Consider the following 57671-nt stretch of genomic DNA (forward strand, 5'->3'; position numbering starts at 1 on the left):
CTTCGGCATTTTGATCGTCGGTCTTCAGGCGGCCCCGGTCAGCGGATTGAAAATCATGAACAATTACGTGTCCGAAACGCAGGAGGGCATCCGGCTTCAATACGTGACGCACAGTGCCATTACCGGCAACTATGTCCGCGATATCGGCACGTACGGCATCAAGCTGTTAAATTGTAACAATAATATCATTTCGAACAATATCGGACAGGAGCAGGTCACCTCCGGACTTCTTCGTTGCCTGTCGACCGAAGGCAGCTCCCACAACACGATTATCGGCAACCGGACCAACGCGATGACGGTCAGCCAGGGAGCGAACGTGCTGCTTGGCAATTTGCCGGGCACCGTCAATTTCACCGACGACATTACGGGCGCGCCGCTTCACGTCGGGCAGCAGGCGATCGTCTCCGGCGATTTGTACATGGCGGCCGGCACGGCCTCGTCCGCGGATTGGAAAAAAATCAATTAGAACGTTCAAGCGCTAGATTGCATCCAGTCCCGTATCCTCGCCGACAATAAACGTTATACAAAAAAAGTCCAGCCTCTCCTTCATTGCGGAGCAGGCTGGAACCATATTTCTGTGCTATTTTGCGCTTATACGGGCTATACCCGCGCACGCCCCTTCACGTTATCGAGGAGCGAAACGTTCGGATCAAAGTGCGTCAGCACCACCGCTCCATCGGCGCACGGCTTCAGCCACATCGTATCCGCTTCAATGCCGTGACGCGCGAGCGTACCCTGCAGGAACGCCTCCAGTTCTGCGCCGCGGCCTTCCTTGCCGTCGACGAGGGCGAGCAGCGTCGGGCCGGCGCCGCTGAGCGCCGCACCGAGCGCGCCGTGCTGCTGCGCCTGCTCCAGGATGTCGGTCATACCCGGAATGAGCGGGGCGCGATACGGCTGATGCAGCGCATCCTTCATCGCATGCCGGATCATGTCGTAACGGCCGGTGCAGAACGCGGCAACGAGTAGGGAGGAGTGTCCGATGTTAAATACCGCATCCTTCATCGTTACGCTTACCGGCAGCACGTTCCGCGCCTTCTCCGTCGCGAGCTCGAAGCGCGGAATTGCAACCAGCACATCAAGGCGGTCCTCCGGCACGATGCGGATATGCTCCGCCCGTTCGCCGTCCCAGAACGCCGCGATCAGTCCGCCGAACAGGGAGGCGCCAACGTTGTCGGGATGCTTCTCCAGCGCCGAAGCGATCTGAAACAACTCGTGGGAGCTCAGCTTGTTGCCGATCAAGGCGTTGGCCGCCACCAGCGCGCCGACGATGGCGGTAGCGCTGCTGCCGAGCCCGCGCGTCAGCGGAATGTCGCTGTACATGGCGATATCGAGCTCGGGATGGCTTACTCCCGCCTTGTCGAACAGAAGCTGGGCCACCTTATAGATCAGGTTGGACTTGTCGGTCGGCACCCCTACCATCTGCTCGCCGTATACCCGGATTTCCGTCCTGTCGGCAATCCCCATCTCGATCCACTCGTACAAGTTCAGCGCCATACCGAGCGCGTCGAAGCCGGGACCCAGATTGGCGGTGCTTGCCGGCACCTTCACATACACTTTCGGATAACCGGATTTGGCGGCGTTTCCGCCTCCGTCTCCCTGAACACTCATGCGCCTGCGCCCTCCAGCTTGCGGATCGCCTCCATGACCGCCTGTTCGGAATCCTGCACGACGAGCGGTTCGCCGCCGACTGTTTTGATCGCAATATTCGGATCCTTCAGACCGTGTCCGGTCAGCACGCAGACGACCTTCTCGCCGCCCTTGAAATAACCTTCCTTATGCAGCTTCATGACGCCTGCAATCGATGCGGCCGATGCCGGCTCCGCAAAGACGCCTTCCTTCGCCGCGATCGTCCGGTAAGCGTGCAAAATCTCGTCGTCCGTGACATAGTTGATTTGGCCGCCGGACTCGTTCGCCGCATTAACAGCCAAATCCCAACTGGCCGGATTGCCGATGCGGATCGCCGTAGCGACCGTTTCCGGATTCAGGATCGGCTCGCCCTTCACGATCGCCATTGCACCTTCCGCCTCGAAGCCGATCATTTTCGGCAGCGACGACACTTTGCCGTGCGCCTTATATTCTTTGAACCCTTTCCAATAGGCGGAAATATTGCCCGCATTGCCGACCGGGATCGCCAGATAGTCCGGTGCGCCGCCGAGCTGGTCGACCACCTCGAAAGCGGCCGTCTTTTGTCCTTCGAGCCGGTACGGGTTAACGGAATTAACGAGCGTAATCGGATGCTTGGCCGTAATCTCGCGGACGATCTCCAGCGCGCGGTCGAAGTTGCCTTCGATGGCGATGACTTTCGCCCCGTAGATGATCGCTTGCGCCAGCTTGCCGAGGGCGATGTTGTTGTTCGGGATAAGCACGATACAGTTCAGATTGCCCCGCGCGGCATAAGCGGCGGCAGCGGCCGAGGTGTTGCCCGTCGAGGCGCACATGATCGTGCGGCTGCCTTCCTCCATCGCCTTCGCTACGGCCATTACCATACCGCGGTCTTTGAACGAGCCGGTCGGGTTGAGTCCTTCGTATTTGAAATAAACGTCCAAGTTCAGCATGTCCGACAGCTTCTCGGCGCGGACGAGCGGCGTGTTGCCCTCGTGCAGCGTCAGCATCGGCGTTTTGTCCGTTACCGGCAAGTATGATTTGTACGTATGCAATAGTCCCATGTATCTCATGATCTACAGCGGCTCCTTTTCGTTCGTTAGACTCGTTTGCAGGATTACGGCTTTATATAACGGGCTATCGGCTTAGCCTTCTACCCGATAGACGCTCTTGATCGATTTGATGACGCTAAGCGATTCGAACTCCGCAAGCACCCGATTCATGCTGGCCATGCTGGCGTCGTGCGTCACGATGACGATCTCCGCTTCGGTAATCGCCTTATTCGGCTGCTGGACGACCGATTCGAGGCTGACGTCGCATTCCGCGAACACCTGCGTAATTTTGGCAAGCACGCCCGCCTTGTCTTCGACGTGCAGACGGACGAAATATTTCGAAGCGATCTGCTCCGCCGTTTTCAGCTTTTTCTCCTTATAAGGCACGAACATCGTCCGGCCGTTTACGCCCAGCTTCAAGTTTTTGACGACGGCCACCAGGTCGGCCACCACCGAAGTCGCCGTAGGCATTTCGCCCGCGCCCGGTCCGTAGAACATCGTCTCTCCCACCGCTTCGCCGTACACGTACACCGCGTTGAACACGCCGTTCACGGAAGCGAGCGGATGGCTCTTCTTCACAAGAGTAGGCTGAACGCCGACGCTGATCATATCGTCCTGGCGCTCCGCAATGCCGAGCAGCTTGATTTCGTAGCCGAGGCTTTTGCCGTACAAAATGTCTTCCTTCGAAACTTGCGAGATGCCTTTCACCTGAACGTCGTCGAGACTGAGGCTGGCGTGGAAACCGAGCGTACCGAGTATCGCCATTTTGCGTGCGGCGTCGAGACCTTCCACGTCGGAGGTCGGATCGGATTCGGCGTAGCCGAGCTCCTGCGCTTCCTTCAGCACATCAACATAAGAAGCGCCTTCCTGGCTCATTTTCGTCAAAATGTAGTTGGTCGTTCCGTTCACGATGCCCATAATCTTCGTAATCCGGTCCGACGAGAAGCCTTCGATCAGCGTGCGGATGATCGGAATGCCGCCGGCTACGCTCGCTTCATAGAAAACGTCGCAATGCTTCTCGGCCGCTTTGGCCAGTATTTCCGCACCGTGAAGCGCCATCAGATCTTTGTTCGCCGTTACGATGTGCTTGCCCTTCTCGAGCGCCGCGAGCATATACGTCTTCGCCGGCTCGATGCCGCCCATCACCTCGACGATGACGTCGATCGCGGGATCGTCCACGATATCCCAGGCATTGTCCGTAATGCGTCCTTCCTCGACCGGGTAGCGGCGCGACTTGCTTTTATCCTGGACGAGCACCTTTTCGATGCGGATCAAGGACCCTACCTGCTTCTGCAGATCGTCCTGATGTCCCTCGACGATGCGCAGTACGCCAGTTCCGACTGTACCCATGCCCAGCAGGCCCACTTTGATTGGTTTCATTCGTCTCTCTCCTCCTGATCCGTCTTAGCAAACTCGTTTTCACGGATATGTCTCATAGTTGATGTTGCCTTACGAACCTTGTCCGATCATGGATGCTTTGCGCACGCCGTCTTGATGGCGTATCACATCCATGAGCCGTCCGGCATTATAGCTGCCCATCTGCGAAGTGTCGATCGACAGAACGACGCTCGCCATGCCCTGCAGCGGAATCGTCTGGTGAATCGTCAGCACATTGCCCTCCAGTCCCGCAATAACCGCAAGAACTTTGGACAAAATGCCGGAGCGATGCTCGAGGTCCATCGAAACGGTCACGAGCCGTTCCCGCTCCAGCCGGCTGAGCGTGTGGATGCCATCCTTGTATTTGTAAAAGGCGCTGCGGCTGATGCCTACCGTTTCCACCGCTTCATGAACCGTCTTCACCTGACCTCTGGCGAGCAGTTCCTTCGCCTGCATCGTTTTGACGACCGCCTCCGGCAGTATGTCTTCGCGGACCAGATAGTAACGTTCCGTGCCGTCTTCCTTGGAATCGTTCACGTTCTTCGTGTCGTGTTCCACAGGCGATTCGTCCTCTCTGTAAAGACTATTGTTTCTACATAGTGGACATTATACCGAAAAGAGAGCGCGGCGGCAATAGGCCGGGCTGAAAATGTTTCATTTCGCCGCGTTGCGGCTGCGAGGACGGACGTGCTAAGATGGTTACTGTTGTTTCTACGAACGCGAATGACCTGCCGCAAGGAAAGGAGGAAACCGATGAAATGCCGGATTATGACGGCCATCATGCTGTTTCACGGCGATGAGCTGCTGATGATGGAACGATCGATGACCCGTACGCTGAATCCCGGCATGTGGGCCGCCGTCGGCGGACATGTGGAGCCGGAGGAGATGAGCCGTCCGCGCGATGCGATTTTACGGGAAATGTTCGAGGAGACGGGCTTCGCACCCGAGGATATCGAGCGGCTGACGCTGCGTTATGTGCTGCTTCGCAACAAAGACGGAGAGCTGCGCCAGCAGTACATATACAGCGGCGACGCCTTGCGGAGAGACTTCGTCGATTCGGATGAAGGCACGCTGCACTGGATTCCCCGGGACCAGGTGCTGGACCGTGATATTCCGTACATATTCCGGAAAACGCTAGAGCACTATTTCGCATACGGGCCGGCGGAGCACGCTTGGCTGGGCATCGCCAGCGCCGATCCCGTTACGGCTCGTCCGCGTGTCGACTGGATACCGCTCACCGACCCGAACTATTGAAGCTTTGAAAAGGCAAACACCCCCATGGCTCCCGCTAAGGAGCGTGGGGGTGTTCCGTTAAGCGTGCATTACGCGGACATATCGTTTTTCCGCTGAAACCAGATTACGGCATTTGTGAGCCGGCCTCTTCCCGAATCGCCAGTCTAGCCTCTTCGCGATCGTCGAAATGCACCGTGCTACCTCCCGTTATCTGGTACGTTTCATGCCCCTTGCCTGCGATGACGACCACGTCGCCCGCCCCGGCGAGGCCGATTGCCCTGCGGATGGCTTCCCGCCGGTCTGCGATCAGCTCGTAGCGGGACGAATCCGCCCCGCCTTCGACTAGCCCACGCTCGATCTCCTGCAAAATCGCCTCCGGCGATTCCGAACGCGGATTATCCGACGTCACCATAATCCGGTCGCTGTAAGTCGATGCGATCTTGCCCATAACCGGACGCTTCGTCCGGTCCCGATCGCCGCCGCAGCCGAATACCGTAATGACCTGGCCTTCCGCAAACTGCTTGACGGTAGAGAGCGCGTTATCCAGCGAGTCCGGCGTGTGGGCGTAGTCGACGAGAACAAGAAAGCTTTGCCCTTCGTCCACCACTTCCATTCGTCCCGGCACGCCTTCAAGCTGCTCCAGCCCTTTCCGAACCGTAGGCAGCGGAGTGTGTTCGGCCAAAGCGCACGCCGCCGCGGCAAGCGCATTATACACATTGAACAGCCCGACCATTCTCAGCTTCACGTTAACGGTACCGGCAAACGTAACCAGCTCGAATGCCGTTCCCCCGTTCTTCAGCTTGACGCCTTCCGCCCTGACATCCGCCTGCGCTTTGATCCCGTATGTAATCACCTGCGCCGCCGTTACGCTGCGAAAATAATCCGAAGCCTGATCGTCCGCGTTCAGAATGGCAAACGTCCGCTTTTCCGGGTCTGCGGCAAAGCCGCTTCCAAGCCAGGAGAACAGAAGTCCTTTGGCGTGCCTGTACGCCTCCATCGTCCCGTGGAAGTCCAGATGATCATGCGTCAGATTCGTAAAAACGGCCGTGCGGAATTCGCACCCGAGCACGCGGCCCATCGCGATGCCTTGCGAAGTAACCTCCATGACGGCATACTCCGTCCGCGCTTGCTCCATCAGGCTCAAGTTCGCTTGAAGCCTGTGAGGCTCCTGCGTATTCGTAGTCGATTCGGCCGTTTTCCCGCCGATTTTCGTTCCCAGATTGCCCATAAGCCCCGTCCGGTTACCGGCCAAACTCAGAATGGTCTCGATCATATGGGCGGCGGTCGTTTTCCCCTTCGTCCCCGTAACTCCGATCAGCTTCATCCGTTCGCTCGGATACCCGTAATAGTGGCAAGCCATTACGGCCATCACGTACCGGGCGTCGGGGACGACAACCGTCGGCACGTCCAAACCGACCTCCCGTTCCGCGACAATCGCGGCCGCCCCCAATCGAACCGCTTCGCCGGCGAATGGATGCCGGTCCTCCTGAAAGCCTGGAATACCAGAAACACAAACGAACAGCTCTCCGGGCCGGAGCGTTTGCGTATGCATGGAAAACCCGCTTATTTCTACCTCCATATCCCCGTATGTCCGGGCTGTAGCGAGCAAGCCGGCCAATTCCCGCAGCTTCATAAATCCACCTCTTCCATTCCTATGCGGCTTCCTGAAATTAACACTGGACGATCCATTCGGTAAGCCTCGTAAACTACAACGCATCATCTTATCTTATTCCGCACAGTTCGGCCAAAGCCACTAATATTGCAGGTTGTCACTATTTCGTCAGCCGCGCATCACCCGCCCTTCACCAAAGAACCGCTAAACACAACAAAAAAACCGGCAGTCTCTGGATCAAGACTCCGGAATTGTTGTTCCTCTGGCAGCAGTCCGCAAGCTTAACTGCGGGCCAAACCTTACTCCTGTTCGACGAATTCGAATTCAAAATCGCCGATTTGCACCATATCTCCGTCCTTCGCGCCGTTTTGACGCAAAGCGGCCTCGATCCCCGACTTGCGGATCGCCTGACCGAAACGGAGCAAACCGTCGTACGAATTCATATTCATCCGTTTCAGCATCCGCTCGATCCCGATGCATTCGACAACGAACAGCTCGTTTTCTCTGCGGATTGTAAACTCGTTATCGTCCGCTTCTTTTTCGAACTTGTAAATCTTCCGTTCGGAAACGTCCTTCACTTCTTCGACGAGCGGCGTCTCCGGAATGTCCTCGAGCAGATCGGCCGTCCGGTACAGCAGCTCCTGGATGCCTTGGCGGGCATAGGCCGAGATCGGGAAAATCTCGATCGAGTCGAAGCCATCCCGCTTCAGCTTCTCGCGAAATTCGCGCAAGAACTCCTCCGCCCCAGGCATATCCATCTTGTTGGCGGCGATAATTTGCGGCCGCTCCATCAGCTTGGGGTTGTACAAGCGCAGCTCTTCGTTGATTTTGATCCAATCGTCGTAAGGATCGCGCTCTTCCGTCGCCGCCATATCGACGACATGGATAATGATGCGGGTCCGTTCCACATGGCGCAAAAACTCGTGCCCGAGCCCGACGCCCTCGTGCGCGCCTTCGATCAGTCCGGGAAGGTCGGCCATAACGAAGCTGCGTCCTTCACCAACGTCTACGACCCCCAGGTTCGGAGTAATCGTCGTGAAATGGTAGGCCCCGATCTTCGGCTGAGCCGCCGATACGACGGAGAGCAGCGTCGACTTCCCTACGCTCGGGAATCCGACCAAACCCACGTCGGCCATCACCTTCAGCTCGAGTACGACCCAGCGCTCCTGGCCTTCCTCGCCGTTCTCCGACAAATAGGGAGCCGGATTACGCGACGTTGCAAACCTCATATTGCCCCGTCCGCCGCGTCCGCCCTTGGCGATGACAACCTCTTGACCGTTTCGGGTCAAGTCGGCGATGATTTCATGCGTATCGTCATCGACGACGACCGTGCCGGGCGGCACATGGACGATCATATCCTCGGCTTTCGCCCCGTGCATTCCCTTCGTCTTGCCGCGTTCGCCCCGAGGCGCCTTGAAATGCTTCTGGTAGCGAAAGTCGATCAGCGTCCGGAGTCCTTCATCCACGCGAAAAATCAGATCGCCGCCCTTGCCGCCGTCGCCGCCGGCCGGGCCGCCTTCGGGCACGTACAGCTCTCTGCGGAACGATATGATGCCGTCGCCGCCATCGCCGCCTTTAACGTAAATCTTCGCTTTATCTAAAAACATCTTACACCTCGTTTTATGTGCCGAGCGGCATATAAATCTCAACAACCGCTCCATCCTCTTCGTATGTAGCTTCGCCCTCGATCAGCCGTCCTATGCCGCAAGAGAGCGACAAATTCACGAGTTCCTGCTTCAGACCCTTACGGTCGTAGCCTCCGGTATAATGAAAGCCGATGACGAGCAGGTGCTCCCTCACGCCCATTTGGAGCAAAATGCGGTTCAGCTCCCCGTCGGCATTCGGGACGGCCTTCCGGACAAACGTTTCGATTACGGCAATCACCGTATCCGCCACCAGCCTGCCGTCAATCGTCAGCATATCGAGCTGAAAGCCGCTCTCCAGCTCGACATCGAGCCGGACCCACCGGCAGCGAACGCGAAACGACTGCAAATATAGGATTAAAGCCGGAACGCCCAGCTTGGAAATGCAGTTTTCCTGAAGCATCTTCTCTTTTACTATTTCCATATAATCGTGCATTTTATCGTATTTCTTCATCTTCAAGTATCCGTATAACACTTGAACATCGTTCATCCAGTCGTGCCGGAGATGATTGATCGTTTGGACAAACAGCTGTTCCTGTTCGCCATACTGGCCGTTCGCTTGATCCGATTCGTATCGTTCGGCGTTTGGTTTCATTCCGATTCTCCGTTCAACGGTCAACTTCTTACACAGTATAGCATGACGTTCGTAAAATAAAAACCCCCGGTCCCGTTGGCCGGAGGTCTTTACCTTATACGATTTCGGATGCTGCGGCAACCGGAGCAGCTTCTACCGGGTAGACGCTCACTTTTTTGCGGTCGCGTCCGAGACGTTCGAACTTCACTACGCCTTCGACTTTTGCGAAGAGCGTGTCGTCCGTGCCACGGCCTACGTTAGTTCCCGGATGGATCTTCGTTCCGCGCTGACGCACGAGAATGCTTCCCGCCGATACCGTTTGACCGTCCGCGCGTTTCACGCCAAGACGCTTCGCGATGCTGTCGCGTCCGTTCTTCGTCGAACCTACCCCTTTTTTCGAGGCGAACAACTGAAGATTCAGTTTCAACATGATGGTTTCCCTCCTTCTTGGCTTGTGCTTGTTGCAAGGGTGATATATTTGCCGTATGCTTCCTCGATCGATTCGATCATGACGACCATCGACTCGAGCAGCAGTTGAATTTGTTCGGATCGGCTCTTGTCCGTTTCCACGGGGATACGGACCTGGAGAAGCCCATCGCCCATTTCGCTCGGAAGCGTTACACCTGTCAATTTCTCGACGGCGTTCACCGTACCGACCGTTACGGCGGATACACCGGCACAAACGATATCATGCCCGTGCTTGCCGTAAAAAGCGTGGCCTGACACTTTAAAAGCCTGAATCGCTCCGCTGTCGCGGCCTCGTTCAATATTCACCCGAATCATGCCTATTCATCACCTGCCCTGTAAATTCGCCGAATTTACAGTTATTCCGCCGATCATCCGGGCGAAAACTTAAGCTTTGATGCTGTCGATGATTACTTTGGTGTACGGTTGACGGTGGCCTTGCTTGCGGCGATAGTTTTTCTTCGGTTTGTACTTGAACACGATCACTTTCTCGCCTTTGCCGTGTTTCTCCACTTTACCGGATACAGAAGCTCCGGCTACGAGCGGGGAACCTGCTACGAGACCATTGTCGTTCGAGACAGCAAGTACGCGGTCGAACGTTACAACGTCGCCTGCGTTAGCTTCCAGCTTCTCGATGAAGATGGCATCTCCCGCTTGCACTTTGTACTGTTTGCCGCCAGTTTCAATAATTGCGTACATTGTCAGTGCACCTCCTCATGTCATAAGACTCGCCTTGTCCAGGTGGCATGTCCAGCTGCGTAGCAGCGAACACACGCTTATTCGTAGACCCGACTCGTGCGGTTGCAGCATGTGCCAGCGCACATACCCAAGTATCATAGCACAACTCGATAGCCGAGTCAACGAGAAAAGCCGTTTTCACTGCGATGAATCCACAGTGAAACGGCTGGCCGCATTCGCTCCTATTTCCCCTTCAACGCGCCGACAGCCTGATTGATTTTTTCGTCGGTTACCCTCAGCGCCGTATTGACGTCGTATTGCTCAAATATATAGTCGCCGTGCACCTCATACAGCACATCCATCCCTTGCGAGCGATAAATGCTGTAGGGCTGATGGCTGACGATTTTATTTTTGAATATAGCCGGAATGTTTTTTCCTTTCAAGTAGGGGATATCCGCTCCGTACTGGTCCTTGTAGACCGGATTGACCTGTGGAGAAATGTAGCCCATACTCCGGACGGCGAACAGCTGCGCCTGCTCGGACAGGAACGTTTCGATGACACGGAACGCGTCGTCCTTATGCTGACTCGTTTTGGTGATGCCCATAATGAAGCTGTCCACGATCCCGCCGACGTTCGGCATATCGGGATAATACGGGGATTGGGCGATATCCCAGTTGACATCCGAGTCCTTCAGATTGGAGAAGCGGTTAACCGCATAATACATCGCCAAATTTTTATCTTTGCGGAACTGGTCCAGCGCATTCTTGTTCACATCTTTCGGGGACGCCGGCATGTTGCCGGGGATCGAGAAGAACAGTTTGGATAACTCGAAGGCGCGCTTATACGATTCGTTGATGACGGAAGCTTTATCCGTCTTCGCATCGACCGGCGTCACGCCGAACGGGTCGGCAAGACGGTGGATCTGGTCGGTTTTGAAGCCTAAATATTGGGCCCCCCCGTGATACCGGCTCACCTTCTTAGCCAGCTCGACCGTCTCGTTCCAGGTCAGGCCGTCCTTCGGATAAGGAACGCCGAACATATCAAAAATGTCCTTATTGTAGTACATGGCGAAAAATTGCAGGTTAAAGGGCAGACCGATGAGCTGGCCGTTGCCCGAGTTGCCCCGGACGGCTTCGAGCACGACGGGCTCGAAACGGGACATATCCATTTTGAACTTTTTCATGAGCGGTTCGATATCGTAGTTTAAATCCATCTGGACGATCCGCCCCGCCACAACATGTGCGACGGTGTACAGATCGACCTGCTCGCCCCTCTGGATCAGCTCGTTCAGATCGCCTTTGACTTCTTTCACCGTAATGTGCGGGTACTTTTTCTTCAGCGGGTTTACGATTAACTCGTCCCAGTTTTCCGATATTTCCGATCTTACGTTCATCGTGATTGTAACCGGTTTCAATTCTTCCGCCGGCTTACCTTCCTCATTGTCTTTGACACCGGACGAACCGGTGCTGCACCCTGAGACGGCAAAACAAACGGACAAGAGTGACGATAACATGACGAGAGACAACTTGTTGCGCAAGCGGATTCCCCCCATTTCTCCGAATTAAAAGCGGAAATTGAATTTCCTTAATCATTATGATAACTAGTTTATGTAAGAAACACAATATCCTAACAAGTGAATCGCCCTATATAATTTCGGCGGCGGCACATGAGAACTACCGACACGAACGGCTTCCCTTCACCAAACACAAAAAAGCGAGCTACGCGCCAGGCGCAACCCGCATCTTGATGATGTACAAGCGCTGCTATCCTCCAAACCTCGCCATCATGCCTGCGCCGCATTAACGCCTTTTGCCTTGCGAAGCGCGCTCGATCGGCACCTTACCCGTACCCCCGCAAACGCCACATACCGCAAACATCGAATCGTCCAAGCTTTCGCGCGCCTTCTTGCGCGTGATCTCCATAAGCCCGAGCTTCGTCCAGCCGACGGCGAACGTTTTCGTCCGGTCTTTCCGGAACTCCTGCTCCAGCAGGGCGGCGATATCGGCGCGATGCTTGTCCGAGGTCATATCGATGAAATCCACAAGCACGATGCCTCCGATATCCCTCAGCCGCAGCAAACGGGCGATTTCCGCCGCCGCCTCGGCATTGGTCGTAAACACCGTCGCTTCGGGATCGTCCGTTCCGGTAAACTTGCCGGTATTGACGTCGATCACCGTGAGCGCCTCCGTCCGGTCAAGGACGAGATAGCCGCCGCTCTTGAGCCATACCTTACGCTTCATCGCCCGCTCCAGTTGTTCCTTGACCGGGTAGGCGACAAAAACGGGCTCGCGTTTTTTGTAAATATGGATGCGCTGGGCCAGTTCCTCGGACATCTCGCGTACGCGGCGTCCAAGCGCCTCCCCCCGCACCGGGTCGTCGATAATCAGCTCGTCTACGTAATCGTTAAACGCGTCGCGGACGACGCGATCAAGCACGCCCGGCTCCCGGTACAGCAGCAGCGGAGCCTCTGACGTTTCCGCCAGCCGCAGCACATCTTCCCAGTCGCCTCTCATGACGCCGAGATCCCGCTCCAGCGCCACCAGCGTCTCATGCTCGGCAACCGTACGGATAATAAGACCTTCGCCCGGCCTGCGCAGCTGCTCGGCAACATCCTTCAGCCGCGAGCGCTCCTGCTCCGAGCTGATTTTGCGCGATACGCCGACGTAATCGGCATTCGGCATATAAACGATCCATCTTCCCGGCAGCGAAAAATGGGTCGTGATTCTTGCCCCTTTCGTGCCGAGCGGTTCCTTGATCACTTGAACGAGCAGCTTCTGCCCCGGCTGAATCAGCTCCGAAATCGACGGCTTGACCAATGGAATTTTGTCCAAATGGGCCGGAAGCAAATCATCGATATACAAAAACGCATTTTTATCCAGCCCGATATCGACGAAAGCGGCCTGCATGCCCGGAAGCACATTAACAACTTTTCCGATATACACACTGCCTACAAGCTGCTTGTCGACCGGGCGCTCGGCATAAAACTCGGTCAGCACCCGCTCTTCCAGAAGCGCCACCTGCGTCAGCGTATCCCGGCAATGCACGACAATCTGTTTCAATGAAACGTCACCACCTCACCATAGAGCCACATAACCCTTCTATTCTAACACGAAAACGTCGGAAACGGCACTTCCGGGCCGGTTTAATTGGAAATAGGCGTACAGCAGCTTATGTTCCGGCAGCACGGCTTCGATACGGCCCCTATCGTTCAAAATGTAGACGAGATGGTATTTGTCTCTCATGAACAGGCGGACGATCTCGGCAATGGTGCGATACCGGTAAATGACGATAGGCTGCGCCAGCGTCCCTCTATCTATTAGACGCTCCATAACCGGTTCCCGGTTCATTAAAAACCGGACAAACCGGAACGAGACATGCCGGTAACCGAACCAGTTCGAATAGGCGAGGAACAGCGCTATGGCGAGCAGGTTGAGCTGGACGCCGCCGGAGCGGACCCCGGATAAGGCGGCCGCCGCCAGCAAAAGCGAGAGCAGCAGACTGACGAGGGCGCACAGCACAAGCGTCCGGTAATAAGGCAGCCAGCGGCCTATGAGCGCCTGCATCACCTTGCCTCCGTCAAGCGGCAATATCGGCAGCAGATTAAACAGACCGATCATCGCGTTCGCTTTAATAAAATAGCCGCACCACTGCGAGTCCCACAGGCCGAGCTTGCCCATGATGACGGCAAATAACGCCATCCAGGCGTTCTGCAGCGGTCCGGCGAGGGCGACGGCCGCCTCCTGAAACGAGCTGGACCTGCCGCGGTCATCCGTTTCGGCCACCCCTCCGAACGGCAGCAGCTCGATGCGGATAACGTTCCAGCCGAAGCTTTTGGCGCAGACGACATGGCCGAGCTCGTGAATAAGAACGATGGCGAACAGCGTAAGCAACTCGGCGAAATAGCCGGTTGCGACCGCTAGCAGCATCAGCAGCGAGAAGAGCGGATGAAGACGGAACGTGATCCCGCGTATTTTAATCAAACGGAATCACTTCTTGCGGTTTCACATATTCGCCTTCTTTCTTGACGGCCACGTACAGCTTGCCCGCTCCGCCTGCGGCATCCGTCGTCACGCTGCCGATCGTTTCCCCTCCCTTGACCCAATCGTTCGTTTTCAGGCTCGTACCTTGCAGCCAGCCGTATATCGATTGCAGGCCCCCGCTGTGCTGAAGGACGACTGTCGTCCCTTTGTCCGCCGAATCGCTGACGGCAACCACTCGGCCCGTATCGATCGCCACGACCTTCGCTTCCGGTACCGTACGGAGCGTTATGCCCAGTTCGCCGTCCGATAACTTCTCGACGATTTTACCGTGTACGGGGGTGTACATGCCTTTCAGCGACGAGGAGCTGACTTTTTGCGCTTCCGGGTCCCTTTTGCCGCCGAGCGCCGGTAAAATGGCGGGCAAGCCGCCGAACTTCCGTTCATACCAGGCCGCCATCCCGGAGAAATTGTATTCCTCCGTCAAGGCTGCCGTCACCCAGCGCTGACCCCGTTCGGCGAGCGGATGATCGACCTGGAACATCCCCCATATCCCGGCGAACAACACTGCGCTGATACCGAGCTTCGTCCACAAACTTCGTATACTCGGGGGCTTCCGCTCCCAGTTCCCGCCGCCGCCCGGTCCGCCCAGCGATCGCCATCGCTGGCTCTCCTGCCGTTTCCACGCCCATTCGGGGTCGTCCTCCTCGCGATAAGCGAGTAGCCGCTGCTCGGACGCTTGCCTCCGGAACGGGGTACCCTCCTCCGCGGATTCGTAGCTCACCGGAGCTCGTTCCATCTCCCGGCTTCCTTGGCCGTCTGCTCTATTGCCGCCGCCAAACCGTTCTTCTTGTCCGGTTGTGACGATTTGCTTCATTCGGTCCATCCGCCGCCTGCGGACGTTCGACTTGACTTCCATGAGCGGTTCCCCCTCATTCGCCGCGCTCACCCGGAGCGGGTGCAGACAGGCTTCTCCCTACATCCTATGAGCCGAGGACAAGGGGTAGAACCGGACGGGGAAGGCGCATACTTGCTGCCCGCCGGACATGCGAAATAGCCTAACCCGGCTCGCAAGGGAGGGGATTAGGCTATTGTGCAGGTACAGATTCGAGTGCAGGGGCGACCGGAATCAATACAGCGACTTCTGCTCCTGATGCACATGAATGCTCAGCACCACGCCGATCGCCATCATATTGATGAGTAGCGAGGAGCCGCCGTAGCTGACGAAGGGCAGCGTAATGCCGGTTAGCGGCATAATGCCGATCATCATGCCGATATTCTCGAACACCTGGAAGACGTACATGGAGACGATACCGATTATGATAAAGGCCCCCGTCCGGTTCATGCTCTGGATCGAAATGTAGATCATCCGGTAAATGAGCAGGAAATACAGCAGCAGCAGCACGGAAGACCCGACGAAACCGAACTCCTCGCCGATGACGACGAAGATCGAATCCGAATACGGAAGCGGGATGAAGCCTTGCTGCACCGAGCTGCCGTTCAGGTACGTCTCCCCGGTCAGCCCGCCGGAGCCGATCGCCCGCATCGAATTGTGCACCTGGTATTTGGCGTCGGCCGACGCCGCATCCGGATCGATAAACGTATGAATCCGGTTTATGCGATGCACCCATTCGCCCATGTCGTTTTCCTTCAGATACTGCACGACCGGATCGTAGTAAATTTGGAACAAGTAAAAAAACAAGGCGATAAAGCCGCCGATCAGCGCTGTTCCGATCAGCACATGCGTGTACTTGATGTTCCCGATCCAATACATCACGATCAGCACAACCAAAAAAATGATCGCATTGCCCAGGTCCGGCTGAATCACGATCAAACCAACCGGCAGCGCCACCATAAGCCCGATCGGGACGACCTCCTGCCAGAATCGCAGCGGCTCGCCGCCGCGCCTGCCGATAAACATCGCAATCGCAATGATGGTCAGCAGTTTGACCAGCTCGGCCGGCTGGAAATTAAAGCCGAACGGGAGCAAAAACCAGCTTTTGGCCGAATTTTTCTCCGCCCCAAACAAATAAACCGCTATGAGCAGCACGATCCCGAACGCATACAAGTACCAGCCTGCCCTTACGAGAAGCCGGTAATCGAACAGCATCGCGGCAAAAAGGACGACAAAGCCGATCGCGTAGTTGATGACGTTCTTGATATCCGTCCCTTGGAAATACGGGTCGTTAGCCGTAGCGCTATGGACGACGAGCGTGCTTATCCCCATAAACAACGCCATCAAAATGACGATCGACCAATCCGTTCGTTTCAGTTTGTCCAGCAACTTCTTCTCATCCTATTCCGAAGAGCTTCTTCACTTTATGCATCACGCCCGTTTTCTCTTCCAGCGGCATAAGCGGCACCGTGTCGCCCAAAATGCGGCGGGCAATGTTCCGGTAAGCGATCGCCGCCCTCGCCTTCGGGTTCATCACGGTAGGCTCCCCGCTGTTCGCCGCCTTGAGGACCGCTTCATCGTCCGGCACGATGCCGAGCAGATCGATCGCCAGCACGGAGCAAACCTCGTCGATATCGAGCATTTCGCCCTTCTTCATCATCGTCGCTTTCACGCGATTAATAATCAACTTCGGGCCGTGCACCTTCTCCTGCTCGAGCAGCCCGATGATCCGGTCCGCATCGCGGACCGCGGCAAGCTCCGGCGTCGTCACGACGATCGCTTTATCCGCGCCGGCTACCGCATTTTTGAACCCTTGCTCGATGCCCGCCGGGCAGTCGATAATGACATAATCGTTTTCTTTCTTCAGCTCCAGCACCATATCGCGCACCGCTTCGGGCGTGACGGAATGCTTATCCTTCGTCTGGGCAGCCGGCAGCATATACAGCTCGTCGAACCGTTTATCCTTGATAAGCGCCTGCTGCAAGCGGCAGCGGCCTTCGGCTACGTCGACAAGATCATAGATGATCCGGTTTTCGAGTCCCATGACAACATCCAGATTGCGGAGGCCTATATCGGTATCGACCATGCATACTTTTTTCCCAAGCAGCGCCAGCGCTGTACCGAGATTGGCCGAGGTCGTCGTTTTACCGACGCCCCCTTTGCCGGAAGTAATGACGATTGCCTCTCCCATGCGAATCATCTCCTTTACGTGCCGCCAAACGGATGGTCCGGCCGCAGCCGGTGAAGCTGGTTGATTTTGTCGATCTCCATGCTGCCATCCCGTATGTAGGCAAACTCCATTGTTGCATCCTCGAACCCCCACTCATCCGGGGGGCGGCTTATAATATCGGCGATCCGCAGCTGCGTCGGGCGTAAGTACGAGGCTGCGATCAGCGCTCGCTCGTTGCCGGCATAACCCGCATGCGCCATTCCCCTGAGCGCGCCGAGCACAAATATATCTCCGGTACACAGCAGCGATCCGCCGGGATTGACATCCCCAAGAAACAGCATATGCCCTTGATGGCTTACCGTCTGGCCGGAGCGGACGATTCCTTTGAAAACCGTAATCCGCTCCTCGCTTGCCGCCTCCGCCTCGCCGGCATGATCCGACTCGATGCTGTGCACGAGCAAATTGCCTTTACGGCTGATCATTTCCTTCAGAGCTTCCTTTTCCTCGTCGCTAGGCGTCCGTTTCCCCAGGCGGATCTGCACGCGTACGACCGGTCCCGTGAGGATGCTCCGATGCGAATGATCGAGCTTGTGTTCCAGCTCCTGCAATATTTCGTCAAACGGACGCGTTTCGTCGATGACGAAAACAAGTCCTTCCTTGACCCCTTTGATCGTAATGAGATGTTTCGTTTCCGACATCGGCATAAATCCTCCTACTAACCAATTCTCCGGAACCGGTCCGATCTCCTGCCGACTAACGCCGGGGTCTTATTTCTCTTCGGACTCCCGATCCACATTCACAAACTCGACCAGCCTGCGCATCGGTATGTACAGCAGAAGCGCAACTAGTCCGTTGATTAGCAAGCTAGGCAATATTTGATGCAGAAACGTCCACTGATAATCGAGATGAACGACGCGCAGAAACACGAGATAAATGCCGTAAACAAGCGAATCGTAAGCGAAAGAACCAAGCATGGCCGCAATCAGGCCGATTACGACGCCGCTGGCGGACGAGCGGAACACCAGGCCGAACACGTACCCGACAAGCCCCATGCTGAACGAATAAACGCCAAGAGCGTGTCCGTAATAAATGAAGTCCTGCAGCAGGCCGAATCCGAGCCCGTAGGCAAGCCCCTGGTGGCGGCCTTGGAACAAGGAAATGAGCAGGACGCCGACGAACAACGGATGCGGGGTTACCATCACGCTGGATTGCCACGAAGCCGGCAGCACCCACTGGACGATCGTCCCCTCTACTAGAAACAGAACGAACAAGGCGACAAAAAGCAAATATCGGCGCATAGGTCACCTCACAACTCGGGTACTTCGACGACGAACACTTCGCGCAGATGGTTAAAGGAGGCAAATGGCTTGATAAGGGCTGTATGCGTAATGCCGAAATCCCCCTCGTCCCGCGAAACGACCTGGCCGATCTCGATGCCGCGCGGAAATAGCTGGCCCATCATCCCGGAGGTGACGACAACGTCGCCCGGCACGAGATGATCTGTTTTTGGAATTTTATTCATGATGAGCATTTCCTTTTTCCTGTCGTAACCTTCCAGAATGCCGAACGAATCGTTTTCCTTTCCTTTGATCGTAACGGCAATTGCCTTCGCGTTGCTCGAATCGAGATCGGTAATCAGCTGGACGTTCGAGTAAAACGGCGATACGGAATCGATGCGGCCGATCAGTCCTTCGACGGACATGACGGCCATATTCGGCTTGATGCCGTCCTTTTCGCCGAGATTGATCACGATCGTGCTGTTGAACGGGTCCGGGCTCGAAGCGTACACCTCGGCGATCCGGTACCTGTACTTGTTAGCCTGCTGCTGCCGCTCGGTAAAGCCCAGCATATCCTTGAGCCGCTTGTTCTGCGCCTCCAGATCGTTCAGCCTTGCCGTATCTTTCGCGTAACGCGTAAGCGTCGTTTTGAGCTGGCGATTCTCCTCATAAAGCACGGAGATGCGACGAATATCTTCAAAAAAGCCCGCTATAGAGCGGGCGGGTTTACTCAGCCAACCTTGCATCCAGGTGACGGTATCCTTCAAGAACCCTTCCGGGGGGGTCATCGGCCCGCGGCCTCCGAACGTAAAGCCCATCAGAGCGACGAAAACGATGACGCCCGCCATCAGTATAATCAATCTTTTATTCCCGAGCCATTTGAACAAAAGCAAACACCTTCCAGCGGCTTGTCGCAAGAAGCGGCCGCGAATTGTCTTCCTTCACGAGCAGCGCAAAGCGTGCTGCCCTAGCAGCGGCAAAGCTCGGCCGCCTATTAACGCTTCGCCTTTCCTGCTCCAGACGATCTGGTCGATTTGAACAAATGAATATTGTCGAGAGCTCGTCCGGTTCCGATCGCCACACAGTCGAGCGGATGGTCGGCAACGAGCACCGGCATGCCGGTTTCACGGGCCAGCAGCTTGTCCAGATTGCGCAGCAGGGCGCCTCCTCCGGTCAGCACGATGCCGCGGTCCATAACATCCGCAGCGAGCTCCGGCGGGCATTTCTCGAGCGTAGCTTTTACGGCGTCGACAATGTTGTTGACCGTGTCCGTAAGCGCCTCGGTAATTTCATCTGACGTTACCGACATCGTCTTCGGCAAGCCGGTAACGAGGTCGCGGCCGCGGATTTCGATCGTTTCCGGCACTTCCAGCGGCAGCGCCGAGCCGATTTCCAGCTTGAGCTGCTCGGAAGTGCGTTCGCCGATCATCAGGTTGTACATCTTTTTGATATACTGCATGATCGCTTCATCCATCTCGTCGCCGGCGACGCGAATCGACTTGAACGTCACGATGCCGCCCAGCGAGATCACGGCGATCTCCGTCGTCCCCCCGCCGATGTCGACGACCATGCTCCCCGTCGGTTCCCATACGGGCAGATCGGCCCCGATCGCGGCTGCGAACGGCTCCTCGATCGTATAAGCCTCGCGGGCGCCGGCCTGCTTCGTGGCATCCTCCACCGCGCGTTTCTCGACGGCGGTTATACCTGAAGGCACGCATACCATCACGTTCGGACGGCGCGGGAACAACACGCGCTGCTTTTGCGCCTGGCGCAAAAAGTAATTGATCATCGTCGCCGTCGTTTCAAAGTCGGCGATAACCCCGTCCTTCATGGGGCGAACCGCGCGAATATTGCCCGGCGTACGGCCGATCATTTTTTTAGCGGCGTCACCGACCGCTTCGATCGTTTTTGTATCGGTACGCAGAGCGACCACGGATGGCTCTCTGACCACAATTCCTTTGCCCTTGACATACACGAGCGTATTCGCCGTGCCCAAATCAATACCCAGATCCTTCGAAAAACTACCTAACATAAATGTTGTGTTCTCCTTTCATGAGGCAGGCTTCGCTCGAAGCCATGTCGGTGAGGCGGCAAACGTGCAGGGGAAGACCGCTGAAGCTTCGCGCGGAAGTCCGGTCTGTAAGTCCGTCAGTTCATTATATTACATTAGCCCTAGTTCCTTCAAACTGACATTCTTCGTATCGCCGACGATGACATGATCCAGCACGTCAATCCCGATCACTTGTCCCGCTTCGACCAGCCTTCGCGTAATTTCGATATCTTCCGGACTCGGCGTCGGATCGCCGCTCGGGTGATTGTGCACACAAATAATGGAGGCGCTGCTCCGCTTGATAGCCGCAAGGAACACCTCGCGCGGATGAACGATCGACGCATTCAGGCTGCCGATCGACAGCGTCTCCTGTCCGATGACATGATTTTTCGTATTCAGAAATAAACAGACAAAATGCTCCTTCTGCAAATACCGGAGCTCTTCCGATACTAGCAGCGAAACGTCGTGAGGGGAGCGAATCGTGACCGTCTCCGGCTGCGTCGTGCGAACCATCCGGCGTCCGAGCTCGATGCCGGCCTGAATTTGCAGCGCTTTGGCATGACCAATGCCCTTGATCGCGGTCAGCTGTTCCGTATTCATCTGCGTAAGCTGGCGCAGTCCTCCCGCCTCGATCAGCAGCCGCTGCGCCAGGGTGACGGCCGATTCCTTGATCGTTCCCGTCCGCAGCAAAATGGCAAGCAGCTCGGCGTTGCTGAGCGAGCCCGCACCCGACCGAAGCATCCGCTCGCGCGGCCTCTCCTCCGGCGGTACATCGCGCAGTGTATAAACGGAAGTTATGGAAGATTCCATCATTTCCCCTCTTTCGACAAAAATGGGTTCGACAACTATTCTTCCATTATACCATCACTGGCGATTGTATATGAAAGGGTTCGAAAAAAAATCGCGGAGTGCGTCCGCCGGGCAAAAAAAACGCCCCCGGCGTGCAGGCGCGCGGGGGGTGCGGTCATCCGGCGAAACCCGGGCTATCCTTAACCGGATAGCGTTTTTCCGCCGGTAATAGCGGTGATCTTAGCGGACGGCATCGAGTTCGACTCCAGACCGAGCACTTCGGGGATCGTCAAAATGTCTTCGAGCGCTTTCAACAATTTGTCGGTACTTGTCGTTCGCAGCGTAAAGCGGAGCTCCATCGTGCCGGCATGCTCCGTATCGGTCACACTGCCGGTGACGGATTCCATGACGAGATTTTTGATCTGGATGCCTTGCTCGCCGAACTTCGTAGCGATGCGTCCGAGCATTCCGGGTCGGTCGTAAATTTTAATGACGACATCCTGATTGCGCCGATTGCGGAGCAGGTGCTTCTCCCATTTGTTGAGCAGAAACAGGCTGATCAGCACGAGAAACGTGGCAAGCGCAGCGGGGTAATAAAACCCCGCGCCGACGGACAAGCCGATCGCCGCTACGACCCACACCGAAGCTGCGGTCGTGAGCCCGGATATGCTCGGCCCGTTGCGGATGATCGCGCCCGCGCCCAGAAAGCCGATGCCGCTTATAACCTGGGCGGCCAGACGAGCCGGGTCGGTACGGACATTCGGCTCCGTCACGAATTGGGAGAACCCGTAGATGGATAATAGCATAATCGACGCGGAGCCGATACATACGAGAATATGAGTGCGGAACCCGGCAGCATGATTGCTCAGTTCCCGCTCCAGTCCGATCAGACCGCCGAGAACGACCGCAAGCACCATGCGAAGCGTCAAATCGAGATTGGAGATATGCCAGACGCTTTCATTCAACATGTGTAAGCACTTCCCTTATGTCTATAATCATACGCGCCGACGGCATGTACCGGTTCCGCCCTCACATTTACTTAATGAATAAGTAAATATAATTTCTTGAAAACGCTGATTCATCCGAACCGCCCTTTTAGCGCGCATGTCCAAAAAAACAAGCAAGCTATCCTAGGCAATCGGGATTTCTCAGCGTCTCCACCCGGTTCCTATTGGATTGTAAATCATCCTCGTCATTTTCGCGATCGTTTACAATTATTTAACATTATCATCCCTCTCCGGTGTATTGTCAATAGGCATACAAGCGTTCATGTAAAGAAATATCTCATGAGTTATCGACAAGTTCCGGAGCGGCCTTGATATCGGGCTTGGCGCTAACGGTGTTACTCGGATCTGGCTTTGACCGACCGGGTATACTCGGTCGGCGTCATGCCGGTCGCCTGTTTAAATTGCCGCGAGAAATGATGCACACTGTAGTACCCGAGTCTTTCCGCAATTTCGGAAAAGCTGGTGCGTTCTTCGCGGATCGTTAGCTTGGCCTGCTCGATTTTGAGCTGATTAAACAACTCCCTGACCCCCATGTTGGTTCGCGCCTTTAAAATCATCTTTAATTTCGAACGGCTGATTGCAAATTGGCTGCACAAATGGTCGATCGAGATCGGAGCCGAGAGATGTTGGCGCATGTATTGAATCACTTGATCTGCCAGCTCCTGCGCATTATGCTCGTTGGCTGCAGTCGATACAGTCGTTGTCCGGTAAGCCGTATCGCCGTAACGAATTAGCTCGATCAACAAAATCTCCAGATAGTTGCGGATGATCTGGTCACTGCCGAAAGGCGCATCCATGCGGCGAAACGGGTACTCCATCGTAGGAGAATGGATAGGCGGATCAAACGACGCTTTTCCCTCCTTCACCAGCTTCGTCAGGATGTGGCGTTCCTCATCGCGCAGCCGGAAGGAATTGTCCGCAAAAAACGACATGCAGGGAGCGAAGCACTCAAAGGTCACGATGATCAGATTGGGGGCAGTGCCGTGCAAAGCTTTGCCGCCGTGGAATTCATTCGGCTTGTAGAACACCATCTCTCCCTGCTTTAACTGGAAAGTGCGCGAATCGGTCACGATCTCGATTTCGCCTGTATCTACATAAACCATTTCCCAAAAATCATGCTTTTCACCCGGAGTATCATAGTGGCGCGGTAGTTCCTTGTAGTAAAACGTAATCAATTTGCGAATTTCCAGCTCTTCCTTTAATTGATACCGTTGATACATGATCGTCTGCCGCCCCCATCCATTCATGCAAATTAATTGACTGCGCATACAAAGCCTTTTCCTTCTGTTTCTCCTATTATAACAAATAAGAATGAACACGTTGCAGGCTCGGATGCACGGACGTGAACGTTCGCCAAAAAGGAGCGACAAGGAGAGAGACAAACAATGGAAAAAATCAGATTGGGGATCATCGGCTGCGGCAACATAGCCGGCTCACACATTGGGGGGATGATGCAGCTTGGCGATCTTATGGAAGTGACCGCCGTATGCGATATCGTATTGGAGCGGGCGCAGCAAGCGGCGGACAAGCTGGGCAGCCGCCTGGCGGTAGCGGATTACAAAGATTTGGTCGATGATGTCGATGCCGTCCTTATTTCGCTTCCGCACGATCTGCACTTTCCGGTCGGGATGTATTTTTTGCAGGCTGGCAAACATGTCCTGATGGAAAAGCCGCTGTGCAATACGGAAGAGGAGTGCCTGCAATTGATCGAGACGGCGGAACGCTACGAGCGGGTGCTGATGACGGCGTATCCGGTGCGCTACTGGCCGGCGATTGTGAAGATCAAGGAATGGCTCGACAACAAGACGTACGGTGAACCGTTCCAGCTGTCGATATGGACCGAGCAATATACCAAATATCCGGAAGGCCATTGGGGAATGTCGGCCGAGCGTCTCGGCGGCGGGCAATTTTTCAGTCACGGCTGCCATTATGTTGATTTGATGCTGTGGCTGCTTGGCGAACCGGTTCGCGGCTGTCACATTGGAACGAACCTGGGGACGCCCTGGATGGAGAAGGAAGGGACAAGCAACGTCGTGCTTGAGTTCGCCAGCGGAGCGATGGGATACCATATGGGAACTTGGGGCGCGCGGGGAACGCGTCTTGGCTGGAGCCTGCACATTCATTGCACGCACGGCATGATCGAATACAAGCGGACCGACGGCAAAGTCTACTTGCACCATAGCATCAAAGAAGAAAAGGCGAATCTCGATTCCGATTCCAAACTTACCATCTTGTACGAAGATTCCGAAAACGGCAAACTGACGCAGCATGAAGCTCGTCATTTCCTGGAGTGCATCGCGAACAAGAAACGTCCGCTGACGGACGGGTATTCCAGCTTGCAAGGCCTGCGTATCATCTGGAAGCTTTACGAGGCGGAACGACAGCATACGATGGCCGATCTGCTAGGGTTGGGGCTGCCGGCATACTAAGCCAGGACGGAAGACTATTTAATATGGGGGATGTTGCAATGAGCAAACAAATCGTTATCCGGAAAACGGTTGTTACCGGCATGTGCACGGCGGCGTTGGCGGGGCTACTCGCAGGCTGCGGCAATCAAAGCGAAAGTCCGAAACCGGATGCGCCAAAGCCGGTACAGGTAGAGCCTGTAGAGCTTGTGTTTTACGCCTTGTCACCGCTCACGGGATCGGACGCGGAGAAGGCCGCGCAGTGGACCTCGTATGTGCAGAAGAAGTATCCGCACATTTCCTTCAAATTCATTAACGCCGAAGGCGACAACAGCGTCGACAAGATTACGATGGCGAATCAGCCGATAGATATTTTGTTCGGTTCATTTGCAGGCTTTATGCTGTACAAGGACAGGGATCTGGTAACTGATATGAGCGCTCTGGTCAAGCAGATGAACTTCGATCTGGCCGCGATCGAGAAGCCGTATATCGACCTTGTTCAGCGCTCCTACGATAACAAGCTGCCGCTGCTGCCTGTATACGATTTACGGCTTGGCCTGTATTACAATAAAGACTTGTTCGATAAATTCGGCATTGCGTATCCGAAGGACGGCGTGACCTGGGAGGAGCTGCTCACGACAGCCAAACAGTTAACGCGGACAGACGGCGGCGTGGCTTACCGCGGGTTGACGACTGCGGCCGCAGGAGGAGGACTGGCTATCAACCAGTACTCGCTTGGGTATATGAATGCGCAAGCCACGGACAAGGCCGCGCTTTATACCGATTCGTGGAAGCGCTTTTTCGAAACGATCGTGCCGCTGTTTACCGTTCCGGGCTACGCTCCGACACCCGAGTTGATGGCCGGCGGCGCCCAGTTAAAAATGTTTGAGCAGGGGACAGCCGCTATGCTGCTCGCGTTTAACTCCTACGGCACCTTTAACCTGCCTTCGGTTCCTATCAACTGGGACGTCGCCACCCTGCCGGAAGTGGGCGGCCTGCGCGGGATCGGGGCACAGCCGTATCCGGTTTATCTCGGTCTTTCGTCCACGAGCAAGCATCGGGAAGCAGCCGTCCAGGCGATCAGCGCCTTGCTCTCCAGCGAAACCCAGATCGACCGTTCTTCGAAGTACGGGGTATTCAGCCCGCTGAAAGATCCGAAAGCGAAAGCCGCCATCGGAGAAGCCGCGATGTGGAAAGGAAAACATGTTCAAGCCTTCACGGCTCAAACGCCGGCCGCGCCTGCCCCGGCCGTTCGGGCAGAATTCAAGACGATCGCCGAAGGCGAGCTGAACAAAGCGTTCCTGTCTGTCGTGAACGGCGAGAAGGATACGAACACGGCTCTGCGGGAAGCGGAAGAAGCAGCGAACAAGGCGATCCAGCAAGTGTTGTCCCGTTAATCGCGCCGGCCGTCGCTTGCTAACTAAAATAAGAGCCCTTAGAGCGCCCTATACTCATAATATCTAGCACTTCCTTAGGGCTAGAAGCCTTTTGGGGCTCTTATTACGGCCGGGTTTGCCCCTAAGAGCTTACCGCAGCAGGTATAAGAGTCCCAAAAACCCTCTATTTTTCCAAACACACGATTTCCATGACAAATAAGAGCCTCAAAAGACCGCTACCTACCTGCATACAGCCACCGGCGACAGTACACATAACAAAAAGAAGGCGTCTACGCATAAGACACCTTCTCCTTCTCTAGTCTTCACTTTGGCCAAACGGACGAAGCCCAAACCGAACCAGCATCTGGTAGAGCAGACTCAGCGGCAACCCCATCACGCTGTAAAAATCGCCCTCGATCTTCTCGATAAAAACGGCGCCAAGTCCCTGTACGCCGTAGCTTCCCGCTTTATCAAGCGGCTCCCCCGTTCGCACGTACGCCCAAATCTCATCGTCGCTCATCGGTCGGAACGTGACATGGCTGACGGTATGTCCAACCATCGCTTGCGGATTCCCGCTCTGCGTCCTGCTCCATATCCGGTATACCCCCGTGTCTCCGAAACGGATTACGGAGCCTTTGTCCCCGCTATCGGTCCCTCCAGCAGCAAGCTCGCCGTCCATAGTGCTCCACGTCGCCATCTCTCCCGCTGCAACACTTAAGAGGGCGAGCCCCGTGTACACCTGATGGGTCCGTCCTGCGATTCGCCGCAGCGTATCAAAGGCATCCTGCTCGTCCTTCGGCTTGCCAAGGATGATTCCGTCCAGCACGACGACCGTATCCGAGCCGATGACGATCGCTTCCCGCTCCTCCCGGCTTCGGGCGCCGACCGTTCCGGCTTTGCGGAGCGACAGCCGCTCGACCAGCTTGTCCGGCGGCGTGCCCTCCGGCATCGATTCGTCGACATCGGCGGCGTCGACCCGGTACGGCAGCCCAAGCGTCCGAATCAGTTCCTGCCTTCTAGGTGATCCCGAGGCGAGGATCAGCACCGGCTGTTTCATCGTATTAGATCCCTCCTGACGCAGCCCACGATTCGTAACCGCAAATCTGTTACATCCGACGATATATCCAGATAGCCGCCACAATTCCTAAAAGGCTGATTACATTCAGTTTAACCTGAATAAACAAATCGTACTTGATTACATTCAAATCTGCTTTCGGCTCCCACGTAATATGCGCCGAATTCGTCAAGAAGCCGAGCCACGGAACGGAGACCAAAAGCTGCGTGACGATCGCCGCGGCCAGCAGGCCGAGCAGTAAAAACAGCGCCAGCGTAAAACCGTTTTTTTTCATCGGACTCGTCCTCTCTCCGCACGTGTCTAACACCCATTATGTACACGGCCCATTATACGACGGAACCGGAGCGATTGACAATGGAGCATAGGCCCGACTAGAAACCACCCGTACAAGGCTCGCTGGATCATTTTTCCTGCATACTTCCGCCCCCCGCGCCATGTACAATAGGATGGGGAGGGACTGTGCGAATGAGAGATTTCTACACCGGACTTATCAAACTACTTCTTGCGGCCGTTTTCCTTGTCGCCGCCCCCGCAAAGGCGCTTGCCGAAAAAATCGTCGTAGACGCCGGCCACGGCGGAAGCGATCCGGGAGCGATCGGGGTTAACGGATTGTACGAAAAAAACGTCAACTACAACATTGCGCAGAAGCTTCGGGACTTGCTTGCCGGGATGGGCTACGATGTCGTCCTTACCCGAAAAGCAGACGAATACATAAGTCTCGCCGACCGCGTCGCCATGACCGACGAAGCGAAGCCGTCCTTGTTCGTGTCCGTACATGCCAATTCGCATCCGAATGCGAATGTAAGCGGAGCGATGGTGCTCTACTACGATAAAGATTATCCGCAAGACAGCTACCCCGCCAGCGATGCGATGACCGCGCTTACACCGGAAAGCAAAAAACTGGCCGAGCTCGTCCAGCAAAGCATCGTGAAGCAAACCGGCTTTGCCGACAAAGGGCTGCTGCCAAGCGCCGCATACGTGATCCGCATGGGACAAGTGCCAAGCATCCTTGTGGAAACCGCATTCCTGAGCAATTCCGGCGACGCGGCCCGGCTCGCTAACGATACAGTTAGACAGCAGCTTGCCCAAGCTGTGGCTAACGGGATTGCCGCCTACTTGCCTTTGACGAAGGCGGCGTTTTCGGACATTTCCCGCCACTGGGCGCAGAGCGCGATCACCCGTCTGAAGGAAAAAGGGCTTGTCGAGGGCAGCGGCGGCCGCTTCGAGCCGGACAAGCCGATGACCCGCGCGGAGTGGCTGACGATCGCCGACCGGCTGTTTCACTTTAGCGACAAGCAGCAAACGAAGAGCGGTCTTTCCGTACAGGTGGCGGCGCAAGCCACCTCGTCTACTGTTACCGCTCAAGTCTACAAAGATTTGCCGCAGACGCACTGGTCGTACAAAACGATGCAAGCCGCTATCGGACTCGGCTACGTGGGCGGCTACGAAGACGGCTCCATCCGTCCCGACCAGCCGGTCACCAGAGCCGAAGTCGCAGTATTGCTGGAAAGAATGACAGGCGCCATCTCCGACGCACCGTGGAAAGCGGCCGCCGATTTCAAAGACGTTCCCGCCTCATACTGGGCGGCCGGCTCCATCTATCGTCTGAAGCAGAAGGGCATTATGGAAGGAATAACCGAGGCTACCTTTTCCCCCGGCAAAAGCATGACACGTGCCGAGATGGCTGCGATGATCGACCGGTATGTGGCGAAAACGGCTCCTTGACCGGAATCTGCCGCGATAGCTCCAAACGGATAAAAAGCCTCAAATCCACTCTCCAAAGTGGGTTTGGGGCTTTTCTTGCTCGCTCACTTGTTGGCAGTTTAAGCCTGAATGGCCGCCAACAGCTCGTTTTCCAGAAACAATACCTGCATCAGCGACGACTGCGCCTGCCAGAGATAAGCGGAGGACGGATTTTTTTTGTACTCGTCCATAGACGTCACAGCCGTGTTCATCGCTGCGACCCATTTTTGCAGCGCCGCCTTCTGGTCGGCTCCAAGCCCGCTTCCGAACGTAGCGCTGGCGCCGGACCATGCCTGATGCGCCGTATGAATCGTTTGCAGCGTCGCGTCGTCAAGCGCCGACGGCGTCTTCTCTTTCAGGTGGGCGACGGCGAAGCCGCCGATCGTTTGTACCAGCTTTTGATTTTGCGTGAAAAAGGTTTCCACAGCGGCGGGCTGTTCGCCGGCCCATTTAATTTTGCTTACGGCGGGGAGCGGCAAAGCTTTCAGGAACAGCTCCATCTTCTGATCCTTCAGCAGTTGGCTGAGGGCCAAGGCATCGTCGCGATTCGGCGCAAAACCGACGTACACATAAAATTTATCCGACTGCTGGACATAGGCCGCTAATCCCTTCTTCTTGAGCTCGGCAACGGCGCTATCTGCCCCCTGCTGGTTGGTGAATACGCCGTTCTGGAGCAGCGTATACGTCGCGGCCGCCATATTCAGCGGCACGGTAGCTCCGCTCGCGGCTGTAGAAGCGGGAGCGGCGTTCTCTTTTCCCCCGCCGGCGGCCGTTTGTCCGGGAAGCGCCCCCGTACCCGTCTGGGACGGAGCGACCGCCACCGACTTGCCGGGCCCCGCCGCTGCATCGCTCCCGTTCTTCTGCGTCTCCTCGCCGCCAAACATCGACAAGACGAAAAAACCGATCAAGACGCCCGTTCCAACCGCCCCCGCAACGGAAGCGATCACCTTGAGCCAGGATGTCGGAGAATTCCGCTCATACCGGCTCGGAGGCAAATGCGGCGGCAAGTCTCCCCGCACATACGAACGCTCCGATCGCTCCCGCTCCGGCTCGTAATAGCCGGTATGACCGTCATACCGTTCCTCCGGCTCGAGCGGGTAACGCTCCGGGTCCAGCCGATCCGGAAAACGGGACTGAGCCGAGGCCGGGGGATGAGCAGGATGTTCGGTCCGCTGCCGCTCCGATTCGCGAATCATCCGCTCCACCCGTTCCGTCTCTTCGTCGAACGGGCTTTTCCATGCTCCGAAATCGGTCGTGAACTGATTAAGCGGCTGCGTATCGAAAAGCGGACCGCGAGCGGGCCGCGGAGCCGGCTCTTCCCTATGGTTGCCGGACGATCGTTCGATAACCGGCTCTTCCCCGGGCCAATGGTCCTCCCGCACGACCGAATATTCTTCTTTAAGTAAAGGGATCACCTGAGGCTGGTCTTTGCGGACCGTCTCCCGTCCCGTTTCGTCAAACCGGTAAGTGATTCTCGCTTTGTTCATGCTAGGCTCACTCCTTGTCCCTGAAACTGCTTGTTCTCATCTGTATGCGGGACAAACGGCATTTATGCCTGCTGCGAATCCGGTATCCGAAAGTTTCGGGACCGGCAGAAGCGAACGGCTCCGAATAACGGAACCGGAACTTCCGCTAATCGCTGTACGCCCCTGCAAGTGCCCCTTATAACGGAACAAAAAGTTCCGTTATCCCCTCGGGCAAAGCTGAAAAAAGCTGGCTTTTCCCCAGATAACGGAACTAGCGCTTCCGCTATCGGGCCATTTTCCTCCCCTCCCAGCCCAATAACGGAACAAATGCTTCCTCTATGCCAGACCGGCAAGCGGGAAAGCTATCCCCCTACGCGGCCGTCAACATGGCGGCATTCCTGTTTACAACAAAAAAAGAAAAGCGAAACGATAAGCATCGTCCCGCTTTCCCGCGCTCTTCCTATGTGCAGCCCCGGCCCCGGTCAGCCTTCCCGCTCCGCCAGCGCCTTCGCAAGCGCATGGGACGCCTTCCAGATGTCGCCCGCTCCCATCGTAAGCACGAGATCTCCCGGCCTCGCAAATCCGAGCAGGAAGTCCGTCGCTTCGCGGACCGTGGCGATATGTCTCACATTAGCATTGCCGTTTCGCCGGATCAGCTCCGCCAGCTTCTCCGAGCTGATGCCCTCGATCGGCTTCTCCCCTGCCGGCGAATAGATGTCGATGATGACGACCTCGTCGGCTTCGCCGAACGCTTCCCCGAACTGATCGAACAAAAAGTACGTGCGCGTATAGCGCTGCGGCTGAAACACCGCGACGACGCGTTTTCCCGTCGCTTTGGCGGCGGCGATCGTGGCCGCTATTTCCGTCGGATGGTGCGCGTAATCGTCGACGACCAGGATGCCGTCCGTATCGCCGAGCACCTGGAAACGCCGCTTCGCGCCGCGAAACAACTTGATCGCTGCGGCAAACTCCGCAAACGGCACGCCCGCCTCACGGCAGACGACGAACGCGGCGAGCGCGTTGTATACGTTGTGCCGTCCGGGAACGGACAGCTCCACCGTCCCGAGCGCCGTTCCCCCATGCTCTACCTCGAACGCAACGCAGCGGTCGCCGGTCGTCACGTGAATGGCCCGGTAATCCGCTTCGCGCTCCAGGCCGTACGTAATCGCCCGTCCGGGTTCACCGGCCTCCAGCAGTTCCCTTACTTCCGGGTCGTCGATGCAAACGACCGCCCTGCCGTCTTCGGCGACTTGGCTGAGAAACTGGGCGTAAGCCGCCTTCAGCTTGGCGAAGCTGCCGTCGTAATTTTCCAGGTGGTCCGCTTCGATGTTCGTGACGACCGCATACGCCGGCTGGTAGCGTAAAAAGGAGCCGTCGCTTTCGTCCGCTTCGGCGACGATATATTCGCCTTTGCCCGCTTTGGCGTTGCTGCCGAGGTTCATCACCTCGCCGCCGATGACGTAGGTCGGATCGAGCCCGCACGTCTCCATGACGAGCGCGATCATCGAGGACGTCGTCGTTTTGCCGTGGGCTCCGGCGACGGCAATTCCTTTGCGCGTCTCCATAAGCCGGGCCAGCATTTCCGAGCGGTGCAGCAGCGGGATGCCGAGCCGCTTCGCCTCGGCGACCTCCACATTATCGGCCGGCAAAGCCGTCGAATAAACGACGACGTCGGCCCCGTGCACCTGGCTCGCTTCGTGCCCGATATACACGCGGGCCCCTTTGGCGGCCAGCTTGTCGGTTAGCTCTTGCGCGGCCAAGTCCGAACCCGTTACGTTGTACCCCATCTCCAGCATCACTTTGGCAATGGCGCTCATGCCGTACCCGCCGATTCCGATAAAATGAACCCGTTCCGTCGTCGTTTTCGTCGTCTTCACACCTACGCTCACCAGCCTTTGTCAGAATCTTTGCCGTACAGAACCCAGGAGCGCACATCGGAAATCAAATACAACGTGCCCGTCACAACGGCCAGATCGTCCTCGCCGGTTTTCTCTTCAAGCTGCTTCAGCGCTTTGCGCCAGTCCGGCTCCACGGTGACCGGAACTTGCCGGTTCAGCCCGCGCAGCGTTTCCCGGGCCAGCTCGGCGAGCGATTCCGCTTCCGCTTTTTTGAAGAAATCGGGCTCGGTCACGATCAGCGAATCGACGAGCGGCATCAGCTCGCGCATAACGCCGTCATGCTGCTTCGTCGGCATCATCGCGATCATCATATGCAGCTTGCCGTAGCGGTAAACCGTACGGAGCGCCTCCGCCAGCGTCTCCGCCCCTTCGGGATTGTGCGCCCCGTCCAGCAGCATCCGCGGACTGTGCTTAACCATCTCGAGCCGGCCCGGCCAGCTTGCCGTCCGCATTCCTTCGAGGAACGGCTCGTCATCGAGCACGATCGCGTAGTATTGGCGCAGCACCTCAAGCGTCATGAGGGCTACCGCCGCATTTTTGAGCTGGTGCCCGCCGTTCAGCGTAATATCCACCTGATCCAGCGTGCGGAACGGCCCGGTAAAACGCAGCGTCTGCCGGTCCAGCTCGGACCTTGCCGCTTCGTAGCGGAACTGCTCGTTCATGAGGTAAAGCGTGCTTTTGCGCGCTGCGGACACGTTGCGGATCACTTCGATCGCCTCTGGCTGCTCCACCGCGCTGACGATGGGCACGCCGGACTTGATAATCCCCGCCTTTTCCTCCGCTACCGCGGTCAACGTATCGCCGAGAATCTCCATATGATCGTGGCCGACGTTCGTAATGACCGAAACGATCGGTGTGACGATATTGGTCGAATCGAGCCGGCCGCCGAGTCCGGTTTCCCAGACAACGAAGTCGGGGAACGTAACTTTGGCGAAATAAAGCAGCGCAAGAGTAGTCGACACCTCGAACATCGTCGGCGCGCCCCATTCCGTCTCGGCGATTTCGTCGAATACCGGCTTCAGCAGATTGGTCAGCCGCAGCAGCGATTCGTCGTCGATGTCCTGGCCGTTATACTGAATCCGGTTCTGGTACCGCTCGATATACGGGGAAGTAAACGTCCCCACATCATACCCGCAAGCCGTAAGCGTTCTCGTCAAAAAGGCGCAAGTCGAGCCTTTGCCGTTCGTACCCGCGACGTGAATGAATTTCAGCCGCCGCTGCGGAAATCCAAGCTTTTCCATGAACAATTCCATTCGCTTCAGGCCCGGCCGAATGCCGAATTTCATTCTTCCGGTAATCCATTCCACCGCTTCGTCCGCCGTCCGGAAAGCGCCTAGAGCGGTTTCGGTCGCTTCATTCATGCTTCTCATCCCTTTAGTATATGAATTTGGCCCGTGAAATTGATAGTCATCGGTCCATTTCCAGAAAACGGCCTGCAGAGCGCTTCGGCTCCGCAGACCGGTCATGGTTATCGCTTCCGGCAAGGAATCTTACAAGCCTTTCAGCTCGGCAAGCCTTGCCAGCACTTTATCGCGCTTCTCGGCGTAATCGCGCATTTTTGCCTTTTCTTCCTCGATCACCTTCGCCGGCGCCTTCGCGACGAAGCCTTCGTTCGCCAGCTTTTTCTCCACGCGCTGCACTTCGGCGTTCAGCGTCTGCACTTCTTTGTCCAGCCGCGCCAGCTCTTGCGAAATGTCGATCAGACCGGCGAGCGGCAGGAACAGCTCCGCTCCGGTTACGATGGCCGTCATCGACTTCTCCGGATGGGCGATATCGGTTCCGAACGCAAGGCTGGTCGTGTTGCAGAAACGGCGGATGTATTCCTCGTTGCGCTCGATGATGGACAGCGAGTCGCCGCTCGAAGCTCGAACGTGCAGCTCAACCTTCTTGCTCATAGGCACGTTCACTTCGGCGCGGATGTTGCGTACCGAGCGAATCATGTCCATAAGCAGATTCATCTCGCTCACCGCATCCGGCGCTTCCAGCGCTGGGTCGTATTCCGGCCACGGCGCAAGCACGATCGTATCGCCAACATGTGGCAAGTGCTGCCAGATCTCTTCGCTGATAAACGGCATAAACGGATGAATGAGCCGCTGCGTCCGGTCGAGCACGTAAGCGAGCACCGACTTCGTCGTCTTTTTCGCCGCTTCGTCTTCGCCGTACAGCGACAGCTTCGCAAACTCGATATACCAGTCGCACAGATCGTCCCAAATGAAATTGTACAAGCTGCGGCCGGTTTCCCCGAACTCGTATTGATCCATCAAACGGGTCACTTCGCGCGTCGTTTCGTTCAGCCGGTGCAGGATCCAGCGATCCGCCGTACGGAGCTCGCCGCTGAGGTCGATATCCGCCGCCGTGAATCCTTCCATATTCATCAGCGCAAAGCGCGAGGCGTTCCATATTTTATTCGCAAAGTTGCGCGCCTGCTCGACCCGCTCCCAGCGGAAGCGCAAATCCTGCCCCGGCGTGCTGCTCGTGGACAGCATGTAACGCATCGCGTCCGCTCCATATTTCTCGATAACGTCAAGCGGGTCAACCCCGTTGCCGAGCGACTTGGACATTTTGATACCTTCCGAATCGCGTACGAGACCGTGGATCAGCACGTCCTTGAACGGATTTTGTCCGGTAAATTCGAGCGAGCTGAAGATCATCCGCGATACCCAGAACGGAATGATGTCGTAGCCGGTTACGAGCAGACTCGTCGGAAAATACTTATTCAAGTCTGCCGTCTGATCCGGCCACCCGAGCGTCGAGAACGGCCACAGCGCCGAGCTGAACCAGGTGTCGAGCACATCTTCATCCTGCTTCACATGTTCGCTGCCGCAATGCGAGCATTTTGTCGCGTCTTCTCTTGCGATTGTGATACCGTCGCAATCGGCGCAATACCAGGCCGGAATCCGGTGCCCCCACCAAAGCTGGCGGGAAATGCACCAGTCGCGGACGTTTTCCATCCATTGCAAATATGTTCTTTCGAAGCGATCCGGAACGAAATGTACGCCATCGCCCGATTTTTGCACCTCGATCGCCTTGTCGGCCAGCGGCTTCATGCTGACAAACCATTGGGTGGACAAGTACGGCTCAACGACAACCCCAGTACGTTCGCTATGGCCGACCTGATGCACGTGCTCCTCGATTTTGAGCAGAACGCCCTGCTCCTTCAAGTCCTGAACGAGCTTCTTGCGGCAGTCGAAGCGATCCATGCCTTGATAAGGTCCCGCATTCGCGTTCATGACGCCGGATTCGTCCATCACGAGAACTTGCGGCAGCTCGTGGCGCTGGCCGACCTCGAAGTCGTTCGGATCGTGAGCCGGCGTAATCTTAACCGCCCCGCTGCCGAACTCCTTGTCGACATATTCGTCCGCCACGACCGGAATTTCCCGGCCGATAATCGGCAGGACGAGCATTTTGCCGATCATGCCGCTGTACCGCTCGTCGTCCGGATGAACGGCTACCGCCGTATCGCCGAGCATCGTTTCGGGACGCGTCGTCGCCACCGTAATATGGCCGCTTCCGTCCTTGAGCGGATATTGCAGATGGTATAGGCCGCCTTGCACTTCCTTATGCTCGACCTCGATATCCGACAGCGCCGTACGCGCCGCCGGATCCCAGTTGATGATCCGTTTGCCGCGGTAAATGAGCCCCTTCTCGTACAGCTTGACGAACACCTCGCGAACCGCGCGGGACAGCCCTTCGTCCAGCGTGAACCGCTCACGGGAATAGTCGAGGGAAAAGCCGACCTTGGCCCATTGCTCGTGAATCGTGTTCGCATACAGCTCTTTCCATTCCCATACTTTCTCAAGAAACGCTTCCCGGCCCAGATCGTGCCGCGAGACTCCTTGCTCTCGCAGCTTCTGCTCCACCTTCGTCTGCGTGGAAATACCGGCATGGTCCGTGCCCGGCAGCCACAAAGCGTCAAAACCCTGCATCCGTTTCATACGCGTCATAATGTCCTGAAGCGTGCAGTCCAGCGCATGGCCGATATGGAGCATCCCCGTTACGTTCGGGGGCGGTATGACAATCGTATACGGCTGCGCGTCCGGACGTTTGCCGGCTTCGAACACGCCGTTCTCCAGCCAGTAGGCGTACCATTTTGCTTCCGCCGATTTCGGGTCGTACGTCGTGGGCATCGAAACCGATTCCCGCGTTTTCATTTCCTGCATGTCCGTCATGGGGAACAACCTCCGTTTCATTCGCCGCCGAAAGCGCGGCTCTTAAAGAAAAAACAAAAAAGCCTTTCGCCGCAAAGGACGAAAGGCATTGCTTCCGTGGTACCACCTTTATTCCGCACCCGTCTTCTTTCGCGGGCACGACACTCGGGCAGATAACGGCTGCGGCCGGCCGGATTCCCGGCGACTCGAGGGCGACTTCGGTCAGCTACATCCTGCGGAACTTCACAGCAACAACGGTCCGCTCTCTGAAGGCTTGACTGCCTACTACTCCCTTTCAAAGTCTTTGTGCTTTATTGCCAGTTTGTTTCCTGTCTCTATATTAATCATTTTGTCGCAGCGAGTCAATGAGCGCCCGTCATTTAATCGCGCTTGAACATTTGCCTCACCACGTAGATGACAAGCGCGATCAGCGAAGTAATCCAAACCGCCTGATAGATCGAATGCATGGTCCGGGCCATGAATCCGCCCCCCGTCCCCGCTTATTTCAACTGTGATTTTATCAGCATATCCAACGGACGGGGCTTCATACATATATAGAAGGATCATTTCGGCCGAAACGTCATACATTGGTATGACTTTTCTACGCGAACCGTCCGTTACGACTTGTAAGGAGCGTGAGTGTATGGATAAATGGTGGTGGAAAATCCGCTATTCCGTCAAAGGCGTCCTTTTCCCCTTGATCTGCATTCAATTCGTCAGAACTTTGCTGCTGCCTACGGGGCTCGATATTTTTATATTGTTCGGGCTGTTCCTGCTTTATATCGGCTTTTTGCTAAACGTGTACTAAGCGCCCGGTTCGTCGAGCATACATGCAAAAACTTAAAACGCGTCCCCGATTGCCGCGTTGCTCGGCTCGGGGACGCGTTTTATTGGCGTTTAGGTGTATGGGACGGCGGGACTTGCTCAAGGAATGTAGATCACTTGCCCTTCCGTAACTTCCTGATCGCTCATGCCGTTGTAAAGCCGAAGCTCCTGCGGCTTCCGGTCGTATTTTTTCGCAATCGATTCGAGCGTATCCTCTTTATGTACGATGCACAATCGTACTTTGCGGAACTGCTGCTCCTCGCTTGCGGAGATAAACAGGTTTTTCCATTCCAGTACATCGGATTCGGCTGCCGCCTCCGGCACGGTCACAGGCTCCTGCCGAAACGGCTTGCCGAATCGCTGACCGGCTTGTGGCGCAGGCTGACCGACCGCCGCTGGCGTGCTTTTGGGGCCCGGTCTGTACTCATCGCTTTTGCCGACGTACGATTTCAGGTCGAACGTTTCCGGGTGCTCCGGCTTTTTGCTGCCGAATGCGATTTTCATCTCACCCTTTTCCGCTTCATCGGCCTGAACCGGTTCCTCCGCGGGCAGCGCCGACGCAGGCTTCGCTTCCGGCTCGTTATCGTATTCCGCAAGCGCCTCGAGATCCTCGTAATTGTTGTCCGGAAGCTTGACACGCTCTCTTTCCGCAGCCTCGATCTCACTAACATCGGGTGCCGCTTGCCCGGTTTCGGGCCTGAAGAAGCTCGGTGCGGTAAACGTCGGCTGCTGGAATACCGGCTGTTCGAATGCTGGATGCTCGATTGCCGGCTGCTGGAACGTTTGGTCCTGATCTTCCTCCTTATCGTCCTCCGCCTGTCCGGCTCCCTCGATTGCCGGGGACTCGTCCCGCTTGGGCGATTCGTGAACGAATAAGATCTCTTCCTCTTCCTGCCACAATTCGGCAATGCCGGGCTCCATCTCGATTCCGTTCAGGGAAAGAACGCCGGTGACGTTCAGGCTGCGCGCCGACAACAAATCAATGTCGAAATTTTCGATTTCGACCGAAATGTCGTCCACGCTTCGAACCCGGTTGATTGGAAGCGTAATTTCGACCGGAATCGTATGTTCCAGCGTTTGCGCCCCCCCGTTCGTTCGGTCCGCTTGTCCCGTATAGGAGCCGGTCAGCAGCAAATAACCTCTGACGATCGCCTGCTCTCCTTCTACGGCAACGCGAATATGGGGAGTCAGCTCGACCTCGTCCAACTCCTGAATGGCGGACACCTCTTCCGGCAAATGAACGCGCTCGTATATATCGAAGCGCAAGCCGGGCTGCTGTTCGCTCACTGCAATTCCTCCTTCCATAACGTCCTGCCTTGGTTGATTGTCAAGATCGTTCTGTATCCAGTATATGGGCGCAAGTAGGAACGCATGACACGTTTTTCGGGGCTCGCCGCAAAGTATTGTGGGGTTCTCTTAACATTCACTCCGATTCCGCATTCCGCCTGGTTTCGTACCAGCCGCCTTCGCTCTGCGGTATGCCCTGAAAACGATCCAGAACAGCCAGACGGCAAACAACAAACCGATTCCGTACATTTGCAGCGGAAAATCGAAAATATAATACTGCTTCATAAGAAAAATTTCACCTGATTTCGCCGGTTTTTCCTTATATTTTATCAAACTGCCGATCCAAAACCAAAAAAGAATATGATATGATGATGGATGGTAGGCTTTTTACTATGAGGAGGAGTTTTGCTGTGAGCACAGCCATCCAAATGTGGACCGAAACCCGAAGACAACTGGGAGGCTGGAGCTGGCTAAAAAAGTCGCTGCTTGTTATCGCGATTCTTACTTTTGCCACATCCAGCTTTTTATATTTGACGCCTCCTGGGCTCGCCATTCGCGAATTTTTGGCGCAAACGGTCATTTCGACCCAGCATCGCGATTGGGCCTGGATATTCGTCGGGGCGGACAAACGCGATTATATGGTCAAAATGTCCCATCAATTTACCGAAACATCGGCTTTGGAGAAACAGGACCTGAATTTGATCAAGCACGATCTGGTTCAGCGCAAGGCGCGTTCCGTCGATGAACTGATCAGCGAGCCGATCGACATATCGGGCCAGTTCTGGAAAGGCAAAATGATCTATGTGTACGACCCGACATCGGTTCGCGTCGTCGTGCCGAACAAGGTCGGCGAAGGCGAACGGATCAGCTCGATGGTGAAGCGGACCGGCGCGGTAGCAGGCATTAACGGCGGCGGCTTTGTCGACCCTGACGGGCTCGGCAACGGCTTCGCCCCGATCGGGCTCATTTTGTCGGGCAACGAGGCGGTTTTCGCCGACGTAGAGCCAACGACCGCGCAGCACATTATCGGCTTCACCAAGGAAGGCACGCTTGTTGTCGGCAAGTACAGCTTGTTCGAGCTGCAAGCGATGGGCGTCACCGATGCGGTATCGTTTCTAGCGCCGCGGCTCATCGCCAACGGCAACCCGCAAATTACGTCGGGCGACGGCGGCTGGGGACGCGCTCCGCGCACGGCAGTCGGGCAAAAGGAAGACGGCACTCTTATATTCGTTGTAATCGACGGCCGCCAAACGACCAGCGTGGGAGCTACACTCAAGGAAGTTCAAGATTTGCTGCTCAAGGAAGGCGCGATCAACGCCGGAATGATGGACGGAGGAGCCTCCTCGGAGCTTGTCGTGAAGGGCGATGTGCTCACGAAGCCGTCCAGCCGCTACGGCGAGCGGAGACTGCCTTCGGGTCTGGTCGTCATTGACGAACCCGAGACGTATAAGGTGGATCGCGTCTGGGATGGTCTAGACAAAATCAATCCGGGCGGCGCGTTCGACCATCCAGACTTTTTGAAAGAGCAGGCCGAGCTGAAGAAGCAGCAGCAAAACCAGCCGCAGAACCCGCCGAAGAAAACCGAACCGGAAAAATCACAGCCCGAGAAAACGACACAGGAGCCGGCCAAGCCGGGAACCGGCGGCGATAAGACGACACCGCCGAAGACGGATACCGGCACAGGCTCCGCGGGCTCGAAACCGGCAACGACTCCCGGCGGCGCTCCGGCAGGCAATGCAGGCGGCGCGGGTTCAGGCGGAACCAAACCGGATACGCCGGCCGCAGGCTCCGGAAACGGCCAAACGGCGCCTTCGAACGGCGCGGCTACAGGCGGGACTGGAGCACCTAACGGAGCTACCAACGGTACAACTAACGGAACTACCAATGGAGCTACCAATGGAGCTACCAACGGTGCGACTAACGGAACTACTAACGGAACTACTAACGGGACTTCCTCCGGGAATACCGCTCCTGCTGCCGGTGGCGGCAGCGGCGGAGCCCCGGCAGCGGGAGCGGTTGAGACAGGCAAGAGCGAAGCAGCGCAGCCGGGAACCAGCAGCAGCGGAGGAGGGCAGCCGGCAACGCCTCCGGCCGCACCGAAAACCGACACCGCTCAGCCTGGCGCTACAGGCGCTGCGACTCCGACTACCGGCGCAGCATCCGGAGCGGCGACTAACCCACAGAATGCGCCTTCGGTTAATAGCGCAACGAATACGGTCAGCACTTCAAGCACTTCCGCTTCCGGCGTTTCAGGCACTACAGAAGTGGCAACCGGAGCAGCGCAGCCGAAATAACGAAACCGCCTTCATTCAAAATACATACCTCTACCACGGACTAAACGAAGAGCCTCCCGATTCACTTTTACGAGTGAACCCGGAAGGCTCTTTCATGACGGCTAATTAGAAATAAGATGCTTTTGAACGTGCAGTCTTTTTAGCCTCTTATTTTGAACGCATTATTGTGTTTCAGAGGTATTGCCGAGGCAAATAAGAGGCCCAAAATCACTTTATTTTGTTCCAATAAACTGTTTTCACAAAAATGAGAGGTGCGAAAGACTGCTATTTTTACAATACGCTCAAAAAATAAGAGGCGCCCTTCCGGCCGCCCCGCATAATAAACGAATCCTGTTTCAAGAAAGAGTCCGCTTCAACGCCTCGCGGTTCGCTGCGATTGTCGCCTCGATGTCCTCGTCCGAATGGGCGGCGGAAACGAACATGCCTTCGAATTGCGAAGGAGCTACGCTGACGCCGAGATCGAGCATGTGACCGAAGTAGCGGCCGAAACGCGCCAAGTCCGATGTTTTCGCCGTTTCGTAATTGGTAACATGCACATCGGTAAAAAACGGGCATACCATCGAGCCGACCCGGTTGATCGTCGAAGGAACGCCCAGCTCCTTCGCATTGTTCAGGAAACCTTCCTCAAGACGGGCCGACTTGCGTTCCAACTCGTCGTATACGCCCGGCTTCTCCAGCAGCTTCAGCGTCGTATAACCGGCTATCATCGCCAGCGGATTGCCGGACAGCGTCCCCGCCTGATAGATCGGTCCGCTCGGCGCCATCCGCTCCATTATATCGCGCCGGCCGCCGTAAGCGCCTACCGGCAAACCGCCGCCGATGACTTTGCCGAGACAGGTGAGGTCCGGCGTAATGCCGAACCGCCCTTGCGCGCAGTTGTACCCGACACGGAAGCCGGTCATGACTTCGTCAAAGATAAGCAAGCTGCCGTATTGTTTCGTAACGTCTCTCAGCCCTTGCAGGAAGCCGGGCAGCGGCGGCACGACGCCCATGTTGCCCGCAACCGGCTCGACGATGACGGCAGCGATCTCCTCGCCGAACTTCTCGAACGCAAGCCGCACCGATTCCAGATCGTTGTACGGAACCGTAATCGTATTAATGGCGACTCCCTCCGGCACACCCGGGCTGTCGGGCAAGCCAAGCGTGGCGACGCCGGAACCGGCCTTAATCAGCAGCGAATCGGCATGGCCGTGGTAGCAGCCTTCGAATTTCAAAATTTTGCTCCGTCCCGTGAAACCTCTCGCCAGCCGAAGCGCGCTCATCGTCGCTTCCGTACCGGAGTTGACCATTCTGACGATCTCGATCGACGGCACGCGCTCGCAGACGAGCTTCGCCATCTCCGTTTCGATCTCAGTCGGGGCGCCGAAGCTCGTTCCTTTTTCGGCCGTGCGTTTAATCGCCTCAACCACTTCCGGGTGGGCATGTCCGACGATGAGCGGACCCCAGGAGCCCACATAATCGATGAACTCGTTGCCGTCGATATCATACACGCGCGAGCCGCTGCCCCGCTCGATATAGGCCGGCGTCAAGCCTACCGATTTGAATGCCCGAACCGGGCTGTTCACGCCCCCGGGAATATAACGCTTCGCTTCCTCGAATGCCGCGGCGGACTTCCGGTCGTCCCGCTTGAACTGTTCCGACATCATGCGTCACTCCTTCTGATTTTTCAGTCCTGCCCGAGCCGCTCCGCCGTGGCGTCGCTCAACGTTTCCATGTACAGCGGGTCCGTATTAAGCGAAGCGGTCCGCTCCAGATGGATGCCCAGTTCCTTCGCCAACTGCTGGCCTTCGATGTCGATATCGTACAGCACTTCCAGATGATCGGATACGAAGCCGATCGGACACAGCAGCACATGCTTGACGTCCTCTTCGCGGCGAATCGTCCCCAGCACGTCCAAAATATCCGGTCCGAGCCACGGCATTGCCGTCTGACCGGCGCTCTGCCAAGCAAACTGCCAATTTTGAACGCCTGCTTTGTCCGCGACCGCCTTGGACGATGCAAGCAGTTGATCCGGATACGGGTCGTTCATCTCGAGTATTTTTTCCGGCAAGCTGTGCGCCGAGAAAATTACCCGCACTTGCTCCTGCGGCACGTCAAACCGCTTCAGCCCGTCCTTCACCCGTACGGTCAGCGCCTCGATCAGCTTCGGATGAAGATGGTAGCTTTTGACGCACTTGATCGATACGCCGTGCGCTGCCGCCGCTTCCTCCGCCCGCTTCGTATAACCGCCTACGCTCATAATCGAATAGTGCGGGGCCAGCACGATGCCGACCGCTTCGCGGATTCCGTCCTCGGCCATCTGCTTAACGCCGTCTTCGATAAACGGCGCGGCATGCTTCAAGCCTTGATAGCACTTAAATTCGTACTCCGGGTGCTCCTTGTTCAGCGTAAGCTCGAGCTGTTCCACTTGACGGTTCGTATTTTCGCGCAGCGGGAAGACGCCGATGGCGATTTTTTCGTACCGGTCGGTCAGTGCCTGAAGCTGCTCCTCGGACGGCGGCGATCCTCGGCGAATATGCGTGTAGTACGCTTCGATTCCGTCCATGCTTTCCGGAGTCCCATACGACATAACCAGGACGCCTATTTTCCGTTTCGGCATATCAATTGCTCCCTCCGCTGTTCCGCTGATCCCGGATGGCCTGCTCGGAATAACGGTGTACAAATTCGGTCAACTGCTTCAGCTTATCCAGCGACGCCTCGGGGAACAGTCCGTGCCCCAGATTGAAAATATAGCCCGGATGCTGCAAGCCATCGTCGATCAGCACCTTCGCCTGACGTTCGATAAGCTCCGTCGGAGCCGTCAACAGGTACGGGTCCAAGTTGCCCTGCACGGCAAACCTATAATCGAGCCGTTTCCGTCCTTCGCCGATCGGCACTCTCCAGTCGAGTCCGATGACATCCGCCTGAAGCGCGTGCAAATCGCCCAGCAGCTCGCCCGAGCTGACGCCGGGAAAATAAATTTTCGGCTGCGGCAAGTCGGCCAACCCCGCGAAAATACGGTCGATCGTAGGCAGCACATAGGCCCGGAAATCGACCGGCGACAGCGAGCCTACCCAACTGTCGAACAATTGTACCGCTTTCGCTCCGGCGGCGATATGCGCGCGCAAATAAGCGATAACCATGTCGCCAAGCTTATCCATCAGCATAAACCAAACATCCGGCGCGCTATACATCATTTCTTTCGTCTTTATGTAGCTCTTGGAGGGCCTGCCTTCGATCAGGTAGCTGGCAATCGTGAATGGCGCTCCCGCGAATGTAATAAGCGGCACTTCCAGCTCGCGGTCCAAAATGCGGATCGTCTCGATGATATGGGACAAATCCCCCTCAATGTCGATCGGCTTCAAGCTTGACACGTCCTGCGCCGTGCGGAGCGGATTTTCGATAACCGGCCCGATGTTTTTAACGATATCGAAGTTAACGCCTAGCGACGCAACCGGATTCATGATGTCCGAATATAAAATAGCGGCGTCGACGCCGAGCTTCTTCACGGGCATCATCGTCACTTCCGCGGCCAGCTCGGGCTGCGCGCATATTTCAAGCAGCGAATATTTCTCTTTAATTTTGCGATAATCCGGATCGTACCGGCCTGCCTGACGCATATACCAAACCGGAAGCCGGTCCACCGGCTGTTTGCGGCACGCCCGCAAAAAGTTGTCGTTGTAAGCCATGGATTGTTTTCCCCTTTTCTTCGCCTGCGCTTTTCGGAAGAAAGCAATTTCGGCGTTTGCCAACTTTCATTATGCCCGATTTCAACCGCAGTAACAACCAAGGGTCTGCCAATAATCCGACAAAACTATGACAAAAGACAGATAGCCGGACAAACTGGAAACTACCTGCACAAATTTGTTCAAATTGGAATATAAAAAGGTGAAACTTTTTTGCGTACGCTGCGTTAATAGTAGTAAGATGAAAACGCTTCCCGGAGGAGGGACTTGCTTGAGTCAGTCGCCACAGGAATGGGAAACGAGAAAGGAGGAGAAAGAAATGAAGCAAAGCGCACCCGACACGCTGCCTAAGCCGCTCCGTACCTTTAGCTACTTCTTTTTCACAGCCGTCGTGCTTGTCGGCGTATTCGGCTGGTTCGCATCGTATGGCCGATAAGAACGTAATTCAAGGAAAAGCGACCGCGACTTGGCGGAAGTTTCTCTTGGTACAGAAAGCCGTCAGATTAAAGAAGTGATGCGGGGGGACATTATGTTCGTAATCGGATCGCAATGAAAAAGGGCTCAACCGGACGATTGCCGGCTGGCCCTTTTTGTATTTCAGTTTCGGGGCTCCCCGCAAAGTATTTGGAATAAGCTTCGAAGGTTAGGCTCCACTTTGTGGGGTTAATTTCTTACTCGCCTCGCAGCCAGCGCGCCGCATCTTTGGCGAAATACGTAATAATCATATCCGCGCCGGCCCGTTTCATGCCGAGCAGCGTTTCCAGCACGATCGCCTTCTCGTCCAGCCATCCGTTCCGGGCGGCCGCCTTCACCATCGAATATTCCGCGCTCACATTGTAAGCGACGAGCGGCAGGTCAAACTGCTCCTTCAGCATCCTCACAACGTCCAGATAAGCGAGCGCCGGCTTCACCATCAGCATATCGGCGCCTTCCACCACGTCGCTCTCCGCCTCGCGCAGCGCCTCGCGCACATTCGCCGGGTCCATCTGATACGTCTTGCGGTCGCCGAATTGCGGCGCCGAATGAGCGGCATCGCGGAAAGGACCGTAGTAGGCGGATGCATACTTGACCGAATACGACATAATCGGCACATGCTCGAAGCCCGCCTCGTCCAGTCCGCAACGGATCGCCTGCACGAAGCCGTCCATCATGTTGGACGGAGCAATGATATCCGCCCCGGCCTCCGCCTGGGACACGGCCGTCTTCACCAGCAGCTCCAGCGACGCGTCGTTGTCGACGTCCGCACGGCCCGTTTGCTCGTCGCGGCGAATGACGCCGCAATGGCCCGTGCTCGTAAATTGGCATAAACACGTGTCGGCCACAATCAGCAGATCAGGCTCCCACTCTTTAATTTTGCGCGTCGCCCGCTGCACGATCGAGTTATTGCCGTACGCCTCCGAGCCGATCTCGTCCTTATGATCCGGCACGCCGAACAGCAATATGGCCTGAATGCCCAGTCCGGCGATCTCGTGAATTTCTTGCTCCAGCAAATCGAGCGACCAGTGGTAAACCCCGGGCATTGAGCCGATCTCTTCTTTTACCCCGCTGCCTTCGGTTACGAATATCGGATAGATGAAATCGTTAGTCGTCAGTTGCGTTTCCCGCACCAGATTGCGTAGTGCAGCCGATCCGCGCAGCCTGCGATTGCGAATGATCGGAAAACTCATGTTACCTCATCCTTTCAACCCAAAAATAACGTTTAAGAAGCCGAGCCCTGCTCTTCGGTATCGTCCTCCGCCAGCGCCTGAACGAGCGAAGCGATCGTCGCTTCCCCGGACGTCACCCGCACGGTCAGTCCGGCGTCGGCAGCTGTCTGCGCCGTAACCGGGCCTATCGCGTACAGCTTGGCCGAGCCGAGCAAAGCAACCGGGTCCGGTTCTCCGAGCCGCTTCAGCGCCTCCAGCAAGTTCGTGACCGTCGAGGAGCTGGTAAAGGTCACCGCATGGATAAGTCCGCTCCTAAGCATATCCAGCGCTTCCTCGCCGTCTTCGAGCGACAGCGTATTTTCGTATACGTCCGCTTCGGTCACGTCCGCGCCTATGTGCCGCAGCCCATCCGCCAGCACCGGGCGCGCCCGATCGCCTTTCGGGAACAACACGCGCTCGCCGGGCTTCACAAACTGCTCCATCAGCGAAAGCAGCGCCTCCGCCTGGAACGTATCGTGAGGCACCAGATCCGCAACCAGCCCGCGCGCGAGCAGCGCTTCCTGCGTTTTCGGGCCGACGGCCGCGATCTTGGCCCGGTGCATCGAACGAATATCGAGACGCAGCTCGGCCAAACGCCGAAACGTAAATTCGACTCCGTTCACGCTCGTAAACAAAATCCAATCATACTGCTCCATCCGGCCAAGCGCATCGTCTACCGCCCTGAGCGTGCTTTCCGCTTCCGGCTGCCGGAGCCGGATGACCGGAAATTCGACCGCTTCGCCGCCGTTATCCTCGATTTGCCGCACCAGATCGCTCGCCTGCTCGCGGGCGCGCGTTACAAGCACCCTTTTGCCGAACAGCGGGCGCTTCTCGAACCAGGCCAGCTTCTCCCTCAGCTTCACGACGTCGCCGACGATAATGATCGCCGGCGATTGCAGCCCCGCTTCCGCAACGAGGCCGCTGATCGTTTGCAAGGTGCCTGTGACCGTACGCTGCTCCATCCACGTGCCCATCCGGATGACGGCGGCCGGCGTTTCCGGATCGCGTCCGTGAGCGATCAGCTCGCTGCATATGTTGTCGATGTTCGCGACACCCATCAAAAAGATGATCGTTCCCGACGCATGGGCGAGGTTGTCCCAATTCACCTTCGAGTACGTCTTGTTTGGGTATTCGTGACCGGTAACAACCGAGAACGAGGAAGTAAAATCGCGGTGGGTCACCGGAATACCCGCATAAGCCGGAACGGCGATAGCTGACGTAATGCCCGGCACGATCTCGTACGCGATGCCATGCTCGGCAAGCAGCTCCGCCTCTTCGCCGACTCGGCCGAATACGCTCGGATCGCCGCCCTTGAGCCGGGTCACCGTCTTGCCTTGAAGCGCCAAATCGACGAGCATCTGGTTAATTTCGCTTTGCTTAATCAGATGCTTGTCGGGCAGCTTGCCGACGAAAATTTTGTCCGCGTCCGGTTTCATCTGCTTCAGCAGCCGCGGATTTGCCAGACGGTCGTACACGACGACGTCGGCTCGCTGGATCGCTTCCAGCCCGCGAACGGTAATCAGCTTCGGGTCACCCGGACCCGCTCCGACCAAATACACTTTCCCCTTGCTCACGCTCATCATCCCCCGAGCTCGGCGATTATCCGATCCGCCCCTTGTTCGATCATCTTGTCCGCCAGCAGATCCCCGAGCTGAATCGGATCGCTGCCGCGCCCCCATTCCTTGATGAGGCGGCTTCCGTCCGGCGTGCCGACGACCGCCGTCATCTCCAGCTGCTTCCCGCCTGCGGCATCGTCCTTAACGACCGCATAAGCGCCGATCGGGATTTGGCAGCCGCCGTTCAGACGGCCGAGAAATTGCCGCTCCGCCCGCACCGCGAGCGCCGTATCCGCATCCTCGAAACGTCCGAGCAAATCCAGCATGAACGCATCGTCCGCGCGGCATTCGATGCCGAGCGCGCCTTGCGCCACGGTCGGGATACAGATGTCGGGCGACAAATATTCGGAGATGCGGTCCTTCCAGCCCATCCGGTGCAGTCCGGCGGCGGCCAGCACGATGGCGTCGAACCCTTCCTCCTCAAGCTTGCGCAGCCGCGAATCGATATTGCCGCGAATCGATTCGACATTCAGATCCGGCCGATAGGCGAGCAATTGCGCGGAGCGGCGCAAGCTGCTCGTTCCCACTCTAGCGCCTCTCGGAAGCTCGGAGAGACTCACGTTGCCGCGAGTAACGAGACAGTCGCGCGGATCTTCCCTCAGCGGCGTCGCGCCTATGGATAGCCCTTCCTGGCGCTCCCACGGCATGTCCTTCATGCTATGAACCGCCATGTCGATGGCGCCGTCCAGCAGCGCTTGCTCGATTTCCTTCACGAATAACCCCTTGCCCCCGACTTTCGACAGCGTTACATCCAGAATGCGATCGCCGCGGGTGATGATCTTTTTCAGCTCGAACCGGCAGGCGATGCCTGCGTTTTCGGCTATCTCCTTCAGCCGTTCGATGACCTGATTCGTTTGCGTCAGCGCCAAAGCGCTCTGCCGCGTGCCTACCGTAATCGTTCGCATGTTCCGTTACCGCCTTCTTTCGGATTGTTGGATCTTGTCGTCAGCGGCGTACGGCCGACTTACTGCGATCCGCCGTCAAGCACCGCCTCCATACGCCGCTTCAGCTCCTCCCAGCGGCCGGCACGCACCTGATCGAGCGCCTCGTCGCTGAACAGCTCGGCCAGCAGCCGCTTGCGCCTCTCAGCATCGTGCACCTGAGCGATAACCCGCTGCCGGTACTCCGCCGCATACCCCAGAAACGAATCGATATGATCGCCGACCGCCTGTTCGATCCGGTCGCGAATGCGCGTGGATGCTATCGGGTTCGTGCCTGACGTCGATACGGCTACGAGGAGCGGTCCGCGTCTCCAGACGGCCGGGACGACGAAGGAGCACAGGTCGGGCCGATCCGCCACATTCACGGGCTTGCCGAGGCGCGTCGCATCCGCATGCACTTGCTGGTTCGTTTCCCTACTATCCGTGCACGCGAAAACGAGCGAAGCGCCTTCGTCTTCGCCGCCTGCGTACCTTTTCCGCAAAACCGTTACCCGTCCCGACATCTCCCAGGCTCCGATCGCCTCTGTCACTTCCGGACTGACAACGACGACGTCCGCCCCGGCCTCGAGCAAGCCGGCAATTTTACGCTCCGCCACACGCCCGCCGCCCACGACCAGACAACGGCTGCCGGTCAGCTTGAGCATGGCCGGATAATACGTTGACATGCCGCTTCACATCCATATCCATTGATGAAATCCGGAATACAGGTTGAACAGCAAAAAATTGGCGATCACGATCGTAAACGCGGCCAAATTCCAAAAGGCGAGCAGGTAGCCCGGAAGCTTCCCCGACAGGCGCTGCATCAAATAAAACGCGTAAACCGCCAGACTCAGCAGCGAGCTGATCACCTTTGCATCCAGCAGCAGATGGGCGTCGCCCTCCAGCATGATTTTGGCCGTGCCCAGCGCGACCGATAAGATTAATAACGGTATGCCGATCAGCACCGCCCGGTATGTATACCCTTCGATCTTGTCCAGGCTCGGGAATCGGCCCATAACGGCCGACCACCGTTTGCTTTTGAGCTGCCGGTGCATGAACAGATACATGCCGGATAGCAGCGCGGCTATAAGGAAAGCGGCATAGCTGCCTATCGCCAGCGTAATGTGGATGAACACCAGCTCGTCCTTTGCTTCCCACTGCTCGCTGATCGGGGTGACGGACGGATCGCTGAAAAAATTAAGCGCCAAAATGGCGAATCCGACCACGTTGACCAGAAATACGAGCAGATCCAGCCGCAAAAACCAGTTCATCATAAATGAAACGGTTACTAAAACCCAACAATAAAAAAATAAGGCCTCAAACATTGTAAGCATCGGCATGTACCGGTGCTCCATCACCCGCGTTACGATAAAAACCGATTGCAGCAGCCATACAAATGCAAGCAGCCCTGTTCCCATCCGCTTTGCACTCCGGTTTTTGGTCGCCACGTCGGAGAAAGAAAACAGCAGGCTCAGGGCATATAAATATAAAATCGCATCGTAAATCCAAGTTTTCGCCGGCATCTAATCCATTCCCCTAGGTGCCGGCCAGCAGCTCGCCGGCCGCCAGCGCAGCGTGCTGTTTCCTTCCGCGTTCTTCCGCGTGAAAAACTTCCTGCTTCGGAGCGGATACTTCCGCTTTGGCGACCGTTTTGTTCGACTCTTGACTCGCTTCCGCTTCTTCCAGGAATGAATCGAGACCAAAAATATCCGTAAACAGCCCGATCGCTTCCTCGCCTTTGCGCTCTCCGGCCAGTTCCTTGATACGCATGATCGGGTCCCGCATCATCTGGTTAAGCATGCTTTTCGACAATTTGTGAATGAGCTTGACCTCGCGTTCGCCGAGTTCCGGAAGCTTGTTGAGCAGACTGGCCATCGTTTCCTCGTGAATGACGCTTGCTTTGTCCTGAAGCGCCCGGATCACGGGGCTAACGCCAAGCAGCTTGTACCACTGGTTGAACGCTTCGATTTCTTTGTCGATCATTACACCGATTTTCGCCGCTTCCTTCCGGCGCTCGTTCAGGTTCGTTTCCACGATGAGCTCCAAATCGTCGATATCGTATAAATACACGTTCGATAAATGGGCGATGCCCGGATCCATGTCGCGAGGGACGGCAATATCGATCATGAACAGCGGTCTGGAACGGCGGCCGCGCATCGCCCCAGCCACCGCTTCACGGGTCAGCACATAACCGGGCGCGCCCGTGGAGCTGATGACGATATCCGCACAGGCCAGTTCGTCCCCGAGCTGCTCGATCCGTCTGGCGATGCCGCCGACCTTCTCCGCCAGCTCAGCCGCCTTTTCGTACGTCCGGTTGACGACAACCACCTTGTCCGCTCCGCCGCCTTTCAAATGCCTCAGCGTCAGCTCGCTCATTTTGCCGGCGCCGACGATCAGCACCGTTTTGCCGCCGAAGTTGCCGAATATCCGCTTGCCCAGCTCCACGGCCGCGTAGCTGACCGATACCGGATTTTCGCCGATCGACGTTTCCGAATGGGCCCGCTTCGCCAGCGTGACCGCTTGCTTGAATAACATATTAAACAGCGTGCCTGTCGCCTTCTGCTGCTGTGCGTTCAAAAACGCGTCGCGAATTTGCCCGAGAATTTGCGTCTCGCCGATGACCATCGAATCGAGACCGCAAGTCACCCGCAGCAAATGTTCGATCGCCCGCTGATCTTCGTGAATGTACAAGTAATCCTTCATCCGCTCGCGCGGAATGCCAAACCACGATTCGAGAAAGCTGCGGACGTAGTGACCGCACATATAGAGCCGGTCCACAACCGCATAAATTTCCGTACGATTGCAGGTGCTTACGATCACGCATTCCAGTATGCTCTTCGTATCTTTCAACTGCTGCAGCGCCAAGGGGATCGATCTTTCGTCAAAAGCGAACTGTTCCCGGATTTCGACGGGAGCCGTTCTGTAATTAAGGCCTACTGCAATGATGTGCATCGCGGATCACCTGCCTTTCCTTCCTGTCTTAAAAATCGTTTCCATTATACCACAGTTCGACAAGCCGGACAGAGCAAAAGTTTGACTAAATCATGACACGCTTCTCCCGCCTCTTGCGACTCCATTCCTTAGTTTGATCGGAAGAAACGGCATGTATGCATACAAGCCGGCAAAAGCGTCTCTCCCGGCCGGCCGTGCACGCAAAAGCGCTTCAGCGAAGCAGACGTTTTTTGAGCAGTTCCGACAGCTCGGCGTCGACTTTCGACAGCTTGTCGTTTTGTGAGGAAATCGGCTTGCCCGCACTGGAAAGCAGCTTGCCGTAGCCCTCGTAAATGTCTTTGAACAGTTTGTCCGCCTGCCCGAGAGCTTCCTTCTCCTCCGGCCGCAGCGCCCGTTTGCCGCCTATTTGCAGCCGCAGCACACTGCTGACCAGCTGCTCCAGCGAATGAAGCGGAGCAAGCTTGCCTTCGCCTACTGCCTGCACGAGCCTCTCATGCGTATAATTGGCGGAATAGGCGGACAGGCGCAGCGCATCCAGCTCGCCCGTATCGCCCGCTCCTGACACCTTCGCCAGGGAGCTGTTCAGCAGCTCGATCTGAAACTGGGCAACCTGGTACAGCAGCACCGAAGCATCCTGCGTTTCCCTTGTGTCGCTCAAGTAACCGTAAATCCGGTACAGCGGCCAGCCGACTAGCAGCACCAGCATGAACCCTATTCCGACTTTTCTAAGGCTTGCTCTTCGTCCCATGTGCACCATCCCTTTCCGTTCCATTGTATGGGACGAACCGGCAAAATAGCCCTTAAAGTAAGGGTGCCGAGGAGCTGTGCGCATGCAAAACAAATGACCACGGAATCCCGTGGCCATTCGTCATTTGTATAATGGACCGGCTGCTTGCCTGTGCCGATCTCTTCCATTTCGTTCTTATTTCGAGAGTACTGCTTGGTTCATAACCGGCGTTTCTACCGTAAGCTCGCCGAGTCCGCGAATGAGCTTCTTCGCATAAGTGCGCTCCGGCTTGAGCACCGAAACCAAATAATCAATTGCCGCCTGAGGGTCAACCGTTTCCCCGCATGTGTAACAATCCAGGGCCGCGAATCCTTTCTCAGGATACGTGTGAATCGAGATATGGCTTTCCGAAAGCAAAACCAACACAGTAGCTCCTTGAGGCTCAAACTGCTTCGCTTGCACAGACAAAACGGTTGCTCCGCAAACTTCAGCCGCTTCAACCATTTGAGCTTGCAGCCATTCGGCATTGTTCAGCAGCTCAAAGTCGGCTCCCCAAGTATCAACAGCAACGTGTCTTCCGAAAGTTGAATATTCCATCTTTCGGTTCCCCCTTCCTAGGAATAAAATTGTTGGATTTCATCCGCTAGGACCTACGTCATTCACTTCTCGAGGGAATACTCTCTCGCAACATTACATGTCCTGAGTGAATCCTGGTTCCTATATTGTTTTCAACGAGAATAAAAATAACATCTATTGCCCAGAAATGCAATAGTTTTTTTTGTAAAGGCAGAAACTAACTTTTCGCCCTCCCGCGGCTACCTCACCAAATTATGTGCCTGTCGGCAAAAAGGTGCGTTCGCAGCGGGACTTGTAAGCGATTACTCAAAAATGATTTGAATAAATGCCTCATTCGCATTTATTCCTCGATCCGAGCGCTTGCGCCGCCATCCTCGCTTTGGTCGGATCCGCAGCGGAAGCAATATTTATCGTCCTCGCCCATCTCCGCGTCACAGCGGATACAGTGAAGCGATGCTTCGACCTCCAGCGCTTCGTCTACCGTCTCCGGACGGATGACGAACGGTTTGCCGCAGTCCGGACAGTACCGGGCCGAGAAGGGGACGATCCGGCCGCACGGACATGTTTTCTCCCGGTTCAGCCGCTGAAGCTCCAGCTCAAGGACGCCAATCTGACGCTCCAGCCCGTCGATATGGGCGGACAGCAGCGTAACTTCCGGGCGGGCCGCCGTGAAGTCTCCCCTTTTGTTTGCCTCGTGTACGGCCGCGCCGATCTGACGCTGCACGTCGCGGATTAACCTGCGCTTTCCGGATATTTGCGCTGCCAGCTTTGTTACTTCCACCGTTCTCTGCGCTTTATCCGCCGCCCGGGTAGCCCCTTCGCGCAGCACATTCAACCATTTCATCGTCACGCCCCCTAATGAACCCCATAACTCAACTTTTTTTATGTTCAAAAAAAAGAGCCTCGCGGCTCCGTGTTTTCCAAGTTATGAAAAGCTGTTAGGCTTCTAATTCAAACAATTTGTGCGCGAGCCGCGCCAGTTGTTCATCCACGTTATGTGTGCCGCTTGAGTTATGCATACGGTTTCTTTCGTCAAGAAGTTCATCGATCCGGGTATACACCTCGGTAATTTGCCGTTCGACATGCTGCTTGCGGAACAGCTGTTCAAACTGCTGAACCGTATCCTTATACTCGTATACAAGCTTATGCTTGCCGGAAACAATCTCTGAAATTTGCACGACTGAGCCTCTTTTGTACACGTACTTCATCGTAAAGGCAGGATAAATCCGATTCACGATCGCATCGCCCTTGAACCTCGACACGGCTTTGCGAATCAAATTTGCGAGCAGCGGGTCGCTGACCCGGCAGGAGCCTTCGCAAACGTAACGGGCCGCCTTGCGTTCGAACGCAAGCACCACTTTCTCGCCGGAGCCGTCACGCAGGACGATTTCCCGGTTGCCGCCTTCCACCGTCTTCGCCTCGATAAATACGTCTTCTCCGTTAAACAGCTGAATAAACTGGATCATTTCGGCTTCCGTTAATGTCAAGCAGGTTTTGACATATTCCGTCGCTAACCGCTGAGCCATAAAAATCCCTCGATTCTCTCGTTTCAAAACATGAAGCCATCAGCCGGCCGGAACCGGAAGATTCGATAGCTCCTTCTATCTTACCTTAATTAATTATACTATATCCAAGTTCATTATGCCTGTTATTTTTTCGCTGAAAATAAGCAAAATTCTAAAAAAATGACAGCGAGCCGTTATCTTTGCATACCTGTAAGGCGATCTCTCCGTCTCGCACGCTAATTTCCCACATTCCCATACATATTTCCGCTAAAAAAAAGAAAACGGACTTGTTTCGCCCGTTTTCCGTCGCGGCCGTTTTGCCGCTGGTATTCCTATTCCCGTTCCGCCGCCGCCTTATCCGATTCCTCCGCCGACCTCGCCTCTTCAGGACGGAGTTCGGCCAGATTGGCGATAAGACCCCATAGCTCATCCTTACCAAGCCCCGTCTCCGAAGAAAACAAAACCACCTTGTCGTTCGCCCGTACGAGCAGCGTCTCCTTGACCTGCTTCACGTGCTTCTGCCACCGGCTGCGCGGTACCTTGTCGGCCTTCGTGGCGACGATGCAGATCGGAATATCGTAATGCTTCAGCCAGTCGTACATGGCCGCGTCATCGCGCGTAGGCGGGTGCCTGACGTCGACCAGCATAATCACCATGCGCAGCCGATCCCGCTTCAGCAAGTACGATTCGATAAACTTGCCCCACTCCTGCCGCTGCGACATGGAAACTTTCGCATACCCGTAACCGGGCAAGTCGACGAAATACAATTCCTCGTTAATTTTATAAAAATTGAGCGTCTGCGTTTTCCCCGGCTGCGAGCTTGTGCGCGCCAGATTTTTGCGGGCGATCATTTTGTTGATCAGCGAAGACTTCCCTACGTTGGAACGGCCGGCAAGCGCGATTTCCGGCAGGCCGTCCTCGGGATATTGCGCAGGTCCGACCGCACTGATGACGAATTCCGCCTGATTTACTTTCATCCGGCTCCCCCTCTTTCTCGTTGCCGTTACACCGATACCGGTCGCACGAGCGCGTGCTCCAATACCTGATCCATATGATGGACCGGAATGAACGTCATTTCCTCGCGCACCGTTTCCGGTACTTCCACTAAATCCTTCTCGTTGTCCTTCGGCAGCAGTATCGTCTTGATGCCGGCCCGATGCGCTGCAAGCGACTTTTCCTTCAAGCCGCCGATCGGCAGTACGCGTCCGCGCAGCGTGATCTCTCCGGTCATGGCGACCGACCGGGACACCGGAACGTTCGTAAGCGCGGATATGAGCGCCGTTGCCATCGTGATGCCGGCCGAAGGGCCGTCCTTCGGTATGGCACCTTCCGGAATATGAATATGGATATCGTTCTTCTCGTGAAAATCGGCCGGAATACCGAGCTGTCCCGCTTTGGAGCGCGTATAGCTGAAGGCCGCCTGAGCGGATTCCTTCATGACGTCGCCCAGTTTGCCGGTCAGCGTCAGCTTGCCGGCTCCGGGCAAAACCGTAACCTCGATGACGAGCGTATCGCCGCCCACTTCGGTCCAAGCGAGACCGTTCACCGCCCCGATCTGATCCTCCTGATCGGCGAGCGACACTCGGAACTTGGACGGACCGAGGAAATCTTTCAAATTGTCCGCCTCGACCTTCACGCTTTCGCGATCACCCGATACGATGAGCTTAGCCGATTTGCGGCATATCGTCGCAATCTGCTGCTCGAGACCCCGCACCCCCGCTTCGCGGGTATATTCGCGAATGACCCGCATAAGCGTTTCCTCGTCCACCGCAAGCTGATCTTCCGTCAGGCCGTGATCCTTGATCTGCTTCGGCAGCAAGTAGCGGAGCGCGATTTGCAGCTTCTCGATTTCCGTATAGCCCGGAATGTACAGCATTTCCATCCGGTCAAGCAGCGGCCGCGGAATGTTGTGCACGGCGTTTGCGGTCGTCACGAACATCACGTTCGACAGGTCAAAAGGCAGTTCGATATAATGATCGCTAAAAGTTCCGTTTTGCTCCGGATCGAGTACTTCAAGCAGCGCGGAAGCCGGGTCGCCGCGAAAATCCATCGCCATTTTGTCGATTTCGTCGAGCAGCATGACCGGGTTGTTGCTTCCCGCATTTTTAAGCCCTTGAATGATGCGTCCCGGCATTGCCCCGACGTATGTGCGCCGGTGACCGCGAATCTCTGCCTCGTCCCGGACGCCGCCGAGCGAGATGCGAATGAATTTGCGGTTCAGCGATCGAGCGATCGAGCGGGCGATCGACGTTTTACCGACTCCCGGAGGACCGACGAGACAGAGAATCGGGCCTTTCATCTTTTGGACGAGCTGCTGCACGGCCAAATATTCGAGCACGCGCTCCTTCGGCTTCTCGAGGCCGTAGTGGTCCTCGTTCAGCACGTCCTCGGCTTTTTTGATATCCAGGTCGTCCTCGGTCCGTTTGGACCAAGGCAGGGCGATCAGCCAGTCGACATAGTTGCGGATGACGGCTCCTTCGGCGGACGTTGCCGGCATTTTCTCGAGACGGTCGATTTCCTTCTCGATTTTTTCCCGAACCTTGTCCGGGACTCCGGCTTCCTCTAGCTGCGAGCGCAGCTCCTCCGCTTCGCCGGCGCGGCCTTCCTTGTCGCCCAGCTCCTTCTGAATCGCCTTCATCTGCTCGCGCAGAAAATATTCCTTCTGCGTCTTCTCCATCTGCTTTTTGACGCTTTGGTTAATTTTCCGCTCCAGCTCGAGCACCTCGCGCTCGTTGTTCAGAATGGCGAGCAGCTTCTCGAGCCGCTGACGGACGACGATCGTTTCGAGTAATTCCTGCTTATCCTTGATTTTGAGCGACAGATGGCTTGTAATGACATCGGCCAGCCGTCCCGGCTCGTCAATATCGGATACGGCAGCCAGCGTTTCCGGCGTCACCTTTTTGGACAGATTGATGTAATGCTCAAACTGACTCAGTAGCGTGCGCATGAGCGCGTCGATCTCCGAATCGGTGGTGACCTGATCCGGCAGCTCCTTCACCGTCACCTCGTAATAGTCCGTATTAGCCCCGTATTCGACGATTTCGGCCCGCATGACCCCTTCCACAAGAACGCGGATCGTGCCGTTCGGCAGCGACAACTTTTGCAG

53 protein-coding genes, 1 pseudogene and 2 other annotated features (2 of these 56 running past the window's edge) are annotated in these 57671 nt (G+C 56.3%); of the genes and pseudogenes, 8 read left to right on the plus strand and 46 right to left on the minus strand.

The annotated features are described in order from the left end of the window. A protein-coding gene (locus D7M11_RS37755; RefSeq protein ID WP_120748376.1) for a right-handed parallel beta-helix repeat-containing protein crosses the window boundary here: on the plus strand, nucleotides 1–466 show its end. Its footprint begins 1151 nt before the window's first position; the window shows 466 of its 1617 coding nt (coding positions 1152–1617); the start codon falls outside the window, past its left edge; the stop codon is at nucleotides 464–466. A gap of 134 nt (nucleotides 467–600) precedes the next feature. Here the strand turns inward: D7M11_RS37755 and thrB are convergent, their stop codons facing one another. The 4 genes from thrB to D7M11_RS16715 all read right to left on the minus strand — a co-directional run bounded on the left by thrB (nucleotide 601) and on the right by D7M11_RS16715 (nucleotide 4589). Then, nucleotides 601–1608 (minus strand): homoserine kinase, encoded by a 1008-nt coding sequence (gene thrB / locus D7M11_RS16700; protein WP_120748377.1) that lies wholly within the window; start codon nucleotides 1606–1608, stop codon nucleotides 601–603. Next, nucleotides 1605–2675 carry a threonine synthase gene (gene thrC / locus D7M11_RS16705; protein ID WP_120748378.1) on the minus strand — a complete coding sequence of 357 codons (1071 nt, stop codon included), beginning with the start codon at nucleotides 2673–2675 and terminating at the stop codon, nucleotides 1605–1607. Before thrC ends, thrB begins: the two co-directional genes overlap by 4 nt. A gap of 72 nt (nucleotides 2676–2747) precedes the next feature. After that, a complete protein-coding gene (locus tag D7M11_RS16710) occupies nucleotides 2748–4034 on the minus strand; it encodes a homoserine dehydrogenase (protein ID WP_120748379.1) in 1287 nt (428 codons plus the stop codon). 69 nt (nucleotides 4035–4103) lie between these two features. Beyond that, complete coding sequence (locus tag D7M11_RS16715) at nucleotides 4104–4589, minus strand: ACT domain-containing protein (RefSeq protein WP_275671707.1); 486 nt, start codon at nucleotides 4587–4589, stop codon at nucleotides 4104–4106. A 195-nt stretch (nucleotides 4590–4784) separates the two neighbouring features. Here D7M11_RS16715 and D7M11_RS16720 point away from each other — a divergent pair, with 195 nt between their 5' ends. Beyond that, nucleotides 4785–5285 (plus strand): NUDIX domain-containing protein, encoded by a 501-nt coding sequence (locus D7M11_RS16720; RefSeq protein ID WP_158606667.1) that lies wholly within the window; start codon nucleotides 4785–4787, stop codon nucleotides 5283–5285. Between the two features lie 103 nt (nucleotides 5286–5388). Here D7M11_RS16720 and D7M11_RS16725 read toward each other — a convergent pair whose 3' ends face one another. From D7M11_RS16725 to D7M11_RS16815, 19 genes are all read right to left on the minus strand, one after another. Next, nucleotides 5389–6897 carry a UDP-N-acetylmuramoyl-L-alanyl-D-glutamate--2,6-diaminopimelate ligase gene (locus D7M11_RS16725; protein ID WP_120748381.1) on the minus strand — a complete coding sequence of 503 codons (1509 nt, stop codon included), beginning with the start codon at nucleotides 6895–6897 and terminating at the stop codon, nucleotides 5389–5391. A gap of 278 nt (nucleotides 6898–7175) precedes the next feature. Next, a complete protein-coding gene (gene obgE, locus D7M11_RS16730; protein WP_120748382.1) occupies nucleotides 7176–8483 on the minus strand; it encodes a GTPase ObgE in 1308 nt (435 codons plus the stop codon). Nucleotides 8484–8496: 13 nt separating this feature from the next. Then, nucleotides 8497–9114: a Spo0B domain-containing protein gene (locus D7M11_RS16735; RefSeq protein ID WP_120748383.1), complete on the minus strand. Its 618-nt coding sequence runs from the start codon at nucleotides 9112–9114 to the stop codon at nucleotides 8497–8499. A 94-nt stretch (nucleotides 9115–9208) separates the two neighbouring features. Further along, nucleotides 9209–9523, minus strand: coding sequence for a 50S ribosomal protein L27 (rpmA, locus tag D7M11_RS16740; protein WP_120748384.1), 315 nt, complete (start codon nucleotides 9521–9523; stop codon nucleotides 9209–9211). Then, nucleotides 9517–9876 (minus strand): ribosomal-processing cysteine protease Prp, encoded by a 360-nt coding sequence (locus tag D7M11_RS16745; protein WP_120748385.1) that lies wholly within the window; start codon nucleotides 9874–9876, stop codon nucleotides 9517–9519. Before D7M11_RS16745 ends, rpmA begins: the two co-directional genes overlap by 7 nt. A gap of 69 nt (nucleotides 9877–9945) precedes the next feature. Beyond that, complete coding sequence (gene rplU / locus D7M11_RS16750) at nucleotides 9946–10257, minus strand: 50S ribosomal protein L21 (protein ID WP_120748386.1); 312 nt, start codon at nucleotides 10255–10257, stop codon at nucleotides 9946–9948. A gap of 15 nt (nucleotides 10258–10272) precedes the next feature. Continuing rightward, nucleotides 10273–10371, minus strand: a sequence feature (ribosomal protein L21 leader region). Nucleotides 10372–10478: 107 nt separating this feature from the next. After that, on the minus strand, nucleotides 10479–11774 hold the full coding sequence (locus D7M11_RS16755) for an extracellular solute-binding protein (RefSeq protein WP_158606668.1): 1296 nt from the start codon (nucleotides 11772–11774) through the stop codon (nucleotides 10479–10481). 262 nt (nucleotides 11775–12036) lie between these two features. Beyond that, nucleotides 12037–13296: an Rne/Rng family ribonuclease gene (locus tag D7M11_RS16760; protein WP_120748388.1), complete on the minus strand. Its 1260-nt coding sequence runs from the start codon at nucleotides 13294–13296 to the stop codon at nucleotides 12037–12039. Between the two features lie 39 nt (nucleotides 13297–13335). After that, entirely contained in the window at nucleotides 13336–14217 is an 882-nt protein-coding gene (locus D7M11_RS16765) for a M50 family metallopeptidase (protein ID WP_240041148.1), read from the minus strand. Continuing rightward, complete coding sequence (locus D7M11_RS16770) at nucleotides 14210–15133, minus strand: peptidoglycan DD-metalloendopeptidase family protein (protein WP_120748389.1); 924 nt, start codon at nucleotides 15131–15133, stop codon at nucleotides 14210–14212. Before D7M11_RS16770 ends, D7M11_RS16765 begins: the two co-directional genes overlap by 8 nt. Before the next feature lie 210 nt (nucleotides 15134–15343). Beyond that, nucleotides 15344–16498, minus strand: coding sequence for an FtsW/RodA/SpoVE family cell cycle protein (locus tag D7M11_RS16775; RefSeq protein ID WP_120748390.1), 1155 nt, complete (start codon nucleotides 16496–16498; stop codon nucleotides 15344–15346). A gap of 7 nt (nucleotides 16499–16505) precedes the next feature. Beyond that, nucleotides 16506–17300 (minus strand): septum site-determining protein MinD, encoded by a 795-nt coding sequence (minD, locus tag D7M11_RS16780; protein WP_120748391.1) that lies wholly within the window; start codon nucleotides 17298–17300, stop codon nucleotides 16506–16508. 14 nt (nucleotides 17301–17314) lie between these two features. Then, nucleotides 17315–17977 (minus strand): septum site-determining protein MinC, encoded by a 663-nt coding sequence (gene minC / locus D7M11_RS16785; RefSeq protein ID WP_120748392.1) that lies wholly within the window; start codon nucleotides 17975–17977, stop codon nucleotides 17315–17317. A gap of 69 nt (nucleotides 17978–18046) precedes the next feature. After that, entirely contained in the window at nucleotides 18047–18577 is a 531-nt protein-coding gene (gene mreD / locus D7M11_RS16790) for a rod shape-determining protein MreD (RefSeq protein WP_120748393.1), read from the minus strand. Nucleotides 18578–18585: 8 nt separating this feature from the next. Next, the gene (gene mreC, locus D7M11_RS16795; RefSeq protein WP_120748394.1) at nucleotides 18586–19443 is read right to left on the minus strand and encodes a rod shape-determining protein MreC; all 858 of its coding nucleotides are present in this window, start codon (nucleotides 19441–19443) and stop codon (nucleotides 18586–18588) included. 107 nt (nucleotides 19444–19550) lie between these two features. After that, on the minus strand, nucleotides 19551–20588 hold the full coding sequence (locus D7M11_RS16800; protein WP_120748395.1) for a rod shape-determining protein: 1038 nt from the start codon (nucleotides 20586–20588) through the stop codon (nucleotides 19551–19553). Nucleotides 20589–20717: 129 nt separating this feature from the next. After that, nucleotides 20718–21416 (minus strand): RadC family protein, encoded by a 699-nt coding sequence (gene radC / locus D7M11_RS16805; RefSeq protein WP_120748396.1) that lies wholly within the window; start codon nucleotides 21414–21416, stop codon nucleotides 20718–20720. A gap of 179 nt (nucleotides 21417–21595) precedes the next feature. Next, nucleotides 21596–22363, minus strand: coding sequence for an MgtC/SapB family protein (locus D7M11_RS16810; RefSeq protein ID WP_120748397.1), 768 nt, complete (start codon nucleotides 22361–22363; stop codon nucleotides 21596–21598). 374 nt (nucleotides 22364–22737) lie between these two features. Continuing rightward, nucleotides 22738–23649, minus strand: coding sequence for a helix-turn-helix domain-containing protein (locus D7M11_RS16815; protein WP_193556211.1), 912 nt, complete (start codon nucleotides 23647–23649; stop codon nucleotides 22738–22740). A gap of 138 nt (nucleotides 23650–23787) precedes the next feature. Between D7M11_RS16815 and D7M11_RS16820 the strand changes: the two genes are divergently transcribed. Both D7M11_RS16820 and D7M11_RS16825 read left to right on the plus strand, forming a co-directional pair. Further along, nucleotides 23788–24831, plus strand: a complete 1044-nt coding sequence (locus D7M11_RS16820) for a Gfo/Idh/MocA family protein (RefSeq protein ID WP_120748399.1) — start codon at nucleotides 23788–23790, stop codon at nucleotides 24829–24831. Nucleotides 24832–24869: 38 nt separating this feature from the next. Then, nucleotides 24870–26204, plus strand: coding sequence for an ABC transporter substrate-binding protein (locus D7M11_RS16825; protein WP_158606670.1), 1335 nt, complete (start codon nucleotides 24870–24872; stop codon nucleotides 26202–26204). Between the two features lie 295 nt (nucleotides 26205–26499). On the opposite strand, the gene D7M11_RS16830 is transcribed toward D7M11_RS16825, so the two are convergent. Then, entirely contained in the window at nucleotides 26500–27240 is a 741-nt protein-coding gene (locus tag D7M11_RS16830) for a Maf family protein (RefSeq protein WP_120748401.1), read from the minus strand. 49 nt (nucleotides 27241–27289) lie between these two features. Beyond that, nucleotides 27290–27532, minus strand: coding sequence for a DUF4321 domain-containing protein (locus D7M11_RS16835; RefSeq protein ID WP_120748402.1), 243 nt, complete (start codon nucleotides 27530–27532; stop codon nucleotides 27290–27292). Nucleotides 27533–27723: 191 nt separating this feature from the next. On the opposite strand from D7M11_RS16835, the gene D7M11_RS16840 reads away from it, so the two are divergent. Then, the gene (locus D7M11_RS16840; RefSeq protein ID WP_120748403.1) at nucleotides 27724–28983 is read left to right on the plus strand and encodes an N-acetylmuramoyl-L-alanine amidase; all 1260 of its coding nucleotides are present in this window, start codon (nucleotides 27724–27726) and stop codon (nucleotides 28981–28983) included. 98 nt (nucleotides 28984–29081) lie between these two features. On the opposite strand, the gene D7M11_RS16845 is transcribed toward D7M11_RS16840, so the two are convergent. The 4 genes from D7M11_RS16845 to D7M11_RS16860 all read right to left on the minus strand — a co-directional run bounded on the left by D7M11_RS16845 (nucleotide 29082) and on the right by D7M11_RS16860 (nucleotide 36525). Next, on the minus strand, nucleotides 29082–30488 hold the full coding sequence (locus D7M11_RS16845) for an SPOR domain-containing protein (RefSeq protein WP_120748404.1): 1407 nt from the start codon (nucleotides 30486–30488) through the stop codon (nucleotides 29082–29084). Between the two features lie 461 nt (nucleotides 30489–30949). Further along, a complete protein-coding gene (murC, locus tag D7M11_RS16850) occupies nucleotides 30950–32284 on the minus strand; it encodes a UDP-N-acetylmuramate--L-alanine ligase (protein ID WP_240041158.1) in 1335 nt (444 codons plus the stop codon). A gap of 68 nt (nucleotides 32285–32352) precedes the next feature. Next, nucleotides 32353–33726 carry a bifunctional folylpolyglutamate synthase/dihydrofolate synthase gene (locus D7M11_RS16855; RefSeq protein WP_120748443.1) on the minus strand — a complete coding sequence of 458 codons (1374 nt, stop codon included), beginning with the start codon at nucleotides 33724–33726 and terminating at the stop codon, nucleotides 32353–32355. 129 nt (nucleotides 33727–33855) lie between these two features. Then, a complete protein-coding gene (locus D7M11_RS16860; protein WP_120748444.1) occupies nucleotides 33856–36525 on the minus strand; it encodes a valine--tRNA ligase in 2670 nt (889 codons plus the stop codon). A gap of 80 nt (nucleotides 36526–36605) precedes the next feature. Next, nucleotides 36606–36821: a binding site (T-box leader), on the minus strand. A 335-nt stretch (nucleotides 36822–37156) separates the two neighbouring features. On the opposite strand from D7M11_RS16860, the gene D7M11_RS36750 reads away from it, so the two are divergent. Then, nucleotides 37157–37321 carry a hypothetical protein gene (locus D7M11_RS36750; RefSeq protein ID WP_168928311.1) on the plus strand — a complete coding sequence of 55 codons (165 nt, stop codon included), beginning with the start codon at nucleotides 37157–37159 and terminating at the stop codon, nucleotides 37319–37321. 116 nt (nucleotides 37322–37437) lie between these two features. On the opposite strand, the gene D7M11_RS16865 is transcribed toward D7M11_RS36750, so the two are convergent. Both D7M11_RS16865 and D7M11_RS36460 read right to left on the minus strand, forming a co-directional pair. Beyond that, nucleotides 37438–38625 carry a LysM peptidoglycan-binding domain-containing protein gene (locus D7M11_RS16865; RefSeq protein ID WP_120748406.1) on the minus strand — a complete coding sequence of 396 codons (1188 nt, stop codon included), beginning with the start codon at nucleotides 38623–38625 and terminating at the stop codon, nucleotides 37438–37440. A gap of 129 nt (nucleotides 38626–38754) precedes the next feature. Further along, nucleotides 38755–38910 carry a hypothetical protein gene (locus tag D7M11_RS36460; protein ID WP_158606671.1) on the minus strand — a complete coding sequence of 52 codons (156 nt, stop codon included), beginning with the start codon at nucleotides 38908–38910 and terminating at the stop codon, nucleotides 38755–38757. 587 nt (nucleotides 38911–39497) lie between these two features. On the opposite strand from D7M11_RS36460, the pseudogene D7M11_RS38085 reads away from it, so the two are divergent. Continuing rightward, a pseudogene (locus tag D7M11_RS38085) lies at nucleotides 39498–40040 on the plus strand (phosphodiester glycosidase family protein); the annotation flags it as partial. Nucleotides 40041–41254: 1214 nt separating this feature from the next. Here the strand turns inward: D7M11_RS38085 and hemL are convergent. Genes hemL through hemE form a run of 3 tightly spaced genes read right to left on the minus strand, consistent with a single transcriptional unit; the run spans nucleotide 41255 to nucleotide 44587 of the window. After that, the gene (gene hemL, locus D7M11_RS16875) at nucleotides 41255–42562 is read right to left on the minus strand and encodes a glutamate-1-semialdehyde 2,1-aminomutase (protein WP_120748446.1); all 1308 of its coding nucleotides are present in this window, start codon (nucleotides 42560–42562) and stop codon (nucleotides 41255–41257) included. 23 nt (nucleotides 42563–42585) lie between these two features. After that, complete coding sequence (gene hemH, locus D7M11_RS16880) at nucleotides 42586–43518, minus strand: ferrochelatase (RefSeq protein ID WP_120748407.1); 933 nt, start codon at nucleotides 43516–43518, stop codon at nucleotides 42586–42588. Between the two features lies 1 nt (nucleotide 43519). Continuing rightward, a complete protein-coding gene (hemE, locus tag D7M11_RS16885; protein WP_120748408.1) occupies nucleotides 43520–44587 on the minus strand; it encodes a uroporphyrinogen decarboxylase in 1068 nt (355 codons plus the stop codon). Nucleotides 44588–44855: 268 nt separating this feature from the next. Between hemE and D7M11_RS36465 the strand changes: the two genes are divergently transcribed. Next, a complete protein-coding gene (locus tag D7M11_RS36465; protein ID WP_158606672.1) occupies nucleotides 44856–45020 on the plus strand; it encodes a hypothetical protein in 165 nt (54 codons plus the stop codon). Between the two features lie 235 nt (nucleotides 45021–45255). Here D7M11_RS36465 and hemB read toward each other — a convergent pair whose 3' ends face one another. The 12 genes from hemB to lon all read right to left on the minus strand — a co-directional run. Then, a complete protein-coding gene (gene hemB / locus D7M11_RS16890) occupies nucleotides 45256–46251 on the minus strand; it encodes a porphobilinogen synthase (protein ID WP_120748409.1) in 996 nt (331 codons plus the stop codon). A 32-nt stretch (nucleotides 46252–46283) separates the two neighbouring features. Further along, a complete protein-coding gene (cobA, locus tag D7M11_RS16895) occupies nucleotides 46284–47849 on the minus strand; it encodes a uroporphyrinogen-III C-methyltransferase (protein WP_193556215.1) in 1566 nt (521 codons plus the stop codon). Beyond that, complete coding sequence (gene hemC, locus D7M11_RS16900) at nucleotides 47849–48790, minus strand: hydroxymethylbilane synthase (RefSeq protein ID WP_120748411.1); 942 nt, start codon at nucleotides 48788–48790, stop codon at nucleotides 47849–47851. Before hemC ends, cobA begins: the two co-directional genes overlap by 1 nt. Nucleotides 48791–48849: 59 nt before the next feature. Further along, complete coding sequence (locus D7M11_RS16905; protein WP_120748412.1) at nucleotides 48850–49491, minus strand: precorrin-2 dehydrogenase/sirohydrochlorin ferrochelatase family protein; 642 nt, start codon at nucleotides 49489–49491, stop codon at nucleotides 48850–48852. 6 nt (nucleotides 49492–49497) lie between these two features. Further along, nucleotides 49498–50328, minus strand: a complete 831-nt coding sequence (locus tag D7M11_RS16910; RefSeq protein ID WP_120748413.1) for a cytochrome C assembly family protein — start codon at nucleotides 50326–50328, stop codon at nucleotides 49498–49500. 13 nt (nucleotides 50329–50341) lie between these two features. Continuing rightward, nucleotides 50342–51757 carry a glutamyl-tRNA reductase gene (gene hemA, locus D7M11_RS16915; protein WP_120748414.1) on the minus strand — a complete coding sequence of 472 codons (1416 nt, stop codon included), beginning with the start codon at nucleotides 51755–51757 and terminating at the stop codon, nucleotides 50342–50344. Nucleotides 51758–51968: 211 nt separating this feature from the next. After that, entirely contained in the window at nucleotides 51969–52505 is a 537-nt protein-coding gene (locus D7M11_RS16920) for a hypothetical protein (RefSeq protein WP_240041151.1), read from the minus strand. Between the two features lie 174 nt (nucleotides 52506–52679). After that, nucleotides 52680–53081: an adenosylmethionine decarboxylase gene (speD, locus tag D7M11_RS16925; protein ID WP_120748416.1), complete on the minus strand. Its 402-nt coding sequence runs from the start codon at nucleotides 53079–53081 to the stop codon at nucleotides 52680–52682. A gap of 319 nt (nucleotides 53082–53400) precedes the next feature. Further along, on the minus strand, nucleotides 53401–53904 hold the full coding sequence (locus D7M11_RS16930; RefSeq protein ID WP_120748417.1) for a zinc ribbon domain-containing protein: 504 nt from the start codon (nucleotides 53902–53904) through the stop codon (nucleotides 53401–53403). A gap of 94 nt (nucleotides 53905–53998) precedes the next feature. Then, complete coding sequence (locus D7M11_RS16935; RefSeq protein WP_120748418.1) at nucleotides 53999–54586, minus strand: non-ribosomal peptide synthetase module; 588 nt, start codon at nucleotides 54584–54586, stop codon at nucleotides 53999–54001. Between the two features lie 311 nt (nucleotides 54587–54897). Then, nucleotides 54898–55542, minus strand: coding sequence for a ribosome biogenesis GTP-binding protein YihA/YsxC (yihA, locus tag D7M11_RS16940; protein ID WP_120748419.1), 645 nt, complete (start codon nucleotides 55540–55542; stop codon nucleotides 54898–54900). A 26-nt stretch (nucleotides 55543–55568) separates the two neighbouring features. Beyond that, nucleotides 55569–57671 carry the 3' portion of an endopeptidase La gene (gene lon, locus D7M11_RS16945; protein ID WP_120748420.1) on the minus strand. It continues 231 nt past the right edge of the window, so only the last 2103 of its 2334 coding nucleotides appear in the window; its start codon lies off the right edge, out of view — the gene reads right to left on this strand; it ends in the stop codon at nucleotides 55569–55571.

It is taken from the genome of Paenibacillus ginsengarvi, assembly GCF_003626695.1.
GTDB lineage: Bacteria > Bacillota > Bacilli > Paenibacillales > NBRC-103111 > Paenibacillus_AB > Paenibacillus_AB ginsengarvi.

Excerpts from the sequence above, each read along its gene's own strand:
- thrB (WP_120748377.1), bottom strand. The coding sequence starts at position 1,608 with ATGAGTGTTCAGGGAGACGGAGGCGGAAACGCCGCCAAATCCGGTTAT.
- D7M11_RS16830 (WP_120748401.1), bottom strand. The coding sequence starts at position 27,240 with ATGAAACAGCCGGTGCTGATCCTCGCCTCGGGATCACCTAGAAGGCAG.
- D7M11_RS16800 (WP_120748395.1), bottom strand. The coding sequence starts at position 20,588 with ATGTTAGGTAGTTTTTCGAAGGATCTGGGTATTGATTTGGGCACGGCG.
- D7M11_RS16905 (WP_120748412.1), bottom strand. The coding sequence starts at position 49,491 with ATGTCAACGTATTATCCGGCCATGCTCAAGCTGACCGGCAGCCGTTGT.
- hemH (WP_120748407.1), bottom strand. The coding sequence starts at position 43,518 with ATGCCGAAACGGAAAATAGGCGTCCTGGTTATGTCGTATGGGACTCCG.
- D7M11_RS16735 (WP_120748383.1), bottom strand. The coding sequence starts at position 9,114 with ATGAAACCAAACGCCGAACGATACGAATCGGATCAAGCGAACGGCCAG.
- speD (WP_120748416.1), bottom strand. The coding sequence starts at position 53,081 with ATGGAATATTCAACTTTCGGAAGACACGTTGCTGTTGATACTTGGGGA.
- D7M11_RS16825 (WP_158606670.1), top strand. The coding sequence starts at position 24,870 with ATGAGCAAACAAATCGTTATCCGGAAAACGGTTGTTACCGGCATGTGC.
- minC (WP_120748392.1), bottom strand. The coding sequence starts at position 17,977 with ATGTCGGAAACGAAACATCTCATTACGATCAAAGGGGTCAAGGAAGGA.
- cobA (WP_193556215.1), bottom strand. The coding sequence starts at position 47,849 with ATGAGCGTGAGCAAGGGGAAAGTGTATTTGGTCGGAGCGGGTCCGGGT.
- rpmA (WP_120748384.1), bottom strand. The coding sequence starts at position 9,523 with ATGTTGAAACTGAATCTTCAGTTGTTCGCCTCGAAAAAAGGGGTAGGT.
- hemB (WP_120748409.1), bottom strand. The coding sequence starts at position 46,251 with ATGAGTTTTCCGATCATTCGCAATCGCAGGCTGCGCGGATCGGCTGCA.
- D7M11_RS16720 (WP_158606667.1), top strand. The coding sequence starts at position 4,785 with ATGAAATGCCGGATTATGACGGCCATCATGCTGTTTCACGGCGATGAG.
- D7M11_RS36460 (WP_158606671.1), bottom strand. The coding sequence starts at position 38,910 with ATGAAGCAGTATTATATTTTCGATTTTCCGCTGCAAATGTACGGAATC.
- radC (WP_120748396.1), bottom strand. The coding sequence starts at position 21,416 with ATGGAATCTTCCATAACTTCCGTTTATACACTGCGCGATGTACCGCCG.
- D7M11_RS16855 (WP_120748443.1), bottom strand. The coding sequence starts at position 33,726 with ATGAATGAAGCGACCGAAACCGCTCTAGGCGCTTTCCGGACGGCGGAC.
- hemL (WP_120748446.1), bottom strand. The coding sequence starts at position 42,562 with ATGTCGGAACAGTTCAAGCGGGACGACCGGAAGTCCGCCGCGGCATTC.
- thrC (WP_120748378.1), bottom strand. The coding sequence starts at position 2,675 with ATGAGATACATGGGACTATTGCATACGTACAAATCATACTTGCCGGTA.
- D7M11_RS16910 (WP_120748413.1), bottom strand. The coding sequence starts at position 50,328 with ATGCCGGCGAAAACTTGGATTTACGATGCGATTTTATATTTATATGCC.
- D7M11_RS16810 (WP_120748397.1), bottom strand. The coding sequence starts at position 22,363 with ATGTTGAATGAAAGCGTCTGGCATATCTCCAATCTCGATTTGACGCTT.
- hemA (WP_120748414.1), bottom strand. The coding sequence starts at position 51,757 with ATGCACATCATTGCAGTAGGCCTTAATTACAGAACGGCTCCCGTCGAA.
- D7M11_RS16710 (WP_120748379.1), bottom strand. The coding sequence starts at position 4,034 with ATGAAACCAATCAAAGTGGGCCTGCTGGGCATGGGTACAGTCGGAACT.
- D7M11_RS16835 (WP_120748402.1), bottom strand. The coding sequence starts at position 27,532 with ATGAAAAAAAACGGTTTTACGCTGGCGCTGTTTTTACTGCTCGGCCTG.
- obgE (WP_120748382.1), bottom strand. The coding sequence starts at position 8,483 with ATGTTTTTAGATAAAGCGAAGATTTACGTTAAAGGCGGCGATGGCGGC.
- hemC (WP_120748411.1), bottom strand. The coding sequence starts at position 48,790 with ATGCGAACGATTACGGTAGGCACGCGGCAGAGCGCTTTGGCGCTGACG.
- D7M11_RS16840 (WP_120748403.1), top strand. The coding sequence starts at position 27,724 with ATGAGAGATTTCTACACCGGACTTATCAAACTACTTCTTGCGGCCGTT.
- D7M11_RS16920 (WP_240041151.1), bottom strand. The coding sequence starts at position 52,505 with ATGGGACGAAGAGCAAGCCTTAGAAAAGTCGGAATAGGGTTCATGCTG.
- hemE (WP_120748408.1), bottom strand. The coding sequence starts at position 44,587 with ATGGCTTACAACGACAACTTTTTGCGGGCGTGCCGCAAACAGCCGGTG.
- D7M11_RS36750 (WP_168928311.1), top strand. The coding sequence starts at position 37,157 with ATGGATAAATGGTGGTGGAAAATCCGCTATTCCGTCAAAGGCGTCCTT.
- D7M11_RS16935 (WP_120748418.1), bottom strand. The coding sequence starts at position 54,586 with ATGGCTCAGCGGTTAGCGACGGAATATGTCAAAACCTGCTTGACATTA.
- yihA (WP_120748419.1), bottom strand. The coding sequence starts at position 55,542 with ATGAAAGTAAATCAGGCGGAATTCGTCATCAGTGCGGTCGGACCTGCG.
- D7M11_RS16815 (WP_193556211.1), bottom strand. The coding sequence starts at position 23,649 with ATGAATGGATGGGGGCGGCAGACGATCATGTATCAACGGTATCAATTA.
- murC (WP_240041158.1), bottom strand. The coding sequence starts at position 32,284 with ATGAGCGCCATTGCCAAAGTGATGCTGGAGATGGGGTACAACGTAACG.
- D7M11_RS16725 (WP_120748381.1), bottom strand. The coding sequence starts at position 6,897 with ATGAAGCTGCGGGAATTGGCCGGCTTGCTCGCTACAGCCCGGACATAC.
- D7M11_RS16930 (WP_120748417.1), bottom strand. The coding sequence starts at position 53,904 with ATGAAATGGTTGAATGTGCTGCGCGAAGGGGCTACCCGGGCGGCGGAT.
- mreD (WP_120748393.1), bottom strand. The coding sequence starts at position 18,577 with ATGCGCCGATATTTGCTTTTTGTCGCCTTGTTCGTTCTGTTTCTAGTA.
- D7M11_RS16820 (WP_120748399.1), top strand. The coding sequence starts at position 23,788 with ATGGAAAAAATCAGATTGGGGATCATCGGCTGCGGCAACATAGCCGGC.
- D7M11_RS16845 (WP_120748404.1), bottom strand. The coding sequence starts at position 30,488 with ATGAACAAAGCGAGAATCACTTACCGGTTTGACGAAACGGGACGGGAG.
- minD (WP_120748391.1), bottom strand. The coding sequence starts at position 17,300 with ATGGGAGAGGCAATCGTCATTACTTCCGGCAAAGGGGGCGTCGGTAAA.
- rplU (WP_120748386.1), bottom strand. The coding sequence starts at position 10,257 with ATGTACGCAATTATTGAAACTGGCGGCAAACAGTACAAAGTGCAAGCG.
- D7M11_RS16860 (WP_120748444.1), bottom strand. The coding sequence starts at position 36,525 with ATGCAGGAAATGAAAACGCGGGAATCGGTTTCGATGCCCACGACGTAC.
- D7M11_RS16745 (WP_120748385.1), bottom strand. The coding sequence starts at position 9,876 with ATGATTCGGGTGAATATTGAACGAGGCCGCGACAGCGGAGCGATTCAG.
- D7M11_RS16770 (WP_120748389.1), bottom strand. The coding sequence starts at position 15,133 with ATGGAAGTCAAGTCGAACGTCCGCAGGCGGCGGATGGACCGAATGAAG.